The organism is uncultured Senegalimassilia sp., from assembly GCF_902464545.1.
Lineage (GTDB): Bacteria > Actinomycetota > Coriobacteriia > Coriobacteriales > Eggerthellaceae > Senegalimassilia.
On record NZ_CABQJR010000001.1, the window covers coordinates 1 to 57,671 of the forward strand.

Annotated in this window: 29 protein-coding genes (1 of these 29 running past the window's edge); 21 read left to right on the forward strand and 8 right to left on the reverse strand. The window is 63.7% G+C overall.

The genetic code is table 11. The annotated features are described in order from the left end of the window. Nucleotide 1 precedes the first annotated feature (1 nt). A complete protein-coding gene (locus RDW26_RS00005) occupies nucleotides 2-955 on the reverse strand; it encodes a transglutaminase domain-containing protein (protein ID WP_307981903.1) in 954 nt (317 codons plus the stop codon). Nucleotides 956-1,378: 423 nt separating this feature from the next. Here RDW26_RS00005 and RDW26_RS00010 point away from each other — a divergent pair, with 423 nt between their 5' ends. From RDW26_RS00010 to RDW26_RS00025, 4 genes are all read left to right on the forward strand, one after another. Continuing rightward, nucleotides 1,379-15,421 (forward strand): Ig-like domain-containing protein, encoded by a 14,043-nt coding sequence (locus RDW26_RS00010; RefSeq protein ID WP_307981905.1) that lies wholly within the window; start codon nucleotides 1,379-1,381, stop codon nucleotides 15,419-15,421. Between the two features lie 4 nt (nucleotides 15,422-15,425). After that, nucleotides 15,426-15,977 (forward strand): hypothetical protein, encoded by a 552-nt coding sequence (locus RDW26_RS00015; RefSeq protein ID WP_307981907.1) that lies wholly within the window; start codon nucleotides 15,426-15,428, stop codon nucleotides 15,975-15,977. Between the two features lie 458 nt (nucleotides 15,978-16,435). Further along, nucleotides 16,436-17,392: a putative manganese transporter gene (locus RDW26_RS00020; protein ID WP_307981908.1), complete on the forward strand. Its 957-nt coding sequence runs from the start codon at nucleotides 16,436-16,438 to the stop codon at nucleotides 17,390-17,392. Nucleotides 17,393-17,554: 162 nt separating this feature from the next. Further along, complete coding sequence (locus tag RDW26_RS00025; RefSeq protein ID WP_307981910.1) at nucleotides 17,555-18,157, forward strand: HD family phosphohydrolase; 603 nt, start codon at nucleotides 17,555-17,557, stop codon at nucleotides 18,155-18,157. 215 nt (nucleotides 18,158-18,372) lie between these two features. Here RDW26_RS00025 and RDW26_RS00030 read toward each other — a convergent pair whose 3' ends face one another. Continuing rightward, on the reverse strand, nucleotides 18,373-19,575 hold the full coding sequence (locus tag RDW26_RS00030; protein ID WP_307981912.1) for a diphosphate--fructose-6-phosphate 1-phosphotransferase: 1,203 nt from the start codon (nucleotides 19,573-19,575) through the stop codon (nucleotides 18,373-18,375). Nucleotides 19,576-19,946: 371 nt separating this feature from the next. Between RDW26_RS00030 and recJ the strand changes: the two genes are divergently transcribed. The 3 genes from recJ (at nucleotide 19,947) to RDW26_RS00045 (ending at nucleotide 26,530) form a co-directional block, all read left to right on the forward strand. Beyond that, a complete protein-coding gene (gene recJ / locus RDW26_RS00035) occupies nucleotides 19,947-23,312 on the forward strand; it encodes a single-stranded-DNA-specific exonuclease RecJ (RefSeq protein ID WP_307981914.1) in 3,366 nt (1,121 codons plus the stop codon). Then, nucleotides 23,296-25,707, forward strand: coding sequence for a bifunctional (p)ppGpp synthetase/guanosine-3',5'-bis(diphosphate) 3'-pyrophosphohydrolase (locus tag RDW26_RS00040; protein WP_307981915.1), 2,412 nt, complete (start codon nucleotides 23,296-23,298; stop codon nucleotides 25,705-25,707). The genes recJ and RDW26_RS00040 overlap by 17 nt, the downstream gene beginning before the upstream one ends. 163 nt (nucleotides 25,708-25,870) lie before the next feature. Beyond that, a complete protein-coding gene (locus tag RDW26_RS00045) occupies nucleotides 25,871-26,530 on the forward strand; it encodes an MBL fold metallo-hydrolase (RefSeq protein ID WP_042432670.1) in 660 nt (219 codons plus the stop codon). Nucleotides 26,531-26,619: 89 nt separating this feature from the next. On the opposite strand, the gene RDW26_RS00050 is transcribed toward RDW26_RS00045, so the two are convergent. From RDW26_RS00050 to RDW26_RS00060, 3 genes are all read right to left on the reverse strand, one after another. Next, nucleotides 26,620-27,249, reverse strand: coding sequence for a DUF47 family protein (locus RDW26_RS00050; RefSeq protein WP_307981918.1), 630 nt, complete (start codon nucleotides 27,247-27,249; stop codon nucleotides 26,620-26,622). Nucleotides 27,250-27,579: 330 nt separating this feature from the next. Continuing rightward, nucleotides 27,580-28,521 carry a trimeric intracellular cation channel family protein gene (locus RDW26_RS00055; RefSeq protein WP_307981920.1) on the reverse strand — a complete coding sequence of 314 codons (942 nt, stop codon included), beginning with the start codon at nucleotides 28,519-28,521 and terminating at the stop codon, nucleotides 27,580-27,582. Nucleotides 28,522-28,727: 206 nt separating this feature from the next. Next, complete coding sequence (locus RDW26_RS00060; RefSeq protein WP_307981922.1) at nucleotides 28,728-29,684, reverse strand: zinc dependent phospholipase C family protein; 957 nt, start codon at nucleotides 29,682-29,684, stop codon at nucleotides 28,728-28,730. A 191-nt stretch (nucleotides 29,685-29,875) separates the two neighbouring features. On the opposite strand from RDW26_RS00060, the gene RDW26_RS00065 reads away from it, so the two are divergent. After that, on the forward strand, nucleotides 29,876-31,114 hold the full coding sequence (locus RDW26_RS00065) for an MFS transporter (RefSeq protein WP_307981924.1): 1,239 nt from the start codon (nucleotides 29,876-29,878) through the stop codon (nucleotides 31,112-31,114). Nucleotides 31,115-31,798: 684 nt separating this feature from the next. Here the strand turns inward: RDW26_RS00065 and RDW26_RS00070 are convergent. Further along, on the reverse strand, nucleotides 31,799-32,557 hold the full coding sequence (locus RDW26_RS00070) for a hypothetical protein (protein ID WP_307981926.1): 759 nt from the start codon (nucleotides 32,555-32,557) through the stop codon (nucleotides 31,799-31,801). Nucleotides 32,558-34,537: 1,980 nt separating this feature from the next. Here RDW26_RS00070 and RDW26_RS00075 point away from each other — a divergent pair. The 4 genes from RDW26_RS00075 (at nucleotide 34,538) to RDW26_RS00090 (ending at nucleotide 39,930) form a co-directional block, all read left to right on the forward strand. Continuing rightward, the gene (locus RDW26_RS00075) at nucleotides 34,538-35,869 is read left to right on the forward strand and encodes an NCS2 family permease (protein WP_307981928.1); all 1,332 of its coding nucleotides are present in this window, start codon (nucleotides 34,538-34,540) and stop codon (nucleotides 35,867-35,869) included. Between the two features lie 365 nt (nucleotides 35,870-36,234). Further along, nucleotides 36,235-37,515: an aspartate kinase gene (locus RDW26_RS00080; protein ID WP_114620166.1), complete on the forward strand. Its 1,281-nt coding sequence runs from the start codon at nucleotides 36,235-36,237 to the stop codon at nucleotides 37,513-37,515. Nucleotides 37,516-37,784: 269 nt separating this feature from the next. Next, nucleotides 37,785-38,840 carry an aspartate-semialdehyde dehydrogenase gene (locus tag RDW26_RS00085; RefSeq protein WP_307981929.1) on the forward strand — a complete coding sequence of 352 codons (1,056 nt, stop codon included), beginning with the start codon at nucleotides 37,785-37,787 and terminating at the stop codon, nucleotides 38,838-38,840. Nucleotides 38,841-39,186: 346 nt separating this feature from the next. Further along, nucleotides 39,187-39,930 carry a TlyA family RNA methyltransferase gene (locus tag RDW26_RS00090; RefSeq protein WP_307981931.1) on the forward strand — a complete coding sequence of 248 codons (744 nt, stop codon included), beginning with the start codon at nucleotides 39,187-39,189 and terminating at the stop codon, nucleotides 39,928-39,930. 8 nt (nucleotides 39,931-39,938) lie between these two features. Here RDW26_RS00090 and RDW26_RS00095 read toward each other — a convergent pair whose 3' ends face one another. Further along, complete coding sequence (locus tag RDW26_RS00095) at nucleotides 39,939-42,311, reverse strand: hypothetical protein (RefSeq protein WP_307981933.1); 2,373 nt, start codon at nucleotides 42,309-42,311, stop codon at nucleotides 39,939-39,941. Nucleotides 42,312-42,603: 292 nt separating this feature from the next. On the opposite strand from RDW26_RS00095, the gene gltB reads away from it, so the two are divergent. The 4 genes from gltB (at nucleotide 42,604) to RDW26_RS00115 (ending at nucleotide 51,749) form a co-directional block, all read left to right on the forward strand. Continuing rightward, on the forward strand, nucleotides 42,604-47,322 hold the full coding sequence (gene gltB / locus RDW26_RS00100) for a glutamate synthase large subunit (RefSeq protein WP_307981934.1): 4,719 nt from the start codon (nucleotides 42,604-42,606) through the stop codon (nucleotides 47,320-47,322). Nucleotides 47,323-47,325: 3 nt separating this feature from the next. Further along, complete coding sequence (locus RDW26_RS00105) at nucleotides 47,326-48,816, forward strand: glutamate synthase subunit beta (RefSeq protein ID WP_307981935.1); 1,491 nt, start codon at nucleotides 47,326-47,328, stop codon at nucleotides 48,814-48,816. A gap of 1,439 nt (nucleotides 48,817-50,255) precedes the next feature. Then, the gene (locus tag RDW26_RS00110; RefSeq protein ID WP_307981937.1) at nucleotides 50,256-50,960 is read left to right on the forward strand and encodes a hypothetical protein; all 705 of its coding nucleotides are present in this window, start codon (nucleotides 50,256-50,258) and stop codon (nucleotides 50,958-50,960) included. 237 nt (nucleotides 50,961-51,197) lie between these two features. Beyond that, on the forward strand, nucleotides 51,198-51,749 hold the full coding sequence (locus tag RDW26_RS00115; RefSeq protein WP_307981940.1) for a low molecular weight protein-tyrosine-phosphatase: 552 nt from the start codon (nucleotides 51,198-51,200) through the stop codon (nucleotides 51,747-51,749). Between the two features lie 71 nt (nucleotides 51,750-51,820). Here RDW26_RS00115 and RDW26_RS00120 read toward each other — a convergent pair whose 3' ends face one another. Beyond that, entirely contained in the window at nucleotides 51,821-52,492 is a 672-nt protein-coding gene (locus RDW26_RS00120; RefSeq protein ID WP_307981941.1) for a pyridoxamine 5'-phosphate oxidase family protein, read from the reverse strand. A 363-nt stretch (nucleotides 52,493-52,855) separates the two neighbouring features. Between RDW26_RS00120 and RDW26_RS00125 the strand changes: the two genes are divergently transcribed. From RDW26_RS00125 to ettA, 5 genes are all read left to right on the forward strand, one after another. Then, a complete protein-coding gene (locus tag RDW26_RS00125) occupies nucleotides 52,856-53,236 on the forward strand; it encodes a GntR family transcriptional regulator (RefSeq protein ID WP_307981942.1) in 381 nt (126 codons plus the stop codon). 147 nt (nucleotides 53,237-53,383) lie between these two features. Continuing rightward, a complete protein-coding gene (locus RDW26_RS00130) occupies nucleotides 53,384-54,508 on the forward strand; it encodes a DUF5808 domain-containing protein (protein ID WP_307981944.1) in 1,125 nt (374 codons plus the stop codon). A gap of 134 nt (nucleotides 54,509-54,642) precedes the next feature. Then, complete coding sequence (locus RDW26_RS00135) at nucleotides 54,643-55,614, forward strand: SDR family oxidoreductase (protein WP_307981945.1); 972 nt, start codon at nucleotides 54,643-54,645, stop codon at nucleotides 55,612-55,614. Between the two features lie 354 nt (nucleotides 55,615-55,968). Next, nucleotides 55,969-56,109, forward strand: a complete 141-nt coding sequence (locus RDW26_RS00140; protein ID WP_288578141.1) for a hypothetical protein — start codon at nucleotides 55,969-55,971, stop codon at nucleotides 56,107-56,109. Nucleotides 56,110-56,234: 125 nt separating this feature from the next. After that, nucleotides 56,235-57,671, forward strand: partial view of an energy-dependent translational throttle protein EttA gene (ettA, locus tag RDW26_RS00145; RefSeq protein WP_307981947.1) — the 5' portion only. Its footprint extends 243 nt past the window's final position; only the first 1,437 of its 1,680 coding nucleotides appear in the window; it begins with the start codon at nucleotides 56,235-56,237; its stop codon lies off the right edge, out of view.

A 57,671-nucleotide genomic window follows, 5' to 3' on the forward strand; every position in this document is an offset into this window, starting at 1 on the left:
GCTAGTACACATAGCGGTCGGTGTAGCTTTCCCCGTCCCCGACGTTCGCCCCGCCTCCCGTTGCCGCGAAGGTCAGGTCGATGCGCGACCAGGTGTTCGGGGAGACGCTGAAGCGGGCGCTTTGCCAGGTGCCGTCGATGTTCACCATGATCCAGGCGTGGTAGATGCCTTGCGGCGAGACGGTGCCGGTGACGATCTTCGCGGGAACCCCCTGGCTTCGCAGCATAGCGGCGCCCAGGCTTGCGTAGTCGAAGCAGATGCCTTTGCCCGACTGCAGCGTCTCGTCCGGGTCGGGGATGTATCCGGTGGAATCCTTGAGCTTTGCGGCCTTGTCGTCGTCGTAGGCGACGTTGTCGACGATGTAGGTGCAGATCGCGCGTAGGGCCTCCCCTTGGTTCTCGCAGCCTTCGACCAGCTCGCGGGCTTTGGCCACGCAGCTGCTGGAGGCGGTGTAGCTGCAGTAGACGTTCGGGTGCAGGAACGGGGCAAACTCCGAGGTCAGCGCGACTTCGATGTCGGCGCTGCACAGTTCAACGTAGTTGTTGCCCGACGTGTTGCGCATAATGCGCACCGTGTACGGGCCGTCGCCGAACGCCAGCGGGCACGCGATGGGCGTGCCGTCTTGGGGCATGTCGAAGCTGGAGCTTGCCTGGCCGCTGATGACCTGGGCTTTTATGCGCGCGCTCGAAGCAGCGCTCACGCTGACGTAGCCGTCCTGGGCGCGAGATGCATCGATGAGCGCGTCGTTGGCGCCCGTGGCGGCGCTCGCGTCGAACTGCGTTTCCTCGACTGTTGCGGCAGGGGAGAACGCGGCGCCGGTGGCCTGGTCCTTGCCGGCGCCTCCCGCGCCGCCGGATCCGCTGCATGCGGTAAGCCACAGCAGGGCGCAGAAGGCCGTCGCCGCGATGGCGGCGATGAGCGGGGAGGTGCGCCTTGTCTGTGCGGATGATTCCATGATGCGTCGATTATACGCGTGGAGGGTGGGGTTTCGGCCTGCGCAGTTAAACGGTTTTGACACGAGATCGTTCGTTCGCTTCATCGTTCGTCACGTTGTCGGGAAAGCCCGGAAAACCCTTCTATCGGAGGGGTGACAGTTCTGCGGACATGCAAAAGGCGCGTTGTTTGTTGCGGGCGAATCGAAGAAATGGGCAGAATCGAATATTGAACTGGGATTTCATATATGAATTTATTTGATTTGAATACAGATAATTAGTGGCAGGGGAGGTACAGAATAGGGGGAATCGTTATATAATTGCCCACAATAGCCTGCACTAGGCCGACTGCGCGCTTCGAATGATCGCGCGCGGCGGCGAGACGGGTTGAAACGGTATTTCAATTGCGAACGTTTCCGACGGAAACGCTTGATGAGGTGAACGATATGAAGGCAAAGAGCAACGAGCTGACGGTGGACAGCATGGCGCAGCGATACTCGCTGGGCCACAAGGCGCTGTCCGTGGCGCTGTCCGTCGTCTTGATGGGATTCGGCTGGCCGGCGGTCTCGCCGTCGCAGGTGTATGCCGGCGACGGCGCCGCGGCCGATGATGCGGCGGCGCAGGTGGAAGGCGCTTCGTCCGGTGCAGCCACGAGCTCGGCCGACAAGGCCGCTGATACGGCGGCAAGCTCCGCGGCGTCCGCGGAAAGCTCTGCAGCGCCCGCGGCAAGCGAGCAGCCTACGTCCACTGCGTCGCAGCAACAGGCCGCCCCGAGCGCCTCCGAGTCCGCGCAGCCCGCTGCGACGCAGGAGGTCGAAAGCGCGAAGCAGGATGCCGAAACGGCCGACGTCGAGCTGGTGCTGGGCAACGCCTCCATTACGTATATGAACCAGGTCGTCTCCGCGCCTGCGAAAAAGGTCACCGTGCCCGTGAAGGACGACTTCAAGTTCACGGTGTCCCCCGATAACGGCTACAACCTCACGAAGGCGGTGCTCAAGGTTTCCGGCAAGGAGAACCCCATCTCACCCGATGACCAGGGCGTTTACACCGTTTCAGCCACCGACGTCGCCGCCGGTGCGACCGTGACGCTTGAGACTGAGGCTGTTTCCAGCGAATCCGGCAAGAATGCCGCCGCCGTCTCCATCGAGGATGATGCTACCGAGAAGACGCAGGCTTCCGTCTCCGGCGCAGGTGCCATCTCCGGCCCCACTTCCGTCGCCCAGGGCGATGAGGTTACGCTCGCCGACTCCACCAAGAAGCCCGACAACACGGACTTCGAGAAGTGGATCTATGTTGGCGAGACTGCAACATACCAAGGGACGAGCGGTAACGAGTGGAGCAACTACAGCAGTTGGTGGTATCCAGGCAAAGACGAAGGCTTTATCTCGTTTGAGAAAGACGGCGATAGCGTAACAGTAACGGGTCAGGCCAAGGGCGATGTAGTCCTAATGCATGGCTATTGGAACAGCAGTTGGCAATGGATAACTGAGAAATTCACCATTCATGTGCTGCCTAAGGCCCCGATAACCTCGCTCGAAATCACTGACTCTGATACCACCGTCGAGCAGTTCAAGAGCATCACGCTTAAGACCAACGCCGATACGGACGTCACGTGGACCTCGAGCGACCCCTCGGTCGCCACCATCGATGCCGCCGGCAAGGTGGTCGGCGTCAAGCCGGGCAAGGTCACCATCGTGGCCACCACGGTTACGGCTGAGGGCAAGGTGCTCACCGCCACCCACGAGGTGGCGGTGACGGAATCGACTGCACAGCAAATAAACGCCAAGCTCTTCTTCCTGAAGAGCCCGACGAACAACCCCGACTCGAATTCGGCGGGCGATTGGTTCCCGACGGGCGGGCAAAGCAACTTGGGTGTCAAGGTAAACGTCGAGGGGGCGGCCTTCAGCGGCCAAAACACATGGGACAACGTTGCGAACCGTGTCGTAAAATGGCCCGACGGCTCCGCCGGATCTTCTTGGACCCTGCCGCAGGGTAATTCCTACTGGGATAAGGTTTTCGATAGCTATAAGTCCGAGATAGAGGACAAGCTGCACGTGTCGATCAGCAAAGACGACGTCGAGGCCATTGTCCTGCATCCGTATAAGATCTCGAATAATAGCGGTATCTATCATCTTGACTGCAAGGTCGAGATCAAGGTCAAGCAGGTTGTGACGGCAACGTTCTGGCTACAGTCTGCGGGCGCGACCGGTTTCGATAAGCAGTATTCCGTTTCGACGCTTGAGGTGAAAGATGGTGCCGCGCAGGTTGTTGCGCCTGCTGCGCCCGAAGCCGAGAAGACCGTCAACGGCGTAACATATAAGTTCATGGGTTGGTATTCCGACAAGGATTGCACGCAGCCGGTGACGTTCCCTGTTACCACGGCCGAGAACGTCTTCTACTATGGCAAATATGTGCCGTGCGACCAGTCGATTCAGGTGAACTACTATCTCGATAACACGAATACCCCCGTTGCTCCCTCACAGACTCTTACCGGCTATATGAAGGGCCAGAAAGTTACGCAAACGCCGATCGACATCCCGGGTTACACGCCTGTGTCCACGGATGCGAAATCCGGTGTGGTGGGCACCGACTCCTCCATCAACTTCTACTACAGAGCAAATCCGGTGGACTATAGCGTCGAGTACTACTGGACGGGTTCGGACGAACCGCTTTCTCCAAGCGAGAAGCATTCGGGCCATGTGGTAGGCGACCAGGTCACCGGGCTTGAGCCCAAGGCGATTGCCGGTTACACGCCGGTCAGCGATAATGTCAAGGACCTCAAGCTCGGTGCCGACGAGTCCAAGAACGTGGTGAAGTTCTACTACCGCCAGAACGTTTCGCTGACGGCGAACTCCGATGATAACAAAACCTATAACGGCTCCGAGCAGAGCGTCGAAGGCTACACGACGAACCTTCCCGAAGGCGCGAGCACCAGCTTCGACGGCGTAACGCTCGAGGGCGGCAAGGGCACGAACGCCGGGGATTACCCGTATACGTTCGCGAATGGCACCATCGGCAAGGTCAGCTCCGATAATAACTATGTCGTGACCCAGACGACGCCCGGCAACCTGCACATCGGCCCCGTTACCGACGAGGTTACCATTACGATTTCCGGTCACAACGGCGGGGAGAAGTACAGCGGTGAAGAGCAGAGTGTCTCGGGCTACGACGTTTCCGGTTTGCCTGCTGGTGTGGGTGAAGGCGATATCAGCTTCACCGGTAAGGCAGAAGCAAAGGGCACTGATGCCGGCGAGTACAAGATGGGCCTTGCCGAAACGCAGTTCTCGCTCAAGGGTGATGCCGCCAAGAACTACGTCAACGTGAAGTTCCGGGTTGGGCGTGATGGCGTGCTTACCATTGGCAAACGCACCGTTATCTTGACATCCGAAGACGGTGATAAGAACTACGATGGCAAAACGCTGCAGCGTCGCACCAATATCGGCGAGAGAGTGAGCGGCGACGGCTTCGCGGGCAAAGATGGCGTCTTGGCTAAAGACAAACTCACCTGGTATGACGAGAACAATATCCTGCCGGGTACGTATGAGAACAAGTTCGAGCCCGCCTACACTTCCAGCACCAACCTTAACAACTATGACGTGCAGCTTGTGTTTGGCAAGCTGGTGGTCAACGCGCGCGCCGACAATAAGAAGTACGAGGTCACCGTCAAGGGCGCAAGCGGTACGTCCGTCTATAATGGGCAGCCCCATAGCGCAACCGGCTTGGAGACGACCTCCTATACTAATAAAGAAGGCGTTCGGTTCTCCATCCGGGCTAAGACGTCCGGTGCCGAGAGCAAGGTGGACGCCGGCACGTATGAGAACAAGGTTTCAGACGTCGTCGTTACCGACCCCCATGGCAACGACGTGACCGATCAATTCAAGATCACGACCGAGGACGGCAAGCTCACCATCGACAAGCGCGCCGTGACGATCACGGCTGGGTCCGCGGAAAAGGAATACGACGGCAGCGCGCTGACCGCCGATCAGGCTGACCCGAAGTTCACTACCAAGGGCTTCGTTGACGGCCAGGGCATCTCCAATGTTACCGTGGAGGGCTCGCAGACCCAGTGCGGCACCTCCGCCAGCACCATTAAGGACAACAGCTGGAAGTTCCAAACGGGGACGAACGGGGATAACTACAGCGTTACCGTGAAGCCGGGAACGCTGACGGTGAAGCATCGTTCGGACGACAAGAAGTATGCCATCACGCTGACGGGCAAGAGCGATGACGGCGCTACCTATGACGGCAAAGAGCACACGGTGTCCGGCGTGGAGCAGGATAGGTGGACCTTCGACGGCGTTGAGTACACCGTCTCGAATTACCGCGCGAACGCTTCAGGCACGGATGCTGGCACCTACAGCAATATTGTCACCAGCGGCGAGCGCGGCTATAAGGTGACCGACCCGAACGGCAACGACGTGACGGAGGAGTTCTCCATCAGCGTCGCCCCGGGCACGTTGACCATCAGCCCTGCCGAGGTAACCGTGACTGCCGGCTCTGCGACCAGGACTTACAACGGGTCCGCGCTGACCGCCGCTGAGGCGGAGCGCGAGTTCATGGCCGATGGCTTCGTGGGCGATGACGGCATCGCGTCCGCCAGGGTTGACGGCTCCATCACCAACGTCGGTGAAACCGACAGCAACGTGGTGCAGGACAGCGTCGTGCTCAAGGATGGCACCAAGGCATCCAACTACAACATCACGTATAAGCCCGGCAAACTTGAGGTGACGCCCAACACCGATGAGGTGGTCGTCACTATTGCCGAAAAATCCGACGCCAAGGAATACAACGGTTCAGAGCAGTCCATCGAGGGCTACTCCTTTGCCAACATCTCGAACAGTAACTACGCCGCCACGGCTGTCAAGTTCGTGGGCTCTCCTGATGATAAGGTTGCCAAGGGCACCGATGCCGGCACCTATGAGATGAACCTCAAGCCCGAGGACTTCAAGAACGGCAGCGCTAACTTCGCCAACGTGAAATTCGAAATCGTCGACGGCTCGCTCGTCATCGCGAAGCGTGCCGTGACGCTGACTTCCGACACGCCGGCTGAGAAAACCTATGACGGCAACCCGCTCGAAGACCATAACGTCAGCGTTACGAGCGGCAGCCTGGCTACCGGGGACAAGCTCGTCGTAGATGTCACCGGTTCTCAGACCGATGCCGGCAGCAGCGCTAACGCGTTCACGTACGAGCTGGTGGATGCTGCGGGTAACGGGCTGGCGAAAGACGCTGAGGGCGCCTACCGCAACTACAACGTCACCAAAGTCGAGGGCGTCCTGAAGGTGAACCCGGTGTCCGATGAGGTCGTGGTGACCATCACGGGCGACCATGCCGAAGGCACCTACAACGGTAAGCCTTTGACGGCTACCGGTTACACCTTTGCGTCTTCCAACGCGCTGTACACCAGCGCAAAGGTCGCTTTCTCCGGCGAGAACAGCGTGTCGCGCACCGATGCCGGCACGACCGTCATGGACCTGCAGGGCAAGTTCGCGAATGCTGATGCGGTCAACTTCCCCAATGTCCGCTTCAATATCACGAACGGCTCCGTTGCCATCTCCAAGGCGAAGGTGACGCTTCGGTCCGCTGACCTTACGAAGGAATATGACGGCACGGCTCTGACCAACAAAAACGGCGGCGAGGGGCAGACCCCGCTTGCGGAGGAGTCTGGCTGGGTCGAGGGCGAAGGCGCCGCTTACGTCTTCACCGGTTCCCAGACGCTGGTGGGCGGAAGCCCCAACGCGTTCAACTACACGCTGAATGGGAACACCAAGGAAGGCAATTACGATATCGGCGTGATCCCCGGTCAGCTGACGGTGACCAATCGCCAGGCGCAGTACCAGGTCACGGTTGAGGCGAACTCCTCCACCGGCAACAGGTACGACGGCGTTGAGCACGCGGCGACGGGATTGAAAACGTCCGAGTTCACGGTGGACGGCCAGAAGTACACGGTCGAGGGCCTGAATACCTCCGACCCGAGGGCCGTTAACGCCGGCGAATATGCGAACACCATCAGCGGCACGCCGGTGGTGAAGGATGCCAACGGCAACGATGTGTCCAGCCAGTTCGCGGTTACGCTGGTTCCGGGCAAGCTGGAAATCGCGAAACGCTCCGTCACGCTGACCTCGGCAAGCGATAGCCGGGTGTACAACGGCGAGGCGCTGACCAACGATGGCGTTACCGTTGGCGGCGATGGCTTCGTTGCGGGCGAGGGCGCTGTCTATAACGTGACGGGCACCATTACCGACGCTGGCAAGGTGGCCAACTCGTTCACGTACGAGCGCAACTCGAACACCAACTTCGACAACTACACTATTACTAAGGAAGAAGGCACCCTTGAGGTGACGCCGGTTGCCGACAAGGTCACCGTCACCATCACGGGCAACAGCGCCACGCTGCCGTACAGCGGCTCCGAGCAGAGTGTGGCCGGTTACGACTTCAAGGCATCCAATCCGCTGTACAAGGAAGGCGACCTTGCCTTCAGCGGAACGGCCGTTGCCAAGGGCACGAATGCCGGCACCTATAACATGAACCTGGCTTCTGGGCTATTCTCCAACATCAGCGGCAACTTCACCAACGTGGAGTTCGTGGTCGTCGATGGCTCGCTTGAGATTACGGGCGGCGATCTGGATGCTGGCAAGGTCGTCTGGGATGTGCACGATGTGCAGAAGGTCTACGACGGCACACCGCTTTCCGCGTATGTCGCAAAAGCCACCGACAAGTTCGGCAATGCGCTCAAGGTAGAGTACAGCACCGATGGCGAGCAGTGGACGGACGATCCGTCGAGTATCACGCTGACCCATTTCGGCTACCAGGAAGTGAAGTTGCGCGCGACGGGCGCGAACTACGCTGCTGGCCAGTATGCGGAAAACAAAGATGGGGAGTGGGTCGCCATTACCAGCCGCCCGGTCAAGCTGACTTCTAAGGGCGATAACAAGAAATATGACGGCAAACCGCTCACCAACGATACCGTGACGGTTGAAACGAAGGGCGAGGGGACCGGCTTCATCGACGGCGAGGGCGTGACCATCAACGTCACCGGTTCCCAGACCGATGCCGGCGAAAGCGACAACACCTTCGACTACACCTTCAACGAGGGCACGAACGCCAACGACTACTGGGTGACGACCGAGTACGGCAAGCTCGTGGTGACCGCTAGCGATTCCGAGGTGGTTGCGACCATCGCCGGCCATAACAAGACCGTTGAATATAACGGCTCCGAGCAGTCCGTCGAAGGCTACGACTTCGTCGAGGAGGCATCCAATCCGCTGTACAAGGAAGGCGACTTCACCTTCAGCGGCGAAGCCATTGCTAAGGGGACAAATGTCGGAACCTACAACATGAACCTTGCTTCCGAGCAGTTCATCAACAAGAGCGATAACTTCTCGAAGGTCGTGTTCGCCGTAACGGACGGCACGCTGACCATTACGCCGAAGTCCATCGTTCCCGATCCCGAGAACCCGAAGAACACGATGTCCGTCGATTCGCCTGCGGATGTCGTCTACAACGGTCAGGATCAGACGTGGACGCCCGTCGTCAAGGATGGGGAGCGCACGCTTGAGCCCGGCAAGGATTACACCGTCGAATACAGCACCGCTGACCACACCAATGTTACCGGCAAGATCACGGTGACCATCACCGGTATCGGCAACTATTCCGGCAAGGTCGAGCGCACGTATCAGATCACCAAGCGCACCGTTGGTCTGAAATCCGAGGGCGGCTCTAAGCCTTACGACGGCACCGCGCTTACCAAGCCCGAGGTTTCCGGCTGGCAGCAGCAGGGAGACACCGGCTTTGTGACGGGCGAGGTTTCCAACGTTCGCGCTACGGGTTCCGTGACCACCGTTGCCCAGGGCGGGGTTACCAACTCGATTGCATACGACACGAACGCTGGCTTCAACGAGAGCAACTACACCATCTCCAAGGACGAGGGCAAGCTGAGCATCACGGCGCTTGCGGCCGAAGATGGCATCGCCATCACGCCGAACAACGCTACCTATATATATGATGCGTCTTCGCATGAGGCGGGTGCCGCAGCGGCTTCGGCTTCCGTTGCGGGAACCGACGTGAACCTTGAGTATCGCGTCAACGCCAGCGCCGATACCGAGTGGCGCAGCAATGCTTCCGCGATCACGGCGATCAACGCCGGCGCCTTGACCGTCGAGGTTCGCGCTTCCGCCGCGAACTACAGCGGCTATAAGTATGCAGAGCAGACGCTTACCATCCAGAAGCGCGACGTCGAGCTGACGTCTGCCAGCGCGTCCAAAGTGTATGACGGTGCGCCCCTTGCGAAGGACTGGGTCGACATGGGCCCGAACCGTCCTGACACGGGCTTCATCTGGACCGACCTTTCCGGTGACGGCCAGGTGCACGCGACGGGCTCGCAGACCGAGGTCGGCTCTTCCGAGAACGTGATTTCCTACCAGCTCAAGCCCGGTGCGGAGAACAACTACAACATCATCGGCGAGCACGTCGGCACCCTTACGGTGACGGCTCAGTCCATCACACCCGATCCGCAGAACCCGGATTCCTATAAGGGCGTCGCGATCGACGAGCCGAACGACCATGTCTACGACGGCACGGAGCACAAGTGGGCTCCCGAGGTCACCGACAAGGACGGCAACAAGCTCGTCGAGGGCAGCGATTACACGGTGACCTACGATACCGACGACTTCGTGAACGTGAAGGTCGTCAACGTGACGATCGCCGGCAAGGGCAGCTACACGGGCACGTGCGTGAAGGCGTACGAGATCACGAAGGCCCCGCTGATCGTGAACGCGGAAAGCGCTTCCAAGGTCTATGACGGTGAAGCCCTGACTGCGGGCGCGACGATCGAAGGCCTTGTCGGCGGCGAGACCGCGGCCGCCCAAGCCCATGGTTCCCAGACCGAGGTCGGCTCTTCCGCCAACACGGTGTCGGACATCACGTTGGATGACATCACGTGGGATACCGCCAAGAAAGGCAATTACTATATCGCTGCGCAGAACGACGGCACGTTGACCGTCACGCCGAAGGGCATCGCCCAGATGACCGTCAGCAGCCTGCCCGACGTTATCTACAACGGTGAAAGCCAGCAGCAGAAGCCGGTCGTGAAGGACGGCGAAAAGGCGCTGACTGAAGGCGTCGACTACGAGCTGACGTACTCCGAGAACACGACCGATGCGGGCACGGTGACCGTGACCGTCACCGGCAAGGGTAACTATGCCGGCAGCGTCGACGTGGAGTATCTCATCACGCCCGCGCCGCTGGCGGTTGCCACGCCGAGTGCCTCCGGGGTCTACAACGGCAAGCCCCTGACCGCCGCCGGCTCCGTCTCCGGCTTCGTCAACGGCGAGTCCGCGCCCTTCGAGACCACCGGCAGCCAGACCGAGGTGGGCACGAGCGACAACACCTACGCCATCGACTGGGCGGCGGCGGGCGCCACCGCCAAGCAGGCGAACTACACGGTCTCCGAATCCATCGGCAAGCTGACCGTCACCGAGTTCGCCGACCAGGTGGTCGTGACCACCACGGGCGGCGCCTTCACCTACGATGGCACGGCTCATGGCGCTACCGTGACGGTCGGCGCCCTGCCCGAGGGCTACACGCTCGAGGCCGCCGCGTCCAGCGCTACGGCGACGAACGTTTCCGACGGCGAAGTGGCGGCAACGGCCGACGTGCTCGTCATCAAGAACGCCCAGGGCGAGGACGTCACCTCCAAGCTGAACGTCAAGTTCGTCGACGGCGCCATCAAGGTCGAGCCGGCGAAGCTGACCGTGACCACTCCGAGCGCCTCCAAGCCCTATGACGGCAATGCGCTGACGGCCGAGGGCAAGGCGTCCGGCTTCGTGAACGGTGAGGCGGCCACCCTCAAGACCACCGGCGGCCAGACCACCGTCGGCACGAGCGAAAACGGCTACGAGCTGGTGTGGGACGACAACGCGAAGGCGGAGAACTACACGGTCGAGGAGAACCTCGGCACGCTCGAGGTCACCAAGAGCATGGCCGGTATCGTGGTTATCCCGCAGGGCGGCACCAAGGTCTACGACGGCACGGCTCTCGAAAGCGCCGGGGTCAACGTGATCGGCGTGCCCGCAGGTTTCGCCCTTTCGGCCAAGACCAAGGGCTCCACCACCGATGCCGGGTACGTTACGGCCGAGGTCGATTCCTATATCATCACGAACGCCGCCGGCCAGGACGTCACCGACCAGTTCGGCAACGTGGCGACCGGCAAGGCTTCGCTCGTCGTGACCAAGCGCCCGGTGACGCTTGTCTCCGGCGACGCCTCCAAGGTCTACGACGGCACCGCGCTCACCGAGCACAAGGTCAGCGTGGAGGATGGCTCGCTTGCCTCCGGCGAGGAGTTCGGCTACGACTTCTTCGGCTTCCAGACCTCCGTGGGCTCCAGCAAGAACACCTTCGCCGCAAAGCCCGGCAACGGCAGCACGAAGGTGGAGAACTACGACATCACCTATAGGTACGGCACGCTGACGGTGAGCGCGCAGTCCATCAACCCGGACGACCCGATCCCGGGCGCGTATGCCGGAGTGAAGGTCAACGCTCCGAGCGACGCCGTTTACGACGCGCGCGAGCATAAGTGGATTCCCGTGGTCACCGGCAAGGACGGCAACGCGCTCGTCGAGGGTCGCGATTACACGGTGACCTACAGCACCGATGACTTCACCAACGTGACGGGCGCCATCAAGGTGACCATTACGGGCATCGGCGATTACACCGGCTCCGTTACCAGAGAGTACCAGATCGCGCCCGCTTTCGTGAAGCTTGCGTCCAACACGCGCGAGTTCTTGTACAACGGCGCGTACCAGTCCGATGACGCGGTGACGGTCCAGGGCGCCGAGGCCTTGTTCCGCAGCCAGGTCGATGACCTGCAGGCGGTCGGCAAGGTCATGACGGTGGCCGAGGGCAAGGTTCCCAACACCATCGCCTACACCTGGAAGGACGGCTTCAAGGTAAGCAACTTCGCCATCGAGAAGAACGAGGGCGAGCTGTCCGTCGTCGTGAAGGATATCGTCTCCTCCGCCGACATGACGGTTTCCAGCCCGAGCGACCTTGTCTACGACGGCCGTGAGCACAAGTGGGCTCCCGAGGTGAAGGACGGGGAGAAGCTCCTGACGGAGGGCGTCGACTACACGGTGTCCTATAGCGCCGATGACTTCACCAACGTGACGGGCGTCATCACGGTGACCGTCACCGGCCAGGGCAACTACGCCGGCAGCGTCGAGCGCGCGTACCGTATCACGCCCGCGCCGCTGACGGTTGCCACGCCGAGCGCATCCGGGGTCTACAACGGGAACGCCCTGACCGCCGCCGGCTCCGTCTCCGGCTTCGTCAGCGGTGAGTCCGCGCCCTTCGAGACCACCGGCTCCCAGACCGAGGTGGGCACGAGCGACAACACCTACGCCATCGACTGGGCGGCGGCGGGCGCCACCGCCAAGCAGGCGAACTACACGGTTTCCGAATCCATCGGCAAGCTGACCGTCACCGAGTTCGCCGGCCGCGTGGTCGCGACGCCCGGCAGCTATTCCGGCGTCTATGACGGCCAGGCCCACGGCGTCGATGTGACCGTGTCCGGCCTGCCCGAGGGCTATTCGGTGAAGGCTGCGCACTCCAACGCCACGGCAACCGATGCGACCGATGAGGCGGGCGTGACCGCTTCGGTCGACGAGCTGGTCATCGTCAACGCCCAGGGCGAGGACGTCACCGATAAGTTGGATATCGAGAGGCAGGCCGGTGCCATCAAGATCGCGCCCGCCGAGTACCATGTCGTGACCGAAGGGGCCTTCAAGGTCTATGACGGCACCGCGCTGACGGCGCCCGGCAAGATCGTCGGCCTGGTCAACGGCGAGGAGGCGTCGCTTTCCGTGACCGGCAGCCAGACTGATGCGGGCTCCATCGCGAACGCATACGCGATCGCGTTCGACAAGTCCGCGAAGGAGGGCAACTACATCCACGGCGCCGATGTCATCGGGACGCTTGAGGTGGCCGCGGCCAAGGCGGAGGGGAAGATCGCGCTGAGCGGCAGCTCCGCTTCCAAGGTCTACGACGGCAAGCCGCTTGCGGCGCAGGTTGCTTCCGCGACGGTCCCGACGCAGGATCCGGTGACCATCGAGTACAGCCTTGACGGCGAGAGCTGGACGACCGACCCCGGCTCGCTCACGGCGACCGATGTGGCAGATTCCGCGACGGTCCAGCTCCGTGCGTCCAGCCTGGGCAACTACGAGGGCTACGTGTACGGCTCGCAGCAGCTGTCCGTCACCAAGCGCGCGGTCAACCTGAAGAGCGACAGCGCCTCGAAGGTGTTCGACGGCACCGCGCTCACCAGGCCCGAGGTTGTCGGCTGGAAGCAGCTCGGCGATGAGGGCTTCGTCGACGGCCAGGTCTCCGCCGTGCGCGCCACGGGCAGCGCTACCCACGTTTCCGACGGCAAGGTGGCGAACACGATCGTCTATACCGAGAGCGAGGGCTTCAACGCGGACAACTACGCCATCTCCAAGGACGAGGGCGTGCTGAGCGTCACGGCCAAGCAGATCGCCGCGGCCGATATGACCGTCCGGGCTCCGGCCGACGTCGTGTACAGCGGCAAGGCCCAGCAGCAGAAGCCGGTCGTGAAGGACGGCGATAAGGTGCTGGTCGAGGGCGTCGACTACGAGTTGACGTACTCCGGGAACGCGACCGACGCGGGTACCGTCACGGTGACTGTGACCGGCAAGGGCGACTACGCCGGCAGCGTCGACGTGGCGTACCAGATCGCCCCTGCGCCGCTGACGGTGACCACCGAAAGCGCCAACAAGGTTTACGACGGCAAGCCCCTGACCGCTGACGGCAAGGTCGACGGCCTGGTCAACGGCGAGACCGTCGCGTTCAAGGTGGTCGGCAGTCAGACCAAGGTCGGCGAGAGCGACAACGCCTACAAGATCGAGTGGAGCGGGACAGCGAAGCGGGCGAACTACAGGCTTGAGGCCGAGACTATCGGCAAGCTGACCGTCACCGAGTCCGCCGACGAGGTGGTCGTGACCACCACGGGCGGCACCTTTACCTACGACGGCGCGTCCCACGGCGCCACCGTCAAGGTGGCCAATCTGCCCGAGGGCTACTCGCTTGAGACCGCCGAGTCCGCGGCAAGCGCGAAGGACGTCTCCGACGGCGAGGTGGCGGCCACGGCAGACGTGCTCGTCATCAAGAACGCCGAGGGCGAGGACGTCACCTCAAAGTTGAACATCAAGTTCGTCGACGACACCATCAAGGTCGAGCCGGCGAAGCTGACCGTGACCACCCCGAGCGTTACGAGGGTCTTCGATGGCGATGCGCTGACGGCCGAGGGCAGGGTGTCCGGCTTCGTGAGCGGCGAGACCGCAACCTTCAAGACCACCGGCAGCCAGACCGAGGTCGGCTCGAGCGTGAACGGCTACGAGCTGGTTTGGGATGGCAGCGCGAAGGCGGCGAACTACACGGTCGTGGAGAACCTCGGCACGCTGACGGTGTCGGCGCAGTCCATCGACCCCGACGATGCCGGCGCGTTCGGCGGCGTGACGGTCGGCTATCTGGCCGACACGGTGTACAACGGCGCCGATCAGCGCTTCGAGCCCGAAGTGGTCGACAAGGGCGGCAAGGCGCTGGTGAAGGGCCGCGATTACGAGCTTTCCTTCTCCGGTGATGTGAAGAACGTCGGCGAGGTGACCGTGATCGTCATCGGCAAGGGCAACTTCGCCGGCAGCGTCGAGCGCACGTACCACATCACGCCCGCGCCGCTGGCGGTGACCACGGGCAGCGACTCGAAGATCTACGACGGCAGCGAGCTCACGAACAGCGAGCTGTCGATCGAGGGCCTGCAGGGCGAGGATCGAGTCACGGCGGCCACCACCGGCAGCCAGACCGAGGTGGGCAGCTCCGAGAACACCTATCGCATCACGTGGGGCGATGTCGATGCTGCCAACTACGTCATCGACGAGCACCTGGGCACGTTGACGGTCACGCCGGCTCCGGTGCCCCCGACGCCGAATCCGGATGACGGCACGACTCCGACGCCGGAGCCCACCCCGAGCCCGACCCCCGGCGACGGCTCGACGCCTGGCACGACTCCGGACGGCACGACGCCCGGTTCGACTCCGAATCCTGGCAACGGCTCGACGCCCGCCTCGGCTTCGACTCCGGCGCCTGCGGCCGCCGGCCCGCTCGATGCGTTGGCCGACGTGCTCGAGGGCGCGTACGAATCGGTGACGGGCGGCCCCGAGGCCGATAACCCGGTCGAGGAGGAGCGGATCTACGACGCCGAGAACCCGTTGGGCAGGGAGTCGGTCGAGGATCGTTGCTGGGTGCACTGGTACATGATCGTCGGCATGGTCCTGACGGCTGTCTATGGTCTTGCGGCGGCGCTTCGCCGTAAGAACCACGAGCGCAAGCTGCGCAACGACATGAACGACGTCTTGGGCGACGGCGACGGCAAGGACCCCTCGGGGTCTCCCGCCGCCAAGCCCGCTGGAATGGAGGCTTAGGGCTATGAGGAAAAGCAACTATCTGGTGCTGGGCGCGGCGGCCATCGTCGCGGCGCTGCTGCTGGTGCTGTGGTACCACCTGGGCTTCAACCGCATCGATAGCCCGCTCGACCTGACGCTGGCCATTGTATGGTGGGTCGGCATCGTGGCCATCGCCGCGATTCTCGTCCGCTTAGAGGAGCGTCGCCGTCGCCAGATCCGCACGCTGTACGTGTCCTCGAAGTCGCTGTACAGCAGCGAGCTCGGTATGGTGGGCATCGGGGAAGCCGGTGCGGTCGAGGCCATGCGCGGCATGCTCGGCCAGCTGAAATACGGCTTCGATTCGAAGGGCCTGCCGGACCGCAAGAAGTTCGACTACCGCTTCGTCGTGCGAACCGACGAGTTCAAGGAGCACGATAGCGAAGACGGCAAGCCCGCCGATGACGCGGCGGCAGCCTTGGCGGCCCAGCGCAAGGATCCCACGTGGAAGGGCACGGTCATCAAGGTCGACCGCCAAAACGGGAACAGCGAAACCCCGTTCGACGGCATCGATCAACTGAAGGCGGCGCTGGCCTAGCCGGTCGCCCCGCGCAATCTCGTTTGCCGCCCTCGGCACCAAGCGAGGGTTGATTGGGCAAGACCCTCACGGGCCCGGGAGAAATCCCGGGCCCGTCTTATATCGCAAGCTGGATGAACACCCTCCTGGAACCTGTTCATGTCCCAGCACGAGGGCGGTTGGCCTGAACAGGTTCCAGGTACCTGTTCACGTTCGCTTGAACGGGTTCCAGGAACCTGTTCGCGTTCGTGTGGGATCGGATGAACACCCTCCTGGAACCTGTTCATCCACAAATGATGGTTCGGCGCCGTGAGCTGCAAGGCGCTTCGGGCCGGGGAGGGCAAAAGTCGGGAAAGTTAACCATCGTTCACGGTTTCTTCACGTTCGCTTGACGCGTTCTGTAAACTGGGAACCTGACACACGGAGCGCATGCGACGCATGCGCAGGCAAGGGCACCTTTCGATCGCAAGGCAAGGTTCATGGAAGACATCACGCATCTCATCGGGCACGTTCTCGAGCACTCCGTCGAGGACACGCTGTACCTTATCCCGTTTTTGTTCGTCACCTATCTGGCAATGGAGTGGCTCGAGCACAAGGCGGGCGACAAGGCCGAGGAGGCCGTGCGCCGTGCAGGCGCGGCGGGGCCGGTAGTCGGTGCGCTCGTGGGCATCGTCCCGCAATGCGGCTTCTCGGCGGCGGCGGCAACGCTGTGGGCGGGCCGCGTCATCACGCTTGGCACGCTGTTCGCGGTGTTCCTGTCAGCCTCCGACGAGATGCTGCCCATCTTCCTGGCCGAGCAGGTGGCGCCGATGACCATCCTGAAGATCATGGGCGTGAAGCTGATAATCGGCATGGTCATGGGCTTCGTGGTGGACGCGGCCATCCGACTGGCGCGCCGCGACCGCGAGAAGCTGCGCATCCACGAGCTATGCGAACGCGACCATTGCCATTGCAACGGCGATTGCGAAACTTGCGAGCAGCAGCCGGAGCTGGCGTACGATTTCGAGCACGATGAGGAACACGAGCATCATCACGAGGGCGGCTCCATCTTGCGCAGCGCCCTTAAGCACACGGTGCAGGTCACGGTGTTCATCTTCGTCATCACCCTTGTGCTCGACGGCGCGCTGGAGCTGGTCGGCGAAGATGCGCTCGGCGCGTTTTTGGGCAGCAACCCGGTGCTTTCCGTGCTGGGCAGCGCGTTGGTGGGCCTTATCCCGAACTGCGCGGCAAGCGTGGTGATCGCGCAGCTCTACGTCGAGGGCGCGCTCGGCGCGGGCGCCATGATGGCGGGCCTTCTGGTGTCGGCCGGCGTGGGCCTGCTGGTGCTGTTCCGCACCAACCGCCGTCTTCGCCAGAACCTCATCGTGCTGGCGGGCCTGTGGGCCACGGGCGTGTTCTGGGGCCTCATCATCTCTGCGTTCGGCATCGCGTTCTAAGGCGTCGGAACCGCGGGTGCGGGGCTGAAGCGGCGGTGCGCGGAAGGGCCGCATCCGATTCCCGCCAGGCGGGGGACGGGTGCGGCCCCTGCCGTTTTATGCGCATGGCCGAGCGCCGCGCCGCTGTGATAGCATGGATGTCAACGATGAAAGGAGCATGCAATGGCAATCCTTGATGCCGGGATCGCCCGCGAGGAGGCTTTCGATCTGCTGAAGGCTCACAACCAGGACTCGTTCCATATCGAGCATGGCGAGACGGTCGAGCAGACCATGCGCTATTTCGCGCGCGAGTTCGATGCGGAGAACGAGGGCTTTTGGGGCATCGTCGGCCTGCTGCACGACCTTGACTGGGAAGAGCACGACGACGACCCCGAGAACCACACGGTATATGCGGCGGAGCTGATCGCGGCAGCCGGCGGGTCGCCCGAGCTCATCCGCGCCATCCAGACGCACAACAGCGATTTCAACCCCAGCCTGCCCGAGCCCGAGCTGCAGATGGAGAAGGTGCTCTTCGCCACCGAGGAGCTGACGGGGCTTATCGGTGCGGCGGTCGTCATGCGCCCGAGCAAGTCCGTCATGGACTTCAACGTGAAGTCGCTCAAGAAGAAGTTCAAGGATAAGCGTTTCGCGGCCGGCGTGAATCGCGACGTCATCCGCCGCGGCGCCGACATGCTGGGGTGGGAGCTTGGCGAGCTGTTCGAGCGTACCATCACCGCCATGCAGTCGTTCGCACCCGATCGCGACACGTTCGTAGTGGTGGAGTAGCGCCTCGACGCCTTATCCGCCCAAAAGAAGGAAACGCCCGGCGCCCTCGATGAACCGCCAACCCCATTCAAGAAATAGGGGGAGCGGTCCAAACGGGGGTCGCCGGGCGTTTCGCGTTCAGCGCCTGTCGCCCGCGAGCTCGTCGTCTTCGCGGCCTCAGCCGCTTCGCTTTCGCGTTCGCAACCGCTTCGCCTTATGGCCTGCGGGCCTACTTGTTAGCGCCTGTTGAAGGGGCGCATGGTCACGGGGATGCCGTTCTCGCAGATCAGCTTCGGCTCGCCTTGGATGAGCGGGCGGAAGTAGTCCAGCGCTTCGTCGGAGACGCCCTGGTAGTTCGGCAAGATCCACTCGCTGGGGAAAGGGCGCACGAAGTTGGCCAGATCGGAGGCGGGGCAGGCGAAGAACTCGGTGTTGTAGCCGCCGTCGACGCCCTGGCCGCGGCGGATGCCCACCACCTGCCCGGTGAACTCGGGCTTCGCGCTGCGCATGTGCGCGGAAACGCCCAGGTCGTAGGACTCCTCAAGGTCGACCAAGCTCATGGCGAAGTTGCTCGAGCGCGCCACGCGCGACAGGTCCTGCACCACGCAGCGCGGCACGATGCCGGCTTCCACGATCATGGACTTCAGCCGCCCGGCGGCCCCGCCCAGCATGGCGTGGCCCAGCCCGTCGGCGGCCTTGCCGTTGGCGGACAGGTACGTGCCGTCGTACCAGCGCGCGCCCTCCGACACCACCACGTAGCAGCTGCCCTGCTGCTCCATCTTCGCGCGCACCTGCTCCAAGAAGATGCTGCGGCGGAAATCCACCTCGGGCAGCACGAGCAGGTCGACGTCGCCGGTCAAGCACGTGCTCGCCGCAAGCCAGCCCGCGTCGCGGCCCATGGTCTCCAGCACGAACACCTCGGGGCGGGTGTAGGCGTCGTAATCCATGCGCGTGGCGTGCGTTATCTCGCACGCCACCTTCGCGGCGCTGGCGAATCCGGGGCAGTGGTCCATAAGCCCCAGGTCGTTGTCGACGGTCTTCGGGATGCCGATGAAGCGCTTGTCCAGGTTGCGCTCGGCGGCCCAGGCGGTCATGGCGGCGACCGTGGACATGGAGCCGTTGCCGCCGATGTAGAACATGGTGGAGATGTCGTTCTCGTCCATGACGTCGATGAGGCGCTGGAAGTCGGCCTCGTCGGAGAACTTGTAGCGGCATGTGCCCAGCGCGCACGAGGGCGTTTGCTTGAGCACCTCGATCTCGTGGCCGCTCAGGTCGGTCAGGTCGAACAGGTTGCCCGCCAGCGTTCCCTCGATGCCGTGAAGGCCGCCGAGGACGCGGTCGTAGAGCGGGTTGAGCTGGTTTGCGCGGATGACGCCGGCAAGGCTGGCGTTGATGACGGCGGTAGGGCCGCCCGATTGGGCGACAAGGCAGTTGGCCATGCGATGCTCCTGCACGTTGTTCAGGGTAGGAAGGCCCCATTATCGCACGCTCGCGTCAGGCTGCGGGCTAAGGGCGAAAGGCTGCAAAAAAGCTGCGAACGGGGCGGCTGCACATGCGGTGGCCGAGGCGGCAGGGATGCGGCGGCCGGTGCGGCGTCGCGCGGCAACGGGTATGGCGCGGACGCGGCGCCCGTGACGGCATCGCGTGGCCGCGCCCGTCCCCGCGCGCTTCCGCAGCGCATCCGGGCGCGTCGCCCGAACCGCTTGCCACGTTGCCCGCCGACCGCGGCACTTCCCGGCAGCGCCGCCATCCACTTGTGCGACAATAGAGGCGAACTATAGGAAAGCACTGCAATAAGTAGGTACCCACCATGTCTGCCAGATTCAACATCAAGGCGGCAGAGCCCGAGGCGGTCGCATCCCTGCAGCGCGAGCTGCACATGCCGCACTTCATCGCGGCCACGCTCGTCTCGCGCGGCATCGACACCTCGGAAGCCGCGAACCGTTTCCTCACGCCGTCGCTGGACCGCGACTGGCGCGACCCCTACATCATCCCCGGGCTGTCCGAGGCGGCCGATGCGCTGGAGGCGGCCATCCGCCGCGGCGACCACATCCTCGTGTTCGGCGATTTCGACCTGGACGGCATCTCCGCCACCACCGTCATGACGCGCGGCCTGCGCGAGTTCGGCGCGCACGTCACGCCCTTCATCCCGCGCCGCTTCGAGGAGGGCTACGCCATCACCCCGGCGGCCATCGAGCGCCTGTCGCAGGTCAAACCCGATTTCCTGGTCACCGTCGACTGCGGCATCGCCTGCAAGGCCGAGGTGCGCCTGCTGCAGGAGCGCGGCATCGAAGTGGCCGTCACCGATCACCACGAGCCTTCCGACCTGGTGCCCGAGGGCGTGCCCGTGGCCGACCCGAAGCGCGACCCCGCCTGCCCCAGCGCCATCCTGGCCGGCGTGGGCGTGGCGCTCAAGATGGTGCAGGCGCTGGGCGGTCGCTTCGGCAAGCCGCACCTGTGGCGCCAGTACACCGACTTCGCCACGCTCGGCACCATCGCCGACCTCATGCCCATGCGCGATGAGAACCGCGCCCTGGTGGCCGACGGCCTGCGCCGCATCAACCAGGCACCGCGCCCGTGCATCGCCGCGCTGCTCGACACCTCCGGAGCCTCCGGCAAGCAGGTCACCGCCACCAACCTCAGCTTCTCCATCATCCCGCGCCTGAACGCCGCCGGCCGCATGGGCGACGCGCAGCTGGCGCTCGACCTTCTGCTCACCGACGACTTCGAGCAGGCCAACCAGCAGGCGCAGCGCCTCGAGAGCGTCAACGACCAGCGCCGAGCCATCGAGGCGGAGCTCTCCGAGATCGCCAAGGCCCAGGCCGCCGAAACCTACAAGGGCCAGCGCGCCCTGGTGGTGGCCGGCGAAGGGTGGCACGAGGGCGTGAAGGGCATCGTGGCAAGCCGCCTGGTGAACACCTACGGCGTGCCCTGCCTGCTGTTCACCATCGACGGCGACGAGGCGCGCGGCAGCGGCCGCAGCGTGGGCCAGGTCAACCTGTTCAAGGCCGTGGAAAGCTGCTCCGACCTGCTGCTTCGCTTCGGCGGGCACGAGGCGGCCGTGGGCGTGACGCTTCCCACTGAAAAGCTCCCCGAGTTCGAGCGCCGCCTGTGCGAGTACATGGACGCGCTTCCCGAGGGCGCGTTCCATCCGCTCATCACCATCGACGCCTGCGTGAACCTCGACGAGCTCACGCTGCGCAACGTGGCGCAGCTCGACGCGTTGGCCCCGTTCGGCCAAGAGCATCCCGTGCCCGTGTACCTGGCACGCGACGTCACGCTGCTGCACAGCCGTGCGGTGGGCGCCGAGCGCAACCATTTCTCGTGCTCGCTTTCCAACGGGCGCACCACGGTGGCCGGCATCATGTTCCACTGCAACGACATCGAGGCGCTCATGAAGACCGACAGCGTGGTCAACGCCGCGTTCGAGGTGCAGATAGACGAATGGAAGAATCGCCGCAGCGTGAAGGCCATGCTCAAGTCGCTGTCGCCGGCGCGCACGTGCGCCGCGCTGGAGGCGTGCCTGAACCCGGAGAACCTCAGCTTCGTGAGCGACCTGTACGCCACGCGCGACGAGGAGCTGTGCGCCGACGCGCCGCACGACCCCGAGGCCATCGAGGAATACGAGAACGAGCTGGAGGTCAACCGCGCCCATTGGGAGGCCATGGCGCGCCAGGACCCGCAGCGCCTGCGCGAGCACATCGTGCACGCCATCATCGGCGACGGCCAGCTCCATCAGGCCCAACGCGACATTTTGGATAACCTCGCCGAAGGCAAGTCGGTGCTCGGCGTCATGGTCACGGGCCGAGGCAAGTCGCTGACCTTCCAGGTGCACGCCACGCTGCGCGCCCTGGCGGCCCGCGAGGCCAGCCTGTTCGTGTACCCGCTGCGTGCGCTCATCGCCGACCAGGCGTTCCATCTGCGCGAGGCGCTGGCGCCCTTCGGCATCACCGTGGTCACGCTCACCGGCGAGTCCACGGTCGACGAGCGCCGCCAGGCGTTCGCGGGCCTGGCCGACGGCAGCGTGGACATCGCGCTGACCACGCCCGAGTTCTTGGCATGGCATGCCGATTCGTTCGCTTACACCGGGCGCGTCAAGTTCGTGGTGGTCGACGAGGCGCACCACGTGGGCCTGGCGCGCGCCGGCCAGCGCGAGGCGTACGCCACCATCGGCTCCGCGGTGCGTAGGCTTGGCAACCCCACGGTGCTCGCGCTCACCGCCACCGCCGATGACGAGTGCGCCCAGGCCGTGCGCCGCGAACTGCCCATCGATGCGTGCGTGTTCGACGCCTCCGATCGCCCGAACCTGCGCCTGGACGACCGCCGCAACGTGCCCAGTCGCGACAACTACCTGGCCAACCTGGTGGCAACCGGCGAGAAGACGGTGGTGTTCGTGAACTCCCGCGAGCAGTCCGTGGCCGTCGCCCGCGCGCTGCGCAAGCACGCGCCGCAGGTGGCGCCGCTCATCGGCTTCTACAACGCGGGCTTGTCGCGCAGCGAGCGCAAGCGCATCGAGCAGCTGTTCCGCACCGACGCGCTCCTGGTGCTCATCGCCACCAGCGCGTTCGGCGAGGGCGTGGATATCCCGAACATCCGCCACGTGGTGCTGTACCACATGCCCTTCAACGAGATAGAATTCAACCAGATGTCGGGCCGCGCCGGACGTGACGGCAAGCCGGCCTGCGTGCACCTGCTGTTCAGCCGCAACGACTGCGCCCTCAACGAGCGCATCCTGGCGGACATGACGCCGTGCCACGACAGCTTGGCGCAGGTGTACCGCAAGCTGCGCGCCATGCAGCGCGCCTCCGACACGCTCTTCTTCACCACCAGCGACGCCGAGCTGGCCAAGAACGTGTCCACCGATATCTTCCCGGTGAACACGGCGTCGGTCACGTGCGCCGTGGCGGTGTTCCGCGAGCTGGGGCTTATCGAGGCGCACGCCATGTTCGGCCCCGATGGGCTGGTGCGATCCATTCATGTGAAGGACACGCAGGACAAGGTGCAGCTCACCGACAGCGTGCGCTATCGCGAGGGAATGGACGAGCGCGAGATCTTCCATGCGTTCCGCGATTGGGTTATGCGCAGCAATGCCGCCGACCTGCAGAAGCGCGTATCGCATCCCATCCTGCCCACCACCGCCGTTGCAAAGGAGGCTGGAAATGAACAAGTCGAATAGCCGATCGGACCAGAACCTGCTGGGGGCACAACCAGACGTGGTCCGGCAAACCGTCGACGATAGCCTGCTGGGCCGCCCGCACGTGGCGGAGAAGGCGTTTTCCACCGAGGCCACGAAGGTGATGCCCAAGGGTGAGAAAACCCCTGACGAGCGCTTCGCCGACCTTCAGGATATGACGCGCGGCTACCTGACCGACGAGGAGGAGGCCAAGCTCGAGAAGGCCTTCCGCTTCGCTGCCGCGGCGCACGAGGGCGCGTGCCGCAAGTCGGGCGAGCCGTTCATCGCGCACCCGGTGGAGGTTGCCATCATCCTGGCCGACCTGCGCATGGACGTGGAAACGCTGTGCGCGGCGCTTCTGCACGACACGGTGGAGGACACCGACGTGACCAGCCAGCTGGTCGATCAGGAGTTCGGCCCGCACGTGGCGCAGCTGGTCGACGGCGTCACCAAGATCACGCGCATCGAGGTGGAAACCCTCACCGACGAGCAGGCGGCCACCATCCGCAAGATGTTCGTCGCCATGAGCAAGGACATCCGCGTCATCGTCATCAAGCTGGCCGACCGCCTGCACAACATGCGCACCCTCGCCGCGCTCAAGGAGGACCGTCGCATCTTCAAGTCGCGCGAGACGCTTGAGATCTACGCGCCCATCGCGCACCGCCTGGGCATCAACTCCATCAAATGGGAGCTCGAGGACCTGAGCTTCTATTACCTCGAGCCCAACAAGTTCAAGCAGGTCTCGCGCATGGTCACCGAAAGCCGTTCCGAGCGCGAGGAGTACCTTGACCAGGTCATCTCCGTGCTGCGCGGCGAGATGGACAAGGTGAGCATCCAGGCGCAGATCATGGGTCGCCCCAAGCACCTGTACAGCATCTATCAGAAGATGGCGAAGAAGGGCAAGGGCTTCTCCGAGATCTACGACCTGATCGCTGTGCGCATCATCGTCAAGTCGGTGAAGGACTGCTATTCGGCACTGGGCGCGGTGCACACGCTGTGGCACCCCATGCCCGGGCGGTTCAAAGACTACATCGCCATGCCGAAGTTCAACATGTACCAAAGCCTGCACACCACGGTCATCGGCCCCGCCGGCAGGCCGCTCGAGGTGCAGATCCGCACCGAGGAGATGCACCGCCAAAGCGAGTACGGCGTGGCGGCGCACTGGCGCTATAAGGAGAAGGGTGGCCGCGGCGGCAACGACTCCATGGACAAGCAGCTGGCCTGGCTGCGCGAGATGGTGGACTGGCAGGACGAGACGCACGATTCGCGCGAGTTCCTGAAGGACCTGAAGGTGGACCTGGCGCCTACCGAGGTGTTCGTGTTCACGCCGAAGGGCGAGGCCATGAGCTTGCGTGCCGGATCCACGCCCGTTGACTTCGCCTACGCCATCCACACCGAGGTGGGCAACCATTGCGTGGGCGCGAAGGTCAACGGCGCCATCGTGCCGCTGGCCTACGAGCTGCAGCTGGGCGACCGCGTGGAGATCCTCACGCAGAAGTCGGCAAGCCCCAGCCGCGACTGGCTCAACATCGTGAAGACGCCCAGCGCGCGCAACAAGATCCGCGCGTACTTCAGCAAGGTCACCCGTGCCGACGACCTGCTCAGCGGCCGCGACAAGCTGGCGCGCGAGATGCGCAAGCACGGCCTGGGCATCTCCAACACCCGCTCCGAGCGCGCGCTGCGCACCGTTGCCGAGCATCTGGGCTACAAGGATGCCGACGACATGCTGGTCAATATCGGCACCAGCAAGGAGAGCGTGCAAAGCGTGGCCAACCGCCTGCTCGCTGAGCTGGGTCGCAAGGGCGATCAGCAGCCCGATCCGCTGAATCTGGGCACGGCGGCCATGACCACCGGCAAGCTGCCGCCCATGCTCACGCTGGTGAACAAGCCGAAGAAGCACGAGACGAAAAGCTCCAACGGCGTGGTGGTGGAAGGCGTGGAAGGCGCGCTCGTGCGCCTGTCGCGCTGCTGCAACCCCGTGCCGGGCGACGACATCATCGGCTTTGTCACGCGTGGCCGCGGCGTGTCGGTGCACCGTCGCGACTGCCCGAACGCCAAGGAGCTCATGGCACAGCCCGAGCGCATTATGAAGGTGCATTGGGAAAGCGACCTGCCGAAGAACACGTCGTTCAAGGTGGAGGTCTACATCGAGGCGCTCGACCGTCTGCAGCTGCTTTCCGATGTCGTGCTCGTGCTGTCGGGCATGGGGGCGAACGTCCTGTCGTCGAACACGGTGTCGCACCGCGATGGCATGGCAGAGATGCGCTTCCTGTTCCAGGTCAGCGACATCACGCACATCGACATCATCCTCAGCAAGCTCAAGGCGCTCGAGGGCGTGTTCGATGCCCGCCGCATGGTGCCGAAGGTAGGCGGAGGGAAGGATTCCGCCCTGCTGTAGCAAGGGCCTTGCGGGGCCGCCGCCTTGGGGGCTCCGAGGCGGCAGGTTTCCCGCTCCGGTTCGTTGGGGAAGGGTTGTTTGGCGAAGGGCCCTTCCCGTTGCAATGTTGGGGGGGCGGTGCGTCCGCCCTCGACGCTCGAAGATACTGATTTAGGAGGACAACATGGCATATAAGGTGAAGGGAACGTGCGTCGACGCGTCGTTCCTGGTTCTGGGACCGTATCAAACCAACGTGTACGTTGTGTCGGACGGCTCCGCCACCTTCGTGGTGGACCCCGCAAGCGATGCGAAGAAGATCGCGGCGGCTTTGGGCGGGCGCAAGCTCGATGCCATCGTGCTGACGCATCGCCACTCCGATCATGTGGCGGCCGCTGCCGAGCTGCGCAGCCTCACGGGCGCCACCGTCATCGCCTCGGCCATCGACGCCGACATGATCTGCGGCGACAAGCCCGTGCCGCGCGACGACCAGAAGTTCCCCGCATGCCCGGTCGACCAGCGCGTCAACCACGGCGACGTGGTGAAGATCGGCAACATGCCGTGGAAGGTCATCAGCACCCCCGGTCACACCGAGGGCAGCATGTGCCTGTTCCTGGATTCCTCGCTCACCGAGCGCCTGGATGCCAAGCCGGTCCTGATCGCCGGCGACACGCTGTTCTTCGGCTCCATCGGCCGCACCGACTTCAGCGGCGGCAGCATGTCGGCCATGCGCAAGTCGCTCAAGCGCCTGGCGGTCCTGCCCGACGACACGGTGGTCCTGCCCGGTCACGGCAACCTGACCACCATCGGCGGCGAGCGTCGCCGCGTGTTCGCCTTCTATGCATAAGGCGCAGCCTGGTCGCAAACTTGCAATCACATGAGAAAGGCCCGCATGAGCGGGCCTTTCGCGTTTCTATGGGTTTGTGTGGCCTGTGCCTACACGTTCTTCAGCATGATGGTGTTCATGACGTCGGCGGCAAGCTCGCATGCGTCGCAGCAGGCTTCCATGCTGTCGAACAGGTTCGTCCATACGTACACGCGCATGGGGTTGTCGTAATCTTTCACGTGCAGGTCGCGGATGACCTGGGTGTAGAGCTGGTCGGCCTGCTCCTCGAGGTCGTGGACCTTCACGATGAGGTTCACGAAGTTCTTCGACTTCTTGAAGTTGTGGAAGTCGCACATGGCGTTGTCGAGCGCCTCGCAGCTGCCCTGGATGAGCTTCGCGAACTCGATGGCCTGGTCGTGCATGAAGTGGATGTCGTACATGTAGAAGCGCAGCATGACGTCTTCGATGTCGTCGACGATGTCGTCGAGCGCCTGGCACATCTCGATGATGTCCTCGCGGTCGATGGGGGTGATGAAGTCGGTGGCGACCGTCTTGAAGATCTTGTGGTTGATCGTGTCGCCCTCGTGCTCGATCTCATGCGCCTTCTGCGTGTTCTCTTCGAGCGCGGATGCTTCCGTGAACTGCTCGATGGTTTCAACTAGCAACGCCGACTCGGCGACGGCCAGCTTCGAGTGCTGCTCGAATGCGCCGAAATAGTCGAACTTGTGCTTCCTGCCCATGGGGTCTCCTTCTAAGAACAAGTACCTACCACGTTCGCACGTGCGATTCCAAAGTGTAACGCAAGTTAACGTGCTGGAAACGGGGAATCCACGGTGGCGTTGCGAAAGACGCGAACCGTCAACATCCCGTTATATTGCAAGCCCCGTTTCCGCAACAGCTGGGGCGGATGCCCCAGCTGGCAGCCGAGACGAGGCTGCCAGCTGGGCGCCCGGGGCCGTGGATGCTTTTGCCGGTGGAAGTCCTAACGGACGGGGCGGCTGTCAGTCGGGGCCGCGCACGCTTTCCCGATGGAACTCCCGGCAGACGCCCGGCGTGGCCTGCGGGGCTCCTTACGTCTCGCTCTCGGGGCGCGGGGGCTGGTCGTCGCTTTCCGGGTAGCAGCGGTTCTCGCCGTCGGTGCTGGTAACGCCGTTGCCTAAGGCGCTATCCAGCGACGAGCCGTCGGCTGCGATAGGGGCCATGCTGCCGGTTGCGCTCGGAGAGGTGATGGGCGGCATGCTGCCGGTGACGCCCTTGGCGGTAACCGGGGGGATGGGGCCGGTGAGGCCGGTGGTCTGAGCCTGGAAGCCGGTGGGGCGGCGACGGGCGCGCACGCGGTTCGCCATGCGCTTGACCGGTTGGGCGACGGCCTGCGTGACCACGTCGGAGTAGTCACGCGCCGGGCGGGTTCGCCAGCCGAACGCCAGCGAGGCGTAGCGGATGCCCATGACCAGCACGACGCACGTGATGGCCGCATACTGGTCGAGCAGGTGGTTCTGCTTCATGACGGCGAAGGCAAGCGCTCCGATGAGCGCCGCGCTCACGTACACCGTGCCCGCTTGGAACGCCTCTGGTTCCCGGTTCATGCAGATGTCGCGCACGATGCCGCCGCCGTTTGCGGTGATGGTGCCCAGGATGACGGCGGGCACCAGGTCGAGGCCGGCGGAGAGCGCCTTGCCCGTGCCGATGATGGCCCACAGCGCCACCGACAGGTTGTCCAGGAAGTCCATGAACGGGTCGAAGTACGTCATGAGCTTGCCGAAGTAGAACGCCACGATGCCGGCCACGATGCAGGCAAGGATCAGGTTCGGTTTCTGGAAGGCGTAGATGCCGTAATCCTGCAGCAGGATGTCGCGCGTGATGCCGCCGGCAAGACCGACGACGATGGCGATGCAGCACACGCCGAAGATGTCGTATTTCGCCCGTACCGCGCTGAGCGCTCCGAAGATGGCGCCCGCAATGGTTGCGGCGAGCTCGAGCCAATAGGGGATAGCCAGGGCTACTTCCAGCATGAATACCCTTTCATATGGGAGTTGTTATATAAGATGAGGTTGCCGCCCGCATCGCTGCGGGCGGTCTGATGTTCGGATGTTCGGACGTCCAGGTTGCGCCGCGGGTGAGCAGGCGCCGGCGTGCGTGGCATGCGGACCGGCGACGTGCGAGCTGCCGGGTGCGCGGACCGTGCCGCGGGTGGATGCCTGCGTGCGGATCGCAACCGCTACTCTACCACCAGCACCTGGGCTTGCGTGGGGCGGCCGGAGAAGTCCAGCTCGCCGGTCAGCTCGCGCGTCCGCTCGACGGTGAAGCCCGGCTGATCGAACGCGGCGATCAGGTTCTTCGCCTTGTACTGCGCCTGATCGTAAAGATCCCAGAAGCCGGTGGTGCGCACGTCGCCGGTGAAGGGGTTGGTCCAGGCGTCGTGCTCGTGGTTGTCGAACACGCTTTCGGCGGCGGCCACCGGGCGATGGCTCATGGACTGGTAGAACGAATGCGGGCGCGCCAGGCGCTCGATGCGGCCGATGAGGTCGCGCTTGATGCCGGTGGGCGACCAGAACAGGCGCTGCACCAGGCGGAACCCGTGCACCGACAGGCGGAACAGGTTGTGCGGGATCACTTCGCCGTACACGTTCAGGGCCAGGTAGGCGTACATCTTCGACACGGCTCCGAGCACTGCCTCGCTTGCGTGCAGGATCTCGCGCGAGGGGTTGAACGCGGCCACGGTGTCGCCGCGCTTGGCGAACAGCACCATCTCGTCCAGCTCGCTTTCGATGACGCCGTGCACCTCGCTGCCGTCATCGCGCGTTAGGCCCGGCTCGCCTGCATCACACAGCGCGTGCTCGTGGCAGTACACCAGCGGGTGCACGGTGGAATCGAGCGCGTAGTGACAGAGGAACCCCAGCGCATAGGCGCGTCCGAGCGGCTTCTCCTCGGGGTCCAGGACGCCGAGGGAGTCCTTCAGCGCCGCCAGCAGCTCGGCGGGCTTTCGGCTGTGCATGGTGTTGCCCAGCTTGTGGTACGCCGTGGCGCGGAAGTCGGCCACTGCGTAGAACAGCGGGTCGGGGCCTTGGTTTCCCAGCAGGAACGCGTCGGCTTCGTCGCGCGATCCGCCGATGGTCTGGAACAGCGCGTCGTACACGTCGCGTCCGAAGAAATCATGGGTGATGATTGCTGGCATTCCGTATCCCCGTTTCTCGTGTGGCTGACATTCATTTTACGTGGACGATTATAGCCATCATATACAATGGTTTGCGCGCCGCTCGGCGGCGTTCAACGTACATGCACGATTCGGTGTTCGGAACCGCACGGGCCTGCGCGTCGGCGGGTTCCCGCGGACGGCGCGGGCCTTGCCGATAGCAAGGAGCAGCCATGGGATTGGGCCTTCGCAGCCTGTCGAAACGCGAGCGCAGCTGGGTTTTGTACGACGTGGGAAACTCCGCGTACGTCATGTTGGCGGCAACGCTCATCCCCATCTATTTCTCGGCCATCGCCGAACCTGGGTCGTCCGCCGTGGTGGCCTGGGGTTATGCGACCACGGTGGCCTCGCTGGCGCTTGCGCTGCTCATGCCGTTCCTGGGCAGCCTGGCCGATCTGAAGGGCAACAAGAAAAAGTTCCTTGCGGGCACCATCGGCACGGGCGCGGTGTCGCTCGCGGTCATGGGCGTGCCCGGCAACGCTATGGTGTTCCTAGTGATATACGTGTTCTCGTCGGTCATGCTCAACGCGTCGCTGGTGTTCTACGATGCGTTTTTGGTCGACGCCACCGAGCAGGAGCGCTACGATGAGGTCTCGTCGCAGGGCTACGCTTGGGGCTACATCGGATCCTGCATCCCGTTCATCGTGTGCCTGGTCATCGTGCTGTTCGGCAGCAGTTTCGGCATCGGGCAGCTTGACGGCATCCGCATCTCGTTCGTCATCACCGCGGTGTGGTGGCTGGTGTTTTCCGTGCCCGTGCTGCGCGACGTGCATCAGACGCACTTCAAGGCGCGCGAGGCGCATCTGTTCCGTCATACGCTCAAGGGCCTGGCGGGCACGTGCAAGAAGATCGCCCGCGACAAACGCCTGCTCATGTACATGCTGGCGTTCTTCTTCTACATCGACGGCGTGCACACCATCATCACCATGTCCACCAGCTACGGCACCGACCTGGGCATCGACTCCACGCAGCTGGTGCTCGCGCTTCTGGTGACGCAGTTCGTGGCGTTCCCGTCCGCCATCGCCTACGGGCGCTTGGCCGGGCGCTTCGGCACCAAGCGCATGCTGCTGATCGCGGTGTTCGCATACTTCTGCATCACGCTGTTCGCCGCATTCTTCCTGCGCTCCGCCGCCGAGTTCTGGGTGCTGGCCGTGTGCGTGGGCCTGTTCCAAGGCGGCATCCAGGCGCTGTCGCGCAGCGAGTTCGGCAAGCTCATCCCGAAGGAGAACGCCAACGAGTACTACGGCTTCTTCGACATCTTCGGCAAGTACGCCACCATCATGGGCACGTTGCTCGTAAGCGTGTTCACCCAGCTCACGGGTTCAAGCAGCTACGGCGTCCTCAGCGTGGCCGTGCTGTTCATCGTAGGCTTCATCCTGCTCTGGAAGATGCCCGAGGAGGCCGCCCGCTAACGCGATGGGCGGGCGCAGGCGCGTGGGGCGAGGGCGTTGCCCCGTGTTCGCAGGCGCCTGCTGGTCGGCTGCCGCAGTTGCCGCCCGCTAGCCACCCTTGCAGCTCGCCCTCTCGCCTGGGCGTTTTGCCGAGGATGCCGGGGCCGGCCTTCTCGTTGGGAAGGGTTTCGCGAAAATATGGCTGAGATTGTGAGTTTTCCGAATCTTAGGCACCGCTTACTCGCTTCGCGCTGATGGTGGGAAACGAGTGACCTGGGGAAACGCAGGGAAGTGACGTCGTCGTTCGTTTTCGCGCTCGGAATTCTTGGTGAATCTCGTCATCAAATTCGGAAAACTCGCAATCTGTGACACGAAACGCCAAAAACCTTCCCTAGCGGTAGGCGCGAGTTCGGCTTCGACTGCTTGCGAGGGGGCGCAACGGGCCTTCGCTGATTGCGCGAAGGGGAGGCGAGTCCGCTGTCGCTTTCTTCTCTATCGCTTTTATATCTCCGGGCCGCCGTTTGGCCGAAGGTGCGCATTCGTGAAGACGGGATTATTCGTGCATTGTTTTCGGCTATTTCCTTCGGAAACCCTTCCGTCGCCCTCATATCTCTGGTTCATCGCGCAGTCGAAGGTGCACATTTGCGAACTCGTGACCATCCGTGCGCTTTCTTCGCTTTCTCCTTGGTGGCCCTCCCATCGCGCTCATATCCCCAGGTCATTGCGCAGTTGAAGATGCGCTTTCGTGAAATCGGGGTCTTTGTAGCGTAGCCTGTGGTTTGCTAGAGCGGCCAGCTGCTTCGCAAGTTCGTTGAACGCCCCGCTATTGCGCACCTGCTCCGAAGCGACGTTGACGGACGTGATCCCCATGGCCTCGAGCGCGGCTCTTCGGCGGCTATCGAGCAGCATTTTCTCCTCGTGTGCGTGGAACGCGTTGCTGTCGTATTCGACGTCGAGTTTCAGCTCCGGCCAATACAAATCAAGCACGTACCGCTTTCTCGCTCCAAGATGTTTCGGTAAGTCAACGACATAATTAAGTTTCGGTGCCGGGAACCCGTAACCGCCGTGGCGATAGGGAAGCGAAAGCATCATGGCGAGCTGTGTTTCGCGAGGCGATGCCGACCCGTCGATGACATGCCGTATCGCGCGCTGTGCGGCTTGCTTGCCTTGGAAGCTGGCCGACTTCTCGATGAAGCCGGATATCCTCGCGACGTTTGTCAACGGAATGGCCTGGTAGGAGGTTTCCTCTTGGCCGAAGGAGGAGTACGTCCCGCAAAGCTCGAATCCGAGCATGACCAGCCGCGTGAAGCTAAGCTGCTTCGCCATCTGGACAAACGCCAGCTCCGGCGAGGCCGCGGCGTACTCCGGCCCTATGCGCACGAGCGAGCTCGGCGGCAGCGCGGCGGTTCGCAGGTGCGTGACGACTGACGCGCTTTCCGTGCGGGCGCGTTTGTCGGTGATCATGACATGCAAGGGAGCCGTGCATTCCGGTGGCGCATCGTGCAGCCGGGCAGGGGTTTGACGGATGCCGATTCCAGCGCCAGCTTCGTATCCGCCCAGCGGGTTTTCGCCGTCCCCAGGAGCTGCTCCCGGCTTTTGCACGAGCACCGTGCAAAAGACCAGTATTGCAGCGCGCTCAATCCGTGAAGCGTTACGAGCCTACGAGCGCCCGTGCCCTTCGTCGCCATTGCGCCCCTTTCCATTCTCGTCCCGTCGAAGTTTCGCTTCTGCCCTTTGAGCTCCCGTTCTTGCGTTTCGGGTTTCCGCTTCCGTCCCTTCGAGTCCGTGAACCATATCCCTCGGACATGCTCGCGTCGATGGATCGGTCGTTCTTGGCACCGATCCGTAACGCGCGGCGGTGCAAACCCCTTCGTTGTCTTCGCTGATGCCTCCGATTGCGAAGATACGGTGAAGAGACGTCCGGATGCGTAGCGGCGTTTCCCGGGAAAGCGCATTGGCGTGCGGCTGGGCATCCCGAGGCAAGGCGAATCGGGTTTTCCGGGGAAGCGCGGCGGCGCGCGGCTGGCATCACGGGATATAGAACACCCCGGGTCTTTCATGGAGGAGTTCGGTTGCTTTTCGGGGCGCGCATGTTTCGGCTCGAGATGTCTCGGTTTTCTAGGGCACGACAATATCTGCGGCGGGATCTCGTTGACCGCGCAAGCTGGAGAGATTGCGTTGTTCGGGATATGGGGGGGGTGGGGTTGAGTTTGGGGATGTTTGTGGCCTTCCCGAAATGCGGAAAGGCGCTTTGTCATGAAGCCTTATCGGTAACGCGGGCCGGCGAGTGCGCGGTGGGGGGCGATGCGGACAGGTGTTCCGACATGAGATCTTGCGGGGATGCGGCAGGCTTTGTCGGACGGTGCGGCAACGTTTCTTGGGGGCTTCAATCTCGGGAGACCTGCGGTTTCTTCGCGTGCGGTTGGAGTGCGATGGGGCCTGATGCTCTTGCGATGCACGGTTCTTCGACTTCCCAAGAAGAGGGTGCCACGACGTGCGGCCCCAGGTAGTGAGGAAGGGAAAGGCGTCACGGCGCACGGCCCCTGGCTTCGGGCTGTGAGGAAGGAGAGACGTCGCGATGCGCGGCTCTGGCTTTGGGGAGGGGGCGTTTTATCGCGCGGTCTCCCTGGCTTCGGGGAAGGAAATCGGCCGATTGTGTCTCAAAATGCGAGTTTTCCGAATTTTTGCAGATGGGTTAGCGGGGGTTTGGGTGCCTCTTTGTGGACGTCGCCGAAAGCCGCGAAGATCATGCCTGGTGAGGGCGTCGTCGCTTTGGACCCTATTGAGATTCACCGATTTGCCCCAAAGCTAACTTTCGGAAAACAAGCGATTCGAGCCGTGAAACGCGAAAAACCTTCCTTGTGAACGTTTCGCGGCCCGCGCAGAGCGTGCGTTGGTCCTCGTTGAGCGCGCATCGGTCGGCGTTGGGGGATCAGTTAACCCTCTCCGAGCGTGATTCGGCTTGCGCCGAGCGCATATTGGCCCGCATCGAGCGCATGTTGACTTGTACAGTTGCTTGGGATGGCGAAAGGAGCTCTTCTGCCCTGCTTGCGACGACTCGGCATGGACGGAGCTCTCGCCAACATGCTCGCTACGGCTCGAAACCAAAGGGAAGCTGTTGCCGGCGCTCTCTCGGACATTTGACGACGGCGGGTTTTTGGTGCGGAATCGGGCGGAGTGCCTGCTGGCGGACAGGTACAGGGGGTCGGGGATGCTGCCGCCCGCTAGCCACCCCTTGCAGCTCGTCCTTTCGCCCGGGCGTTTCGCCGCTCGCATCGCTCTTTCCGCCCCCGCACGTGCTAATCTGACAGTTGCGGTTTTTTCCGCATATGTTGATTCGACTCCGGCCGCTCGCGCTTGCACGGGCGGCCGACGCGCTGTGGGGGTGCGGAAGGAAGAGGGGGCGCGCCGCAACACGCGCATCCGGAAAGGGGAAAGGGCGGAATGGAAGCGGCTATCGAGCGTTTCTTCAAGATAGGCGAGCGCGGCAGCTCGTTGGGCACGGAGGTGATGGCGGGTCTGACCACCTTCCTGACCATGGCCTATATCGTGGCGGTCAACCCCGCCATGATGGAGGCGGCGGGCATCCCGTTCAACGCCGCGCTTACGGCTACGTGCTTCGGCGCCGCCGTCATGACGGCGGCCATGGGCCTGATCGCCAACCGTCCCATCGCGCTGGCGTCGGGTATGGGCATCAACGCCATCGTGGCCTTCACGCTGTGCGGGTCGATGGGGCTCGACTGGCGCATCGCCATGGGCGTGGTGTTCTTGGAAGGCGTCATCATCCTGGTGCTGGTCATGCTGGGCTTGCGCGAGGCCGTCATGGACGCCATCCCCGTGGCGCTGCGCCAGGCCATCGGCATCGGCATCGGCCTGTTCGTGGCGTTCATCGGCCTAAAGGGCGGCGGCATCCTGGCGCCCGATTCCTCCACGCTCGTCACCATGGGCAGCCTGACCGAGCCCACGGCCATAGTGTCCGTGGTGTCCATCGCCCTTGCCATCATATTGACGGTGCGCGGCACGAAGGGCGGCCTGCTCATCTCCATCGTGGTGGCCACCATCGTAGGCATCCCGCTCGGCGTCACGGCGCTGCCCACCGAGTTCGACTTCGTCCCGGACTTCAGCGCGCTGTGCGCCCCGTTCCAACAGCTGCCCGACGGCAGCGGTCTGGCTATCGTGCAGGTGTTCGTGCAGCCCGTGCTGCTCATGTTCGTGTTCAGCCTGCTCATGAGCGACTTTTTCGACACCATGGGCACGATGATGGCGGTGGGCCAGCAGGGCGGCTTCGTCGACGAGGACGGCAACGTGGAGAACACGCGCGAGATCCTCATGGTCGATTCCGTGGGCGCCATCGTCGGCGGCTTCGTCGGCGCAAGCTCCATCACCTCGTTCGCCGAGTCCACCTCGGGCGCGGCGGCGGGCGCGCGCACGGGCCTGTCCAACATCGTGATCGCCCTGGCGTTTTTCGTCTGCGCGTTTTTGGCTCCCATCATCGGCATGGTGTCGAGCTCGGCCACCTGCGGCGCGTTGGTGGTCGTGGGTTACCTTATGATGAGCGACATCGGCAAGATCGATTGGGGGAGCCTCGAGGCGGCCGTCCCCGCGTTCGTCACCATCATGGGCATCCCGTTCACCTACTCCATCACCAACGGCATCGGCTTCGGCTTCATCACCTACGTGGTGGTGAAGGTGACGCAGGGCCATTGGCGCGACGTCAAGCCGCTCATGTGGATCGTGTCCGCGGCATTCCTGTTCACGTTCGTCGCGTTCTCGTAGACGGCGGAGCTTCCGGGGCGCTGCAAGGCGCGCGGGGGGCGCAAGGCTCGAGTTGCGTGTGGCGAAGGGGTGGCGAAGGGGGCGGCGAGGATCGCGCGGCGGCGCCTGCTCGCGTCTCGGACGGCGCCTGCCGGCCGATCGCGCCCCCCGGCCGGCGCTCGTCGTGCGAGTCTCGCGTTCCGAGCCCTCATCCGGCCCCGGCTATCCCGCAAACCGATAGCGCGTAGCCGTTCGGCCCGATATCGCCAGCTCGTCCATACGTTCGCTGTGAAAAAACAACCTCGCAACCATCGTTTGACGCGGTGGTTACGAGGTTGTTTGCTATAGTGGCAGACAATCGAAACCCCGTCCGAAAAAGGAAACGCATGTCGCTAATCGTATGCAAATTCGGGGGCACGTCCGTTGCAAGCCCCGAGCGCATCCAAATGGTTGCGAAGAAGCTGATCGCGAAGAAGCAGGCCGGCCATGACGTGGTCGCCGTGGTGTCCGCCATGGGCAAGACCACCGACGAGTTGGTGGGCCTGGCAGCCGCGCTCAACGACAACCCGCCGCTGCGCGAGATGGACCGTTTGCTCTCCACCGGCGAGCAAGTGTCCATGTCGCTTCTGGCCATGGCCATCGAAGCGCGCGGCTACAAGGCCATGAGCTTCACCGGCCGCCAGGCTGGCATTGAGACCGACAAGTTCCACAACAAGGCGAAGATCGTCATGGTGCACAGCGAGCGCGTGCGCGATGCGCTCGAGCGCGGCGCCATCGCGGTCGTCGCCGGCTTCCAGGGCGTCGATGCCGACGGCGACATCACCACGCTCGGCCGCGGCGGCTCCGACACCACGGCGGTTGCCGTGGCACACGGCCTGAACGCCGACGTGTGCGAGATCTACTCCGACGTGGACGGCGTCTACACCGCCGACCCGCGCATCTGCCCGCGCGCGAAGAAGCTCGACGTCATCAACTACGACGACATGCTGGAGCTTTCCGGCTCCGGCGCCGGCGTCCTGCAGATGCGCGCCGTCGAGTTCGCCCGCAAGTACAACGTGGTCATCCATTCCCGTTCGGCGTTCTCCGACGCCGAGGGCACCTATGTCAAGGAGGAAACCGACATGATGGAGGAAGCCGTCATCACCGGCATCGCACACGACACGTCGGAAGTGAAGGTCACCATTCGCGGCGTGCCCGACATGTCCGGCGTGGCTGCCAAGCTGTTCAGCGCCTTGGCGGGCAATCAGGTGAGCGTGGACATGATCATCCAGAACGTGTCCGAGGACGGCATCACCGACATCAGCTTCACCTGCCCGGGCGCCGACGAGAAGCGCGCCTGCGAAACGGTCGAGCGCATCCTTCCCGACGTCAACGCGCGCGAGTACGTGGTCGACGAGGACATCGCGAAGGTCAGCATCGTGGGCACGGGCATGAAGTCCAGCCCCGGCATCGCCGCCAAGGCGTTCCAGACGCTCGGCGAGAACAACATCAACATCCTGGCCATCTCCACGTCGCCCATCCGCCTGTCCGTGGTGGTCGACGGCGCCCAGACCGCTGCCGCGGTGCGCTGCCTGCACACGGCGTTCGGCCTGGACTCCGACAGCGTGTTCGAGGAAACGCAGCTGTCCGCGGAGGAGATCGCCGCGAAGATGAACAAGGGCAGGTAGGTGTAGCTCCGCCTGCCTGGCGGCAGCCGGACTGCTCGACGTTGCGGCCGCCTGCGGCACCCCGCCTTCGCACGAGCCTAAGGGCTTACGTACCAAAGGCCGCCATACGGCGAACGGACCGCTTGGAGCCGCGGGGGCGAGAAGCATCCCGCGGCTCCTTTCCCATTGCGCGCAGGCAGGTGCCGGCGCGCATCCCCCAAGGCAATATGGGGCGCAAAAGCACCCATCTTGACGATATATCAACCCGGAACGTGAACGAGGAGGACCTCATGGCTTGGACGAAAGTTATGCCGGCTAACCCGGTGGTTGCGGTTTGCGGCGCTACGGGCGCCGTCGGCAACGAGTTCTTGAATGTGCTGCACGACCTGGATTTCCCCGCGTCGAAGGTCATTGCGCTGGCTTCCGCGCGTTCCGCCGGTAAGAAGCTGCCGTTCAAGGGCTGCGGCCAGGTTCCCGCAGGCGAGCTGACCGTGCAGGAGATGACCCCCGAGTCGTTCGAGGGCGTCGACATCGCGCTGTTCTCCGCCGGCGGCTCCGTGTCGAAGGCCATGCGCGAGGCCGTGGTCTCCCATGGCGCCGTCATGATCGACAACTCCAGCGCGTTCCGCATGGACGAGGATGTGCCGCTGGTGGTGCCCGAGGTGAACCCCGGCGACGTGAGCTGGCACAACGGCGTCATCGCCAACCCGAACTGCTCCACCATCCAGATGGTGGTCGCGCTCAAGCCGCTCTACGACCTGGCGCGCATCACCCGCGTGGTCGTCTCCACGTACCAGGCCGCGTCCGGCGCCGGCGCCCTGGCCATGGCCGAGCTGTACGATCAGACGCGTGAGTTCCTGGACGGCAAGCCCGAGGACGAGCTGACCATCAAGGCGTTCAAACACCGCATCGCGTTCAACACCATCCCGCACATCGACGTGTTCCTGGACGACGATTCCACGAAGGAAGAGTGGAAGATGGTCGCGGAAACGAAGAAGATCATGGGCGACGAGGGCGTGCAGGTGGCCGCCACCTGCGTGCGCGTGCCCGTGCTGCGCTGCCACGGCGAGTCCATCAACGTCGAGTTCGTCGGCGACGTGCCGCCCGAGGCTGCTCGCGAGGCGCTTGCCGCCGCGCCGGGCGTCACCGTCATGGACGACCCTGCCAACGACGTGTATCCCATGCCGGGCTTGCTGGCCGGCACGAACGACACTTACGTCGGCCGCATCCGCCGCGACCCCACGGTCAAGCACGGCCTGGCCATGTGGGTGGTCGCCGACCAGATCCGCAAAGGCGCTGCACTCAACGCCGTGCAGATCGCCCAGCTGCTGCTTCCGCAGGAGTAGGAAAACGGCGAAGGGCGTGCTCGAAAGGGTCCGTCCGAACAGCTTATGAAATACGAACGGGGAGCCGCGGCACGACGCCGAGGCTCCCCGTGTTTTTGGCGGTGCGTCCTTGCTGCTTATCTTCCGAGTCGACGATGTGCTCCCCCCCCCGGTTCTCCGGCAAGACGGCGAATTCTCGCGAAAGGCGTTCTTGCAATGCCGATGGGGCGCTTCCTGTTTCGCCGATGCCGGAAAACCGCCGCAGATGCGCTCGAGGCATCGGATACCGAACACCTGTGGGCGATATTCCGGTGGGGCGGTGCGTTTACCTGCGGGGTTGATAGGGTCTTTCGCTATAATGGGCCGCATGACTAAGAAACCGAAAAAGATACGCTTGGATGAGCTGCTGGTCGAGCAGGGGATGTTCCCCGACGCCGGCACCGTGCTGCGCGCCGTTTTGGCGCACGAGGTGAAGGTGGACGACGTGTACGCCACCAGCGCGGCCATCAAGGTTGTGCCCGATGCCGACATCGTGGTGAAGGGCCGCAAGAAGTTCGTCTCGCGCGGCGGGCACAAGCTGCAAGGCGCGCTCGACGCGTTCGGGCAGGACGTCTCGGGCATGCGCTGTATGGACATCGGCAGCTCGACGGGCGGATTCTCCGATTGCCTTCTGCAAGCGGGCGCCGGCAGCGTGGCGTGTGTGGACGTGAACTACGGGCAGCTGGCGTGGAAGCTGCGCCAAGACCCGCGCGTGGCGGTGTTCGAGCGCACCAACATCAAGCTGGCCGACCCCGCCGAGCTGGGCGCGCCGTTCGACCTGCTGGTGGCCGATCTCAGCTTCATCGGCCTGGCAGCTCTGGCGCCCACGTTCGCGCGTTTCGCGCAGGCGGGCACCATCTTCATCGGCTTGATCAAGCCCCAGTTCGAAAGCCAGCACGACGAAACCGACCACGGCATCGTGCGCGACGAGGCCGTGCGCCTGCGTACGGTCGACGAGGTGCGCGCGGCCTTAGAGGCCGCCGGCTTCGAATGCACGGGCGTTACCGAAAGCCCCATCACCGGCCACGAGGGCAATGTGGAGTACCTGGTTCGCGCGGTTTTTCAGGGGTAGCAATCCGTCTACACGCGGTACACGGCGATGCCCGTGAAGTTGAATATGCGCTTGCCGTTGTCGTATAACGCCACATATGCGCGGCCGGTCGTCCCGTCGTTGTTCACGATGGGCGCATAGTATTTGTGGCGATAGAGATGCGACGGATGCTTCATCTGACGTTCATCGATAAGCGGCAGCTGATAGGCAACGAAGGGCGCCCCCGTGTCGCGCGGCGCGGCAAGGTTGCCCTCGCCTTCGCCGAACAGGATGTCCGTGAGCGTCTTCTTCTTGTCGTAGTCAAGGTACATGTTGACCAGCTGATCTTGCGCGAGCACGCAATGACCTGCGGAATCTTTCATGAGCTGCTTTTGCGTCAGGCCGCCGTCCTTGGTCGTGCGCACGTTCGCGGCGTTGGCGGCGATCTGCACCTGATGCCCCGGCACCTGGTAGTAGCGGATGTTGTCGGCCCGTTTCACCAGCTTTTGCGCGGTGGCCATCGCCGCGACTTCGTTGGAGACGCCCGTTGCGGCGCCGTCGGCATCGTCGCCCTCGGCAAGCAAGGCCAGCGCCGTCTCGGGCAGCGTGGCCGTTCCGAACAGGCCTTTCCAAAAGCCCAGCCATTCGGCAAGCTCGGTCTTCTTCTCGGGGTCGTCTTTGATGACAAGGTAGTGCTCGTTGAGGCAGAATGTCGAGTAGTTGATGAGCGCCATGAAGTTCGACAGCACCGAGCTTTGGAAGTTGGCGCGCATCTCGTATCCGTGGTGCTCCCATTTGTAGCTCAGCACCATGAGCTCGTCGAACGCGCCGAACAGGTTCTTGTTCGTGCCGGTGTAGCACTGCATGATCTCGTTGCCCAGGACGCCGGCCATGTCGTAAACGTATCTGCCGCACACCTGGTAGCGGGGGTTCGAGTACAGGTTCTCGGCGAACTCCTTGCGGCGGGCTTCCTTCTCGTCACCGTCGGGCAGCGCGTCGATGGATTCCGTCATGCTGCTGAGCTTTGAGAGGTCCCATCGCATCTCGGCGGAGAACTTGCTGAGGTAATTGTTCACCTGCAGGTAACAAGCCTGCTTGTCGAATTGGGCTATGACCTGCGCGATCTCGCGCTCGATGTCGTCGAGCTGCCCTTGGATCTCGGTAAGCTTCGAGATGATCTGCGCCGATTCGTCGTTGCCGCCGAACACCAGCTCGAGCAGCGACGAGCTTCCGTACTCGAAGGCGCGCCCCGCCGTCTGCTCGCCGATGAATTTCAGGCCGGCGATCAGCAGGTCGATGGCCTCGATTGCGACGTCGGCCTCGGGGGCGGGGTCTTCCGCGCCCAGCGCGGCCACATCTTGTTGGAAGTCCTCGGTCGATTGATCGTCGGATGACATGTCGGGCTCGCTGTCGGTTTCCAGGGGTTCCCCGGGCGTGAAGGACAGCAGGTTCTCGTCGTTGTCGTCGTCGGCGGCCGTATTCTCCGTGTCGATGACGACGTCGCTTGCCGCCTCATCCGCGTAGGCGGTTTGAGGGGCGAAGGGGTTGGCGGAGGCAGCGGTGGTGTTGGCGGCGGTTGCGGAAGCGGCGGTGGTCGCGGAAGCGGGGCCGCTCCCGGCGGGCGCCTTCGCCTGGTGGACGGTTGCGGTGCCGGCCAGGGCGGCGACGGCATCCTCCCAGGCGGCATCGTCGTTCGCGGCCTCGAGCAGCGTGCCGTGGCGCTGCTCGGCGGCCCCTTCGTCGCCGGTGATGGTCACGCGCGCGCCGTCGGCTCCTTCGCCGGACACCTGGGCCTCGAAGGGCGCGTCGACGTCGCCCACGGAGCTGTTCGCGTTGATGACCAGATCGGCGCACGAATCGCCCAGCGTTGCCTGCCCGATGCGTGCGCCATCGTGAGCGACGGCGTCGCTTTTGCCGACGACGATGAGATGGTCGACCGACCCCTCGATATCGGCGGTTTTGATCGAACCGAGGCTCAAAACGCTGATGGCCGCGTCAGGCTGGATGGAAACGACGCCGTCGGAGTTCACGCCATCGACGTTGAGCATGCGCAGCGTTCCCGTCACGATGACCGGGGACCCAAGCGACGCCAGCGTTGTACAGCAGGGATCGGGGTTTTCGCTGTCGCGATAGCAGAGCGCTATGGTGCCGTCGGCAAGGTTGGGGACCAGGGAAAGCGCCGCGCCTGAGAACGCGGTTCCCGCGGCGTCGCCGTCGATGAAGAAGCGCTGGCCATCGACGTGAAGGGTGACCTGGTCGGAGTCGTTTGAGAAAGCGCCGCCTCCGATGTCGTCCGCGCTGCATCCGAGCGAGGCGACGCCGGTGAAACCGAGCGCGCACGAGCCGATGAGCACGGCGGACGTTTTGATCATGGTGCGGCGGGTGAGGCCGTTCCCGGCGGGTCGAGCGTCGAAGCTTGTCATAGGGGCTCCTTCTCGAAGGTGAAAACGTTGCGCACATGATATGACACGCGCGATCGTTTTCGGAAGAGGGATGCCCGCCTTTTTCGGCGGCGGGCGGCAGCTCGGGCTAGCCGCGAAGATGGGCGGCAGGCCGTGGTGGTTCGGGCGCCCCTCATGTTTCCACCTTCGAACGATGTTGTTTCCAGCTGGTTAAGCGCAGCGGCGGAAACGCTTGCGTAACACGCGGCCTGCACACTGAATGCGGGCCGCTTACGGTTTCAGGCGACCTTTTCATCCAGACGAAGGACCGCATATGAACGCTGAACTTACCGAACAAGCCGAGGCAGCCCGCGAAACGGGGGCGGCCGCTGGCTTCACCGGCGCGCAATGCGCGAACGAAACGGCCGGTTGCACGCATGCCGCACCCGCGGCAACCGCAGCGCGCACGCCCGGCCTGTACCGATCCAGTTACGAACATGACGCGTGCGGCATCGGCGCGCTGGCCCACCTGAAGGGCCAGCGAAGCCACGCCATGCTCGACGACGCGCTTTCCGTGCTCGTGAACCTCGAACATCGCGGCGGCACCGGCTTGGAGCGCAATACCGGCGACGGCGCCGGCGTGCTGTTCCAGATTCCGCATCGTTTCTTCCGCAAGGAGGCCCAGAAGGAGGGCCAGCTGTTGCCCGACGAGGGCGATTACGGCGTGGCCATGCTCTTCTTCCCGCACGACGATCCCACGGGCGTGCGCGACGCGAAGCGCACGTTCGAGGAGGGGTGCGCGAAGTGCGGCATCCCGCTGATGTTCTGGCGCGAGGTGCCGGTCGACCCGCACGACCTCGGCTCCACCGCGCAGGCGTGCATGCCCACCATCCTGCAGGCGTTCCTGCGCCGTCCTGCCGACGTTGACGCAGGTCAGGCGTTCGAGCGCAAGCTGTACGTGTGCCGCCGCACCATCGAGCGCGCCGCCGACGCCAACCCGGCGCTTGCGGGCAAGATCTTCTACGTGTGCTCCATGTCCTCCCGCACCATCGTGTACAAGGGCATGTTGGTGGCCACGCAGATGCGCCGCTTCTTCATCGACCTCAACGACGCGGCGGTGGAGACCAGCCTGGCGCTCGTGCATTCGCGCTATTCCACGAACACCACGCCCAGCTGGGAGCGCGCGCATCCGAACCGCTACATCATCCACAACGGCGAGATCAACACGCTGCGTGGCAACATCAGCTGGACGCGCGCTCGCGAGCCGAAGCTGTACAGCCCCGCGCTGGGCGATGACCTGCGACAGGTGCTGCCCATCATCAATCGCGAGGGCTCGGACTCAGCAATTCTGGACAACGTGCTGGAGTTCTTGACCATGAACGGCCGCCCGCTCGACCGCGCCGTCACCATGATGATTCCCGAGCCGTGGGACCACAACGACCGCATCTCCGACAAGCGCCGCGCCTACGACGCGTATCAGTCCATGCTCATGGAGCCGTGGGACGGCCCGGCCGCCATCGCGTTCACCGACGGCCGCATGCTCGGCGCCGCGCTCGACCGCAACGGCCTGCGTCCGGCGCGCTACTACGTCACCCGCGACGACTGGCTGATCTTGTCGTCGGAGGTGGGCGCCATCGACGTCGACCCGGCCAACGTGCTGCAGGCCGGCTGCCTGGGCCCCGGCGAGATGCTGGAGGTCGACCCGGGTCAGGGCCGCGTCATCTGGAACGACGAGATCCGCAACCGTTACGCCAACGAGAAGCCGTACCGCGATTGGCTGGACGAGGAAACGCTGGCGGTCGACGACCTGGAGGCCCCGGCGCCCGGCAAGCTGCCCGTCGAGCGCGACGCGAACGTGGGCTTTACGCGCCGTTTGGCGAAGCTGGGCTACCATTACGACGATGTGCAGGAGCTGGTGCGCCCCATGGCCGAGCAGGGCAAGGTGCCGCTGGCGTCCATGGGCACCGACGCTCCGCTGGCGTGCCTGTCGAAGCGCCAGCGCAGCTTCTTCGACTACTTCAACCAGCTGTTCGCCCAGGTCACGAACCCGCCGATCGATGCGCTGCGTGAAAGTTTCGTCACCAGCAGCGTTCTGTACGTGGGCAACCACGGCAACATGCTCGAGGACTGCCGCGACACGTGCCGCCTGGTGCGCCTGGAAAGCCCCATGCTCACGCATGACGAGTTCGACCGCCTGTGCGCCATCGACCGCGTCGGCTTCAAGACGCAACGCTTCGTGTGCGCCTACGACCGCGATGCTGCCGAGGGCGCGCTCGAGGCGGCGCTCGACGAGCTGTGCATCGACGTCGAGCAGGCGGTGCGCGATGGCGTGAACCTGGTCGTGCTGACCGACCGCACGGCGGAAGGCGAAGTGCCCATCCCCAGCCTGCTGTCGCTGGCGGCCGTGCACAACCACCTGATCGCTGTGGGCCTGCGCACCGACGCCGACCTGATCGTCGAGACCGGTGACGCGATGCGCGCGCACGATTTCGCCTGCTTGGTGGGTTATTCCGCCTCGGGCATCTACCCGTATGCCGCTCACGAGTGCATCCGCGACCTGTGCGAGCGCGGCGAGATCTCCATCCCGGGCGATGAGGCCGTGGCCAACTACGATCGCGCCGTTGTGGCCGGCATCACCTCCATCATGTCGAAGATGGGCATCTCCACGATGCAGGGCTACCATAGCGCGCAGATCTTCGAGATCTTGGGCCTGGACGATTCTCTGGTGGAGAAGTACTTCACGCACACCTCCACGCGCATCGGCGGCCTGGATGCCTCAGGCGTGCAGCGCGAGCTCAACGAGCGCTACGACAGCGCCCTGGCCCTGGAGAAGAGCCCCTCGCCCGAACAGCTTCCCACGCTCGGCGTTACCGCGTGGCGCCCGCTTGGCGGCGAGGAGCACCTGATCAACCCGCAGACCATCTACCTGCTGCAACGCGCTTGCCGCGAGGGCGACTACGACCTGTTCCGCGAGTATAGCGCCGCGTGCCACGTGCCCGGTCGTGCGGTCACGCTGCGCGATCTCATGGACTTCGCGCCGACGCGCCAGCCGGTGCCGCTGGACGAGGTCGAACCCGCGAGCGAGATCGTCAAGCGCTTCAACACCGGCGCCATGAGCTACGGCTCCATCTCCAAGGAAGCGCACGAGTGCCTGGCAATCGCCATGAACCGCCTTGGTGGGCGCAGCAACACCGGCGAGGGCGGCGAGGACCCGGCGCGCGAGACGCCGCTGGTAAACGGCGACAGCAAGTGCAGCGCCATCAAGCAGGTGGCGTCGGGCCGCTTCGGCGTGACCAGCCGTTACCTGTCGAGCGCCATCGAGATCCAGATCAAGATGGCCCAGGGCGCAAAACCCGGCGAAGGCGGCCACTTGCCCGGCAAGAAGGTGTACCCGTGGATCGCGGAAGTGCGCCGCTCCACGCCGGGCGTGGGCCTGATCTCCCCGCCGCCGCACCACGACATCTACTCCATCGAGGACTTGGCGGAGCTCATCTTCGACCTGAAGAACGCCAACCCCGATGCGCGTGTGTCCGTGAAGCTGTGCGCGCTGGCGGGCGTGGGCACCATTGCCACCGGCGTGGCGAAGGGCGGCGCCGACAAGATCACCATCTCCGGCCACAACGGCGGCACGGGCGCGGCCCCGCGCGACTCCATCTACCATGCGGGCATCCCGTTCGAGATCGGCCTGGCGGAAACCCAGCAGACGCTTCTGCGCAACGGCCTGCGTAGCCGTGTGGTGGTGGAGACCGACGGCAAGCTCATGTGTGGCCGCGACGTGGCTATGGCGGCCCTGCTCGGCGCCGAGGAGTTCGGCTTTGCCACCATGCCGCTGGTGGCCATGGGCTGCATGATGCAGCGCGACTGCCAGCAGGACACCTGCCCGGTGGGCATCGCCACGCAGAACTGCAAGCTGCGCGGCTGCTTCACCGGCAAGCCCGAGTACGTGGTGAACTTCATGATGTTCGTGGCCGAGGAGCTGCGCGAGATCATGGCTGAGCTGGGCTTCCGCACCGTCGACGAGATGGTCGGCCACCCCGAGTGCCTGCGCCAGGTGGAGGTGCCCGGCAACTGGAAGGCCAACGAGATGGACCTGTCCGACATGCTGGCGCCCGCGACCTGCGAGTTCGGCCGTGCCATCCCCGGTGCGGACGGTCGCCACTTCCTGCCGTCCATGGCGGCGGATTGCCAGCTTGACAAGTCGCTCGACGCCACGCTGTTCATCCCGTACACGGCAAGCGCGCGCGAGCACCTGGAGCCCATCCGCTTCCGTGCCGACATCGATAACGTGAACCGTTGCGTGGGCACCATGCTGGGCAGCCAGGTGACGCGTCAGCATCCCGAGGGCCTGCCCGAGGGGTCCATCACCGTGGACTGCGACGGTTCCGGCGGCCAGAGCTTCGGCGCATTCTTGCCCCGCGGCGTGACGCTCAATATCACCGGCGATGCCAACGACTACTTCGGCAAGGGCCTCTCCGGCGGCATCTTGACGGTGCGCCCGCCCGAGACCGCGACGTACAAGTTCGACGAGAACGTGGTCATCGGCAACGTGGCGTTCTACGGCGCCACCAGCGGCAAGGGCTTCGTCAACGGCCTGTCCGGCCAGCGTTTCGCCGTGCGCAACTCCGGCGCCACCGTGGTGGCGGAGGGCGTGGGCAACCACGGTTGCGAGTACATGACCGGCGGCGTGGCGTTGATTCTGGGCGAGGTCGGGCCTAACTTCGCGGCCGGCATGTCCGGCGGCGTGGCGTACGTGTACGACAAGTTCGGCACGCTGGCGGCCAACTGCAACCAGGACATGGTGCGCCTGTGCGAGCCTTCCGCCGACGAGATCGAGCTGATCCGCAGCCTGATCGAGGAGCACGCCGAGCGCACGCAAAGCCCGCGCGGCATCAAGCTGCTGTATCAGTTCAACACGCTGAAGCGTCACTTCGTGAAGGTCATCCCGCGCGATTACGAGCGCGTGATGAACGTGGTGGCCGAGGCAGAGGCGGCAGGCAAATCGCGCACCGATGCGCTGCAGATCGCATTCGATGCCATGACGGAAGGGAAGTAGGAGATGGGAAAGCTCGGAGCATTTTTGGAACACGGCCGCTGCGCCCACAGCCTGCGTCCCGTGCAAGAGCGAAGCCGTGATTTCGACGAGCTGTATGAGCCCGTGCCGGAGGAGCGGACGCGTGAGCAGGCAAGCCGCTGCATGGCATGCGGCGTGGCGTTTTGCCAGGTGGGAGCGCCGTTTGGGAAGGCAAGGCCTTCCGGTTGCCCGCTGCACAACCTGATTCCCGAGTGGAACGACCTGGTGTGGCGCGGCCAGTGGGAGCAGGCTGCCGAGCGCTTGGCGCTGACCAGCCCCATGCCCGAGTTCACCAGCCGCGTGTGCCCGGCCTTGTGCGAGGCGGCGTGCAACCTTGCCCGCAACGACGAGGCCGAGACCATCCACGACAATGAGCGCGCCATCTCCGACTGGCAGTGGGCCCATGGCGGCCCGCGCCGCTTCGAGCCGGCGGGTCAGGATGCGCCGAGCGTCGTCGTGGTCGGCTCGGGCCCGGCGGGCCTGGTGGCCGCGTGGGATTTGGCGCGCCGCGGGGCGCGCGTGTGCGTGGTCGAGCGCCACGACCGCGCCGGCGGTCTGCTCATGTACGGCATCCCGAACATGAAGCTGGACAAGTCGGTGGTCAAGCGCCGCGTTGATCTGATGGCCGAGCTGGGCATCGAGTTCCGTCTGGGCGTCGACGCGGCCAATGCCGACGTGGCCGCGGGTTTGGCTGCCGAGTTCGATGCCGTGGTGGTTGCCGCGGGAGCCTGCAAGGCGCGCGGCGTGGGAGCTGAAGGCTTCGACGCCGGCGTTGCCGCGGGGGATGTGGTGTACGCGGTGGATTACCTGACCGAGCAGACGCGCGCGTTGCTCGAGGGTCGCAAGCCCGTCATCAGCGCCGAAGGCAAGGATGTGGTGGTCATCGGCGGCGGCGACACGGGCAACGACTGCATGGGCACCGCGGTACGCCAAGGCGCGCGCACGGTTCGCCAGCTGGAATATGGTCCGCGTGTGCCGAAGGAGCGCGCGGCGTCGAACCTGTGGCCCGAATGGCCCAACGTCGCCAAGACCGACTACGGTCAGGAGGAAGCTATCGCGCTCCAGGGCGATGACCTGCGCGAATGGTGCGCCGACACGCAGAAAGTGCTGCTGGATGACGCCGGGCATGTGCGCGGGTTGCAGGTGCGCTCGTTCGATTGGTCGGCCGGCAAGCCCGAGCCCGTGGAAGGCTCCGAGCGTGAGGTCGATGCGCAACTGGTGCTGGTGGCCTGCGGCTTCGCGGGCCCGGAGGGCGGCGTGTTCGACGCGTTCGGCGTGACGCTGGCAACGCAGGGCCGCCCGCTTCCGGTGATGGCGGCCGGCGATTCGCATCGCGCCCTGCGCGCCGCCGCGGGCAAGGATGATGCCGCCGTGTACGTTGCCGGCGATGCCCGTACGGGCAGCAGCCTGGTGGTCAACGCCATGGCCGACGCCCTCAAGTGCGCCGCCGAGGTTGCTAGCGACCTGGGGTTGTAGGGAGCTGGCTGCAGCTTCTTCGCCTAGCGCGACGGGGCGATTTTGTTTTGCTTGGCCCGGCGACAACGAGCGCGTCGGGCTGATCTGCTTTCGAACGAAGCATTGTTCTGGAAAGCCCTTCATCCTCGTTGAGGAAGAAGGGCTTTCCCGTTTGGTGCCTATGTCATGGCGAAGTTAGCCGAATTTCGGATGCATAGTTGCGCTTCTCTGATTCGTGCAATAGCATATTCAGCTACTGCTAATCACAACGAAATCGGAGTCGCATGTCACGTCGTCAAGCCACCTCACGCATCCTCTTCATCTGCCACGGTAACATCTGCAGGTCGACCATGTGATGGTGTATAAGTGCGGGTCAGAAGGGAATAGTTAGATTTCATAGGTAGTTCGTTGCGACGATCTTACAACAAACGATTCGAGTCCAAACACGACAACGCGATAACGAATTGCCTCAAGGTGATTTGGGCCGTACAACGCATCCCGATGTTTGAAGCGCGGGAGCTAATCGTGGCGATTTTGACGCAAAGGGTGGAGAGACTGCCTTGCCGATGCTACAATGACGGCACTAGCGAAGCCCGCTATGGTTTAAGTCACTCGGGCGACGCGGATTGGTTGAGGGGTCGTAGTTCCAGCTACGGCCCTTCTTTGTCTCCTACCTTGTCACCTGCTTGCTGCTGTTTTACTTCCTATCGTCGAAATATCGCCACACCTCGAAGAGGAATGCCCCGATCGTGGCCAGGGCTGCAACGAGATAAATAGTCTGCTCGAACATAGGCTTCGCCTCCTTACGAAAGCGCCGCCCGCTACAGGCTTGCTAGTACCGTGGGTGGGATTATATCGGCTAATTACGAAGAGCGCTATGCAGGGCAGTCTACGATTCGGGCGAAGAAGGCAAAGAGGCTTGCTTCTCGAAGCAAAAGCGTGCATCGATCCAGAAAGCGAATTGCGATGAATATGCGGCTGAAACTATGTATGCATTGATTCAGACGTGCGATCCTTCGCTGACCAAGGACGAAGCCCACGCTATCGGGAGCGAAGTCATCGCCAACTACGAGTCGCTCGGTTCGGGCAAGGGAATGGGCCAAGCCTCAAAGAACGGAATTACCTATTCAATAGCAAGCTCAAGCGGCCGGATCGTGAGCGCAAAAGTAGGGTAAGCGGGAAGAAGCTGGCTGGCGTTGTGACTGTTGGCTTGGCTTCGAGGAGCATCGGAGACCGTTTTTCGAAGGTATTCGTCCTGTAGTTCGATGTGTCTTTCGCGGTGTTTCCCATTATGGTAGTTTGGCGTAGGGCGTTGGCCCCCCTTTGTAGGTTATCGGCCTTTTGTCGTGTCCAACAGTTGAGTTTCTTTTCGAGTGAGTCTTTGAGCTGGCAAGATGCGAATATGATTTGGGCATGCGGTCGGTATCGCTCGGTGGTTGCGTAAATGCGGAATTGGGGGAATGTTGGACAAGGAAGAGAAGGAACAGGTCGAGACCCAGCTTGCGAATGATGCGGTGGATGGGGAAGCGGCATCTTCGCAGCCTTCGAAGGCCGGCGGAATTCGGCAGTGGTGCGCCGATAACAAGAAGCCGTTTGCGGCGATAATCATGCTTTCGGTTTTGCTCGTGGCTTCTATCGCGGCAGGGTGCATCGTCTATACCGCTGAGCATAATGCGCTTGCCTCCGTGAATGAAGAGTGCGCTGAACTGCGAGTCGACCTTGACGAGGCCAATGCGAAGATCGCCTCTTTGCAGAAATCAAACAAGGAATTGGAAGGCAAGTTGTCTTCGGCGGAGAAGGAGCGCGATTCATTTAAGGCTGAGGTTGGCGGATATCAAGATCAGCAGGCGACTATTGCTGACGAGAAAGCAAAGCTCGAGGATTTGCATGCTCAGCTCGATGCGCTTCAAGCGGAGCGAGATTCCTTGCAAGAGCAAATTGATGCCAAGAAGCTTGCCGAGGAAAAAGCTGCACAAGAGAAAGAGCAACGCAGAATCGAGAAGGAGAGCAAAAGCGCCGGGAATTCGCAAATCGTTTATTGGGTGTCCGGGGGCAAGGTCTACCACACCACTCCGGATTGTCCGACGCTGAAGCGTTCGTCGGGAATCCATAGCGGGTCGATTTCCGCAAGCGGGAAAAGTCGGTGCTGTAAAGTTTGCGGTTAAGAGTTCTCGTGGCGTCCGCTTAATCGATGCGTAGGGCGGCGCTCTGGTTGGGCCGCCCTATGGTAAAGCACACGACACAACATTTCAGATACGCTTGCTGAAAGGGTTTGTCCCCGCTTCCCCGTTCGATGCCTAAGCTGTGGCGAAGTTAGCCGAATATCGGATGCATTATTGCGCTTCCCTGATTCGTGCAATAGCATATTCAGCTACTGCTAATCACAATCGAATCGGAGTCGCATGTCACGTCGTCAAGCCACCTCACGCATCCTCTTCATCTGCCACGGCAACATCTGCAGGTCGACCATGGCCCAGTTCGTGATGCAGGACCTGGTGAACAAGGCAGGGCTGGCCGACGTTCTGTTCGTCGACTCTGCCGCAACTACCAACGATGAGATTGGACATCCGCCGCATCACGGCACGGTCGACAAACTCAAGCAGGTGGGCGTGCCGGTGCTGCCGCATCGCGCTCGCAAGGTCCGTGCCGACGAGTACGATGAGTGGGATCTGTTCGTGTACATGGACGACGAGAACGAGCGCCACCTGAGCCGCATCTTCGGAAGCGATCCGGAGACGAAGTGCGTGCGTCTGCTCGCGTTCGCGCCCGGTGCGGGGCTGGTTGGCGAGGACGGGAAAGCCCTTCCCGATGCGCAGGATTCGCGCACGATCGCGCAAGCCGGCGCGAACGCCGCCGACGTGGCCGACCCCTGGTTCACCGGCAACTTCGATGACACCTACCGTGACGTGCTGGCCGGCTGCAAAGGCTTGTTGGCCTGGTGCCAAGCGCAATAACATACGCTCGTTAAACGGGGCCGCCGGCAGATACGCCAGCGGCCTCGTTTACGTTCCTGTGAAATCGTTCGCTATGCTCGCTGTTTGCCGGTGAAGCGGTCGATGTCGATGCAGTAGATGTTCGCGCGGGCGAGCGCCTGGTCGGTGAAGTCGGTCGAGGCTTCGGGCGCCAGGTGCTGCATGATGCGTGTGAGGCCGTAGCGCTTCGCTTCGATCCCCTGGATGCGATGGATGGTGCCCGTGCCCATGATGGAGCGGTACGCGTACGAATACGCGCAGGCGTACGTGCCCGTGATCACGCCTTCCTGCACGTCCATCTCGATCGCCACGCGCGGCTCCCGATCGAACGCGTCCACCTTGCGGCCGACGCCGGCCGAGTGCACCCACAGCGCCAGGCGCGGCGCGTCGGCGTCTATCTCCTCGGGGTCCGCCCAGTCGTAGCCGAAGCTCATGGGCACGATGAACGGCCCCTCCTCGTCCACGCACGCGATGCGCACCGTCTGGCAAGCCTCGACCACCGCATGCAGCTGCGTGGTGCTGCGAAGCTGACGACCCGCCTGTCGCATGGGGCGATGCGAAACAGGCATGGCGGCCTGCGCTGCGACACCGGCCTGGGCCATGCCGGCGATTTGCTGTGCCTGCGCGGCCTGCGCCATGGCGGCGGCTTGCTGCTGCGCCGACGCGGTTTGCGGCTGGGGTGCGGTGCTCTCTGGGTAGACGGCGGGGATGTTGTGCAAGTTCATGGTTGCTCCTGCGGGTTATGCGGGTGTTTTCGTTACCTGCATGGTATGGCCTGGAAAGCCCGCCGTGCCCAAAATGCCCGCTGCCTGCCCCAACATCACACGAGTTCGGGGCTTCTGTTCTATTTGCGCTATAACAAAAGCCTGAAATCTGTTATAGTATGGCTATAACAACTACCTGACAGCCAGAATCGGGGCGCCGGGAAGTCGCGCGTAGCGAATCGGCTCTGCGTAGAAGATTCCCGCGAACCGTTACGGCCGGCGTGTGCGGAAAACGCGTTGCAGCAGGCGTGCTTGCTGTCGGGCGCACGCTCGCTGCGGGCTCGAGGTTGTGGCAGCTTATGGAATCCGGTGAAGGGAGGCTGCATGTTCATACGCATAGACCAGGCGTTGCCCGATCCGCTGTATCGGCAGATCCGCGATGAGGTTGTTCGCGGCATCGCGCAGGGCGAGCTTGCGCCGGGCGACGCGTTGCCCAGCGTTCGCAACTTAGCTAGCGACCTGGGTATCAATCTGCATACGGTGAACAAAGCCTATGCGTTGCTGCGCGACGAGGGGTTTGTGCTGATGCGCGGTCGCTCAGGCGCGTTCGTGGCGCAGCCGAGGGAGCCAGCGGGCGCGGGCGATGTCGAGAACGGCCCATTCGCTCGCGATCTTCGCCGCCTGGCGTTGGCGTTCAAAGCGGCCGGCGGTGGCAGGGAAGCGTTCGAGCAGTTGGTGAAATCCCAGCTCGATGACGTGTTTTAGCAAGAACGGCAAGTTGTCGTTCGCTATCCGCGCGATGACTTCAAGGGCCGTGGTGCAAGCTTGCCGCTTTGCGTGGCCCGTCGCCTTCGCCTTACGAAGGAGGGCTGCCTCAAGCGCAGGCGCGGGGGCAAGAGAAGGGAGCCGAAAGTGTCGAATAACGAAGTGCGAGCGATCATGCTGATTCTGGTGGCGTTCATTCCGCTTGTGGGGCTGACCATGGCGCTGACGCCGCGCCTGCAGCCGCGCGGTGAGGTGTTCTCCGTGTCTGTGCCCACCTCGGCATGGGACGACCCGCGCATTCGCCGCCTCATGAATCGCTATGTTGCCATCGTGATAGCCGCAACGGCGCTGTTCACTGTTGCTGCGCTGGCGTTATGCCTGATGGGAAATGCGGAAGCGTCCCTGGCGGCAGTGGTTGTCGCCTCGCTTGCCCTGATGGTGATCGGTTACGGGCTCATCCTGCGCTACCGGGCGAAGGTTCAGGGCCTCAAGCGCGCTTGCGGCTGGGTTGCGCAGTCTCAGCAGCATGTTGCGACCATTGGCGAAGGGGTCGAACAGGCCCCGCGTCCGATTTCGCTTGCGTGGAACTGGCTGTATGTGCCGCTTGTGGCGCTGACGGCAGCGGTTGTTGCCGTGGGCTACGGTTCCATGCCCGATATGATTCCCATGCATGTCGATGTTTCGGGCAACGTCACCGATATGGTTCCGAAAAGCCCGATGGTTGCGGCGTTCCCCGTTGCGCTGGAGGTGTTTTTGGCTGCCGTATTCGCGTTCTGCCATTGGATGGCGCTGCGATCGAAGAAGGGCCTGGAGCCGGGCCGCCCGGCAAGCTCCTCGTGGGCGTACGGGATGTTTGCGTATGCGCAAACGGCGTTTCTGCTGGTCATGGGCCTGGCCTGTACGGTTGCCTGCGGCTTGGGCATGGCACTTGCCATGATCGGTATCGTCTCCATGGGCGTGGCGACGGCGGTCATCATCGGCGTGGCGCTGCTTTGCGTCGTCGGCAGCCTTGTCGTAGGGGTCAAGTATGGGCAGTCGGGGTCGCGCGTGTTTCGTATGGAAGCGTCGGACACGCTGCTTTCTGACGACGACCGCTTCTGGAAGCTGGGCATGCTGTATTGCAACCCCAACGACGCCAGCCTGTTTTTGCCGCAGCGCTCGGGCATTGGCTGGACGGTGAACTGGGGCCGGCCGGCGGTGTGGGCCATGGTGGCAGCGCTTGTCCTGTTCGTGGCGGCGTTCATCGCGATTTGCATAGTGATGGTCAGATGACGTCGGGCAGCGCTTTCCCGTCGGAAGGGCAACGGATGCGTGCCGTGCCTGCGCCCGCAATGAATGGCTGGTATTCTGGCAGCAGGGAATGCGCCGCAGGGTAGCGGCGCGACGATGCGAAGGAGCTGGCGCGTATGGTGCTGCCGGAAAACGTGAAGGGTGTTGCAAGCGCGGGCGAAGATGCTGAGGGGCGTGCGGGCAAAGCGGCGGAAACGCATTGCGGCGCGCAGCCTGCGCCTGAGCGTTTGCAGTCGTCCGACCTGCACGCGCATCCCGAGCTGCCGGCGGACCCGACGGGCATGGCGTGCGCGATTCCCAAGCCCGATGCGCCCGCGCTGTGCGCCCTGGTCACGGGCGCGACGGGCGGCATCGGGCGCGAGCTGTGCGCCGAGCTTGCCCGCGACCACGGCGTGCTTGCGCTGGTCGGGCGCAGCCAGGCCAAGCTCGACGAGCTGGCGAAGAACCTGGCGGAGCGCTTCGACGTGAGCGTGCGCACCTTCGCCGCCGACTTCGCGCAGCCGGGCGCCGTCGATGTGCTGGTCGCGCAGGTGCGGGCGGCGAACCTGCAGGTGGAGACGCTCGTGAACAACGCCGGCTTCGGCTACGACGCGCCCTTCGCGGAAAGCAGCCTGGAGCGGCAGCGCGCGCTCGTGCAAACCAACGGCATGGCGCTCATGGAGCTTTGCCACGCGTTCGCGCCCGGCATGGCGGCGCGCGGGCACGGCGGCATCCTCAACGTAGCCAGCGTGGCCGGGTTCGTCCCCGGGCCGTACATGTCCACGTACTACGCCTCGAAGGCGTTCGTCCAGTCGTTCTCAAGCGCGCTGCATATGGAGCTACGCCCGCATGGCGTGCACGTGACCGCATTGTGCTCCGGGCCTGTTCGCACGCCGTTTTGGGACAACGCCGACGCGGGCGGGACCGCGCTGGCGAAGCTGACCATCGGCGCCCCGCGCGTGGCCCGCGCGGCCATCCGTGCGCTGGGCTGCAGCCGTCTGCTGTGCTGCCCGGGCGTTCTGGCGAAGTTCATCGTGTTTGGCAGCCGTTTCGTTCCGCGCACCTGGGCCGCCGCCGCGGCGGCAAAGCTTCAGAAACCGAAAGGGTAGGGGGCGCCCGTTTGAAACAAATGGTTTCGCTATTACGGTCAAAATTTTGAGTAATGTAGCTTCCCATGGTTGGGGCAGAGGCTCATTGCGACCGTTTCATTATTCAAAGTACTTGGGAATGCGATTCAGACATGTATTCGTGACAAATACATGCTCGTTTGCGATATATGAGCTTGTAACTCAAGTTACACAAAGCCTTTTTTGACTGCAAATCGGATATGAGTTTTTCGCGCTTCACGTTATTCCCGTGAGTGAAGCGGCTCTATGGCCAGGTATGCCAAGGCTTGATAGAATAGGCGGACGCACCAAGTCCGAAACGCGGGCGGGGTCTTCGATTCAAAGGAGGCTTCGCCTATGAACCAAGTGTATGAAATCTTGCAAGCCCTTGCCGCATCGGCATGCATCGCCGAGTTTCTGATTCAGCGATGGCGGGACTATAAGCGTTTGACGGATGAGGTCGAAGGAAAAGAAAAGCCCGGCGGCCACCGGGCTTAACTAAACCGTAAACACGACCCCGCCCGCCACCTGTAAGTTACCCGGGCTTGGTGTGCACCCGAAGTATAGCATGGAGCGGCTTGGCTTTGCCATACGCAAGCTGCTCGATCAGAAAGGCAACACGCATGGCAGAGTTCATCTACCAAATGTACAAGGCGCGCAAGGCGCACGGCGACAAGGTCATCCTCGATGATGTCACCCTGTCGTTCTATCCCGGCGCGAAGATCGGCGTGGTGGGCCCGAACGGCATGGGCAAGTCCACGCTGCTCAAAATCATGGCCGGAATCGAGGAGGTCAGCAACGGCGACGCGCGCCTGACCCCCGGTTATTCGGTGGGCATCCTGCAGCAGGAGCCGCCGCTGGACGAGGACAAGACCGTCCTGGAGAACATCGAGATGGCGTTCGCCGACGTGAAGGCCAACATCGCCCGCTTCAACAAGATCGGCACGCTCATGGGCGAGCCCGATGCCGACTTCGACGCGCTCATGGAGGAGATGGGCAAGCTGCAGGACGCCATCGACGCGGCCAACGGCTGGGACCTGGACAGCCAGCTGTCCCAGGCCATGGACGCGCTGCAGTGCCCTGACCCCGACATGCCGGTGAACGTGCTCTCCGGCGGCGAGCGTCGTCGCGTGGCCCTGTGCCGTCTGCTGCTCGAGGCCCCCGACCTGCTGCTTCTAGACGAGCCCACCAACCATCTGGACGCCGAGTCCGTGCTGTGGCTGGAGAAGTTCCTGCACAAGTACCCCGGCGCCGTGCTGGCTGTCACGCACGACCGCTACTTCCTGGACAACGTGGCCGAGTGGATCTGCGAGGTCGACCGCGGCAGCCTGTACCCGTACAAGGGCAACTACTCCACGTACCTGGAGACCAAGGCTGCGCGTATGGCGGGCCAGAAGCAGCGTGATGAGAAGCTGCAGAAGCGCCTGGCAAGCGAGCTCGAGTGGGTCCGTAGCTCCCCGAAGGCGCGTCAGGCGAAGAGCCGCGCCCGTCTGGAGCGCTACGACCAGATGGCCGCCGAGGCTGCGCAGTCCAAGAAGCTTGACTTCACCGAGATCCAGATCCCGGCCGGCCCGCGTCTGGGCGCCGAGGTCCTCAGGGTCGAGCACCTGCACAAGCAGTTCGGCGACCGCGTGCTCATGGACGACCTGTCCTTCGAGCTGCCGCGCAACGGCATCGTCGGCGTGATCGGCCCCAACGGCGTGGGTAAATCCACCCTGTTCAAGATGATCATGGGCATCGAACAGCCCACCTCCGGCAGCCTGAAGCTCGGCGAGACTGTGAAGGTGTCCTATGTCGACCAGGGTCGTGCGGGCATCGATGGCGACAAGAACGTGTGGGAAGTCGTTTCCGGCGGCCTGGACTACATGATGGTTTGCGAAACCGAGGTGCCCAGCCGCGCATACGTGGCGAGCTTCGGCTTCAAGGGCTCCGACCAGCAGAAGCCCGCGGGCGTGCTCTCCGGCGGCGAGCGCAACCGCCTGAACCTGGCGCTGACGCTCAAGCAGGGCGGCAACCTGCTGCTCCTCGACGAGCCCACCAACGACCTGGACGTGGAAACG

What these genes read in the sequence shown, in the direction of transcription:
- recJ (WP_307981914.1), top strand. Translation starts at nt 19,947, where the DNA reads ATGTCTGCCAGATTCAACATCAAGGCGGCAGAGCCCGAGGCGGTCGCA.
- RDW26_RS00075 (WP_307981928.1), top strand. Translation starts at nt 34,538, where the DNA reads ATGGAAGCGGCTATCGAGCGTTTCTTCAAGATAGGCGAGCGCGGCAGC.
- RDW26_RS00065 (WP_307981924.1), top strand. Translation starts at nt 29,876, where the DNA reads ATGGGATTGGGCCTTCGCAGCCTGTCGAAACGCGAGCGCAGCTGGGTT.
- RDW26_RS00060 (WP_307981922.1), bottom strand. Translation starts at nt 29,684, where the DNA reads ATGCCAGCAATCATCACCCATGATTTCTTCGGACGCGACGTGTACGAC.
- RDW26_RS00045 (WP_042432670.1), top strand. Translation starts at nt 25,871, where the DNA reads ATGGCATATAAGGTGAAGGGAACGTGCGTCGACGCGTCGTTCCTGGTT.
- RDW26_RS00105 (WP_307981935.1), top strand. Translation starts at nt 47,326, where the DNA reads ATGGGAAAGCTCGGAGCATTTTTGGAACACGGCCGCTGCGCCCACAGC.
- RDW26_RS00030 (WP_307981912.1), bottom strand. Translation starts at nt 19,575, where the DNA reads ATGGCCAACTGCCTTGTCGCCCAATCGGGCGGCCCTACCGCCGTCATC.
- RDW26_RS00125 (WP_307981942.1), top strand. Translation starts at nt 52,856, where the DNA reads ATGTTCATACGCATAGACCAGGCGTTGCCCGATCCGCTGTATCGGCAG.
- RDW26_RS00015 (WP_307981907.1), top strand. Translation starts at nt 15,426, where the DNA reads ATGAGGAAAAGCAACTATCTGGTGCTGGGCGCGGCGGCCATCGTCGCG.
- RDW26_RS00040 (WP_307981915.1), top strand. Translation starts at nt 23,296, where the DNA reads ATGAACAAGTCGAATAGCCGATCGGACCAGAACCTGCTGGGGGCACAA.
- RDW26_RS00135 (WP_307981945.1), top strand. Translation starts at nt 54,643, where the DNA reads ATGGTGCTGCCGGAAAACGTGAAGGGTGTTGCAAGCGCGGGCGAAGAT.
- RDW26_RS00020 (WP_307981908.1), top strand. Translation starts at nt 16,436, where the DNA reads ATGGAAGACATCACGCATCTCATCGGGCACGTTCTCGAGCACTCCGTC.
- RDW26_RS00055 (WP_307981920.1), bottom strand. Translation starts at nt 28,521, where the DNA reads ATGCTGGAAGTAGCCCTGGCTATCCCCTATTGGCTCGAGCTCGCCGCA.
- gltB (WP_307981934.1), top strand. Translation starts at nt 42,604, where the DNA reads ATGAACGCTGAACTTACCGAACAAGCCGAGGCAGCCCGCGAAACGGGG.
- RDW26_RS00120 (WP_307981941.1), bottom strand. Translation starts at nt 52,492, where the DNA reads ATGAACTTGCACAACATCCCCGCCGTCTACCCAGAGAGCACCGCACCC.
- RDW26_RS00095 (WP_307981933.1), bottom strand. Translation starts at nt 42,311, where the DNA reads ATGACAAGCTTCGACGCTCGACCCGCCGGGAACGGCCTCACCCGCCGC.
- RDW26_RS00080 (WP_114620166.1), top strand. Translation starts at nt 36,235, where the DNA reads ATGTCGCTAATCGTATGCAAATTCGGGGGCACGTCCGTTGCAAGCCCC.
- RDW26_RS00140 (WP_288578141.1), top strand. Translation starts at nt 55,969, where the DNA reads ATGAACCAAGTGTATGAAATCTTGCAAGCCCTTGCCGCATCGGCATGC.
- RDW26_RS00070 (WP_307981926.1), bottom strand. Translation starts at nt 32,557, where the DNA reads ATGATCACCGACAAACGCGCCCGCACGGAAAGCGCGTCAGTCGTCACG.
- RDW26_RS00005 (WP_307981903.1), bottom strand. Translation starts at nt 955, where the DNA reads ATGGAATCATCCGCACAGACAAGGCGCACCTCCCCGCTCATCGCCGCC.
- RDW26_RS00085 (WP_307981929.1), top strand. Translation starts at nt 37,785, where the DNA reads ATGGCTTGGACGAAAGTTATGCCGGCTAACCCGGTGGTTGCGGTTTGC.
- RDW26_RS00110 (WP_307981937.1), top strand. Translation starts at nt 50,256, where the DNA reads ATGTTGGACAAGGAAGAGAAGGAACAGGTCGAGACCCAGCTTGCGAAT.
- RDW26_RS00050 (WP_307981918.1), bottom strand. Translation starts at nt 27,249, where the DNA reads ATGGGCAGGAAGCACAAGTTCGACTATTTCGGCGCATTCGAGCAGCAC.
- RDW26_RS00090 (WP_307981931.1), top strand. Translation starts at nt 39,187, where the DNA reads ATGACTAAGAAACCGAAAAAGATACGCTTGGATGAGCTGCTGGTCGAG.
- RDW26_RS00025 (WP_307981910.1), top strand. Translation starts at nt 17,555, where the DNA reads ATGGCAATCCTTGATGCCGGGATCGCCCGCGAGGAGGCTTTCGATCTG.
- RDW26_RS00010 (WP_307981905.1), top strand. Translation starts at nt 1,379, where the DNA reads ATGAAGGCAAAGAGCAACGAGCTGACGGTGGACAGCATGGCGCAGCGA.
- RDW26_RS00115 (WP_307981940.1), top strand. Translation starts at nt 51,198, where the DNA reads ATGTCACGTCGTCAAGCCACCTCACGCATCCTCTTCATCTGCCACGGC.